A 57671-nucleotide genomic window follows, 5' to 3' on the forward strand; every position below is an offset into this window, starting at 1 on the left:
CTTAATAAATAATGCGCCCGTAGCTCAATTGGATAGAGCGTCTGACTACGGATCAGAAGGTTATGGGTTCGACTCCTGTCGGGCGCGCCATCAAATTTAATAGTACGGGAAATAGCTCAGCTTGGTAGAGCACTTGGTTTGGGACCAAGGGGTCGCAGGTTCGAATCCTGTTTTCCCGACCATTTTAATGGGGCCTTAGCTCAGCTGGGAGAGCGCCTGCTTTGCACGCAGGAGGTCAGCGGTTCGATCCCGCTAGGCTCCACCATAAGATTTAAATATGTAATTTGGCGGTGTAGCTCAGCTGGCTAGAGCGTACGGTTCATACCCGTAAGGTCGGGGGTTCGATCCCCTCCGCCGCTACCAATTTATGATCTCGGAGGAATACCCAAGTCCGGCTGAAGGGATCGGTCTTGAAAACCGACAGGCGGGTTAAACCGCGCGGGGGTTCGAATCCCTCTTCCTCCGCCATATTAATTTAATGGTATTTATATTATCGCGGGGTGGAGCAACGAGCGTTGCTTCAATGAATAATCTGCGAGTTGTATCAATCCAGCTGCTGCTTGAATAAGCTTTCTGAGATTGATACAGTCCTACGTTAGCTTTTAGCATGACGTAAACTTAATACTTTCTTATTATCGCGGGGTGGAGCAGTCCGGTAGCTCGTCGGGCTCATAACCCGAAGGTCGCAGGTTCAAATCCTGCCCCCGCAATATATGGGCCTATAGCTCAGCTGGTTAGAGCGCACGCCTGATAAGCGTGAGGTCGATGGTTCAAGTCCATTTAGGCCCACCATCATACATAATTCTAATTGTTCCGCAGTAGCTCAGTGGTAGAGCATTCGGCTGTTAACCGAACGGTCGTAGGTTCGAATCCTACCTGCGGAGCCATTTTTTTTATGGGGAAGTACTCAAGAGGCTGAAGAGGCGCCCCTGCTAAGGGTGTAGGTCGGGCAACCGGCGCGAGGGTTCAAATCCCTCCTTCTCCGCCATAAATATCATGCGCCTTTAGCTCAGCAGGATAGAGCATACGCCTTCTAAGCGTACGGTCAGAGGTTCGAATCCTCTAAGGCGCGTATTTCACAGGGTTCTAAAGCCCGTCAAATCAACCTTCTATATCGTTTAGTGAAACGGTCAGTATAACGGTCATTTAAGAAATTACACCGATTATTGGCTTATTACTTTACGATATAGGAGGTTTTTTGTTATGACCAAAAGGAAAGGATTGTTAGATGTTGAAGTTGATGTAAAAGGATTATTAGATGGATTAACCATTACCAATACATCCGCTTCAAAGACTAAAATAAATCAGCCTGAGGTATTTAACGACTCGATGTTGATTTCTAATGCTCTTGAAACCATTACAAGGCAAATGAAGGTAAGCGGTAATAGAAGCCGAACTATAAGTGATTATGTCCTTCATGTAGAGCATTTTCAAAGCGTAGCAAATGTAAATCATGTTGCGGAAATTACAGCCGACACCATTTATAGATGGTTAGATAGTATGAATGTGAGCAACCAAACTAAATTAACACGCTTGAAATGTCTGAAGGCTTTCCTCTCCCGCTGTTTTGATAATGGTTGGATTGAATTTAAGTTTTGGAAGACCATTAACATTAAGGTTGACCAAAAGGTTAAAGAAGGTGCTACTGAACATGAGGTTAATGTATTGCTCTCCCTACTAGACCTAAGCAATTTCATTCAGCTTAGGGATGCTGTAGCCGTCCTAGTGATGTATAAAACAGGTATTCGAATAAATACATTGACCCAACTTGAGGAACGTCATATAGACTTTAATAACAATGTATTGAATTTGGATGGCAGCATTATGAAAAATCATCGGCAAATTAAATTACCTTTTAATGACCTACTGAAAAAGCTGTTAGATGTACTTATAAAACAAAATGCGGTAATTAGAAGGGAATATGGCAAGAAAAATAGCCTGATATTTATTACAAAATACGGTGATTGTGTATCAACCTCTCCAACACATAACAACATCCAGAAGCGGCTAAATAAGTATTCCAAAATGTACGGTTTGAAAAACATCAATCCTCATGCCTTAAGAAGAGGGTTTGCAAAATCATTACTTGATAAAGGTGCAAATGTGGTTATGATTTCGAAAGCATTGGGTCATAGTGATTTGGCAGTAACTACCAAATACTTATATATAGATGCCGATGAGGTTGCAAATAACCTTCGCTCTTATTTAGGGGGGAGTGACAATGAATAAGCAAATGAAACACATCGCCTATTATACGAAGGCAAGAACAACTTATAGAGGGTCTAGAAATTCATTTCGTCACAATCGTTTACTTATGTACAAAAGAATGTTGAATAAGATGATTAAAGCCTCCTTGTATTTAATATGACTACTTGCGACAGGGGCATGTACTCCTTCTCACCAGTGATGAAGATGGTAACTATGAAAAGATGAAGTCTTTTTAGCGAAGAGAGCAGTAACATAGCTGTTCTCTTCTATGAGTTGTAATTATTGGGGTATCCCATAATAGGATAAGTATATTAGTATAACTGTTTGGTGCAGGGAATAATAATTTTGATAATAGTACTTTTAATAATTTAATATCAAATCACTGATTTAGTAATAAACTGTATCGTTGAAACAGTATTTTCCATTAATGTAATATTATAGTTTGCACTATCTATTAATTATTGTAGTATATGAATATAGTAACTGGAAATGAGGGGGATTAAATGAAAAATCAAAAGGGAGAAGTTTATCTTATCTTAAACAAGATAAATTTCATGATTTTGTTTGGAGGGACTGGTAGAGAGGCTAAAACAAGATTAACGGAGCATGATAGTGACTTAAAAAAGGAAATTGAGAGAAATAAGCCCCTTCTACAAGATTATAATAGGTATGGCAAAGATGCATTTGTTTTTGAAAAGATAATAAGAAGTTATGACCATGAACTTTGTGAAAAGTTATTAATCGAGTTGTTTTCAAGGGTAGATAGGGTTTACAACAAGAGAGATAGGAATGGTGAAGAGATTAGAAAGATAGAAAGGGGGGAAGTAATAGTTCCTACAATTCTATATCAAGAAATTGAGACCTTTTTACAACTTTGGAAAGAACGATTACCTTACTATAATGAACTGCTGATTGAACTAGATGATATGAAAGCTGGATTTGTGTCAAAGGCAGAGAAGTTGTATCAAAGGGAATTTAAGATTAACTTCTTAACTTCAAAGTATAGTATCAATTCACAGAGGGTAGCTAAAGCATTGTTTAAAAAGACCGAAAAATTCGAAAGAGATTTTGATAAAGATTTATACGATTTTAATATTGCTGAATTAAGGCTTGTTCTTAAATCGCTGAATGCTAAGACTGTAAGAAGCCTACAAGATAAAATCTCAACGATAAAACAGTATATAGATTTTGCGATAGAGCGTAGGAAATCAAAATACCGGGTTAACTATGCTACAGTCTTTAATAGCACAGATAAAATTGAAGATTTACTTGATAAAGAAGCAGAAGAGAATATGATTTTCAACAGAGATGAAATCATGGATATGGCAATGTATGCAGATAATGCCCAAGATGGAGTTATCATTGGACTACTATTCGATGGTCTATCTCTTAAGAATGAATTTGAAGAACTTACAGAACTAACAATCGACCAATGTGATTTGGATGAAAAAGTAATTAGAATCAGTGAAGAAAGGGAAGTGCTTATTAGCATAGAAACAGCAATTCTAGTTAGAAAAGCATACGGTGAACCTATATATGTCAGCATCAATGGGGATAGCGCTCGTAAGTACAAGATTGCAGAGGGGAAGAATATCTTAAGAGGATTACGAGGTAAGGATAAGGTGAAGGGGCAAATAATCAACCAAAGACTATTACGCATCAGAGATAAGTTTGACTATCAATACTTAAACGCAACAACAGTGTCATACAGTGGTCAGCTTCACCTAGCCAAGAAACTAATGGATGAAGAGAAATTAGCATTAGACGATGCAATTGTAAAGGTTCTAGAAAGATTCGCTATTCCAGTGAATGATTCATCTAAATTCTACCTTCGAACAAGAATGGAAAAGTACTTAGACCAGTTAAATAAGAAAGAGTGAACAGTGTGTTCACCGCTTCTTGAAAGACTTTTAAAAATAATTAATTGGATTCTAAATAGTGGAAGATTGATTTACAGAAGAACATGAGCAGATATTACAAATAATTGAGAAGGTCGAACACATCATGAGGAAAATAAAGATAGATATAATGAAATGAGGAAGAGAAGCACTTCAGTTACATCGGATATTAGAAATTGAGGCAGCCATTCTGGTTGCTTTTTGTTTTATTAAATAACCATCACAGAATTTATACACAGTGTCATAATGAAAAAAATCATGGGTCAGCACTTCTATTCACACATTACACGGTGTAAAAGATTCCGATACGAGAAGGATATTTGATACCCTTCAAGCAATAAAAATACCACAATATTGTATACTTCTAAGCTAAATCCCGAAACGTGTTTCACATCATTTTTTTTTACCTTTATCTCTATTCTTGGCATGAATTTGGTATCGAGAGTATTAGTGAGAGTCAAGTGGTCAAATGGGTATTCAGCGATAGGAGGAAGTATCTGTTCTGAAAACGGTGAGGAAAAGTATCGTATGGGCGGATTAATAAGTCTCTTTCAGATAAGCCTTATCATCTATCAAACTATTGCAGAACGTGTCAAGGAAATAAAACCCCTCAATCATTAGATGAAGACAGCCTTCGTAAATTGTAATGAAAATGTAACAATTGGCCAAATTATGACCAAATCATTGATAATAGTGATTTGGAAGCGTTTTACTGAGTTCCTTCAACAGTAAGGTTTGGGTGTGATAGAATAATAGTGTTCGCATCGCTCACTGCTACGCCTCCCTACGGTCGTTGTTTGGGACGCTCCCAGCGGTCACTTCGCCACCTAAAGGTGACGACCCTATCAATCTCAACCTGTAAAAAATATTACCTAAAACGCTTGTAATTTCAGGGCGATTAAGGGTTTAAAAAAATCGTGCAACTTTTAATATAATATTATTATATATACCCTTAAATTTATATTACGACAAAAGATGCACGATTTAACCAATCTAAATCATTAGTCTTAAAAATTATTAAACTATGAAAGGGGAGAATTAAATGTGGTGTATCATCTGATGCACCGCCTCTATTGAAAAGGAAGATGAAAAGTGGAAAAAATATTTACATTAGCGGAATTGGTTGAGGAATACGGGACAGAGGTTCAAAAGGAATCATTCGAGAATAATGGGAATTTAAACAGACGTTCATTTGATTCAATAATCAAACGTGTTGAGCAAGATTGGGAATTCGTCAAAAAAGAAGGCAGAGGCTCGAAACGGAAAATCAAATGCAGTGGAAAACTTGAAGATAAAGCTATGAAGAAAGACGGTCGTGTAAGAAGCGGTCGTCAACAAGTTGAACATAGAATTCCAATGGATGTAATTGTAGCCACTCACTTAGAATATGATATGACGCAACAAGCAAGTATGAGTCTAGGAAAATGGGCAGTTGAATTTGGATTAATTACTGAACTTGAATATGACCTATTACGTTCTAGACACAGTAGTAAGCTTCGTCAGAAACACATCGATAAGGCTATACAAAGTGGAATCCTTGAAGAAGACCAAACGAAGCTATTAGATGAGTTTACACAGCACTGCCTTGAAATATATGGGCAATTGGTTAAGACCTTAGAACATATGAAAAAATGCGGTATCATCTTATTCTATGAGAACTGGATGGCATATGGCAAAGATGGGAAGGTCAGTATCAGTCCCGAAATTATGAAGAAGATTCTAAAGGCTAGACGAAAATTGATGAAGAAACATGATGTTGTTGAATTCAACCTAACTGCACATCGAAATGCTAAAAAGGTTAAAAACTTCAATCGTGAATGGAAAGAGGCATTAGCAGAAGTTAAGGACGAAAATGGTAATAAATTAGGAATCAAGTATTACTGGAAAGAATACGCAGTGATATTAAAGGCTTCAAGTAAAGCTGTACAGCGATATCTTGAAACATACTGTGTCGATTCCCTTGAAGCCTATGTCAATGATAAGGACCTATTCATAAACGAAAATGTAGCGGACTATGAACTAAAGCGTAAGGTTAATATCATGAAGAAGGCTGAGAAACGTCACAAGCAGAAGCTTCAGGAATACAAGGAGCAGAAAATTAGCTTTGCCACTACAGAAGACGAAAAATGGATTAGATTCTTCTACACACAACAGGAACTTGAGGATATTGTAGCAGGATATGACTTAGGCGTTAAGAGGTTGCACCTTCAGAATCTGTATATGGAGCGGATGGGACAGCTATTCGAATTGTATAACCTAAAATTCTGTCTAGAGCAAAAGTAACACTAGGTGGAAAGTCTTAAACAGCAGCCTCTCCTTTTTTGTATTTTGGAGGTAATGATTGAGTATAGTATTGGAATTAAGACTTTGTGAATTTTATTGAAAATAATGGAATTTAACCTATTGAAATTATTAAAAGGTAAAAGCGCTTGTGTTTACAATATTAATGTACGATAAAGGTGATTTGATGGATACTCTATTTAAAATCCATTTGTTGCTTGTTGCAGGTACAGTAGGATGTACTATAGCAGTTATATTATCAATTTTATTTGGTAACAGACCTACCCCCATTACCTTCGTTTTTCTTCCTCTTTGTTGGGTTTTAATGATTAAGACGAATGTTGCTTGGAAAATGCTTTGGGAAAAATGGACAAAAAAATAGTGTAGAGTCAATTAAGTATGTGTGTAAGTTTATCAAGCCAAAAGGAGTGTCTCTCAACGGGACGCTCCTTTTTTGTGTGGGAGCGGATGTTTGTAATAGCATACTCCGGATTAATAAAACTGTGATTTTTTTAAGAATAAAAAATCCGTTTCACTTCGTTCAACCGCTGAATTAATACTATGGTAAACTGAAAAATGATATTAGGTCTAATAAGATGGAAAGCTACGACACCAGATCGATGCTTTCCTTTTGTTTTTACTGCAGTTATTGATGATTTAGGTTAGTATGATTATTTAATGTTTGAAATTCAATAGGTGAAATGCTGTCAAAAGACTTAAAGTAAGATGCAATTTTAAAATCTACTAGGATACTTATTAATCAAATGATTCAGCTATTTCAATTATTTTCTGTTTTTCTAAATCTTTATCTTGGTAAAGTAAAATAAAATGATAATGAAGATTATCTTTTTTAAAAGACAAACTCGTAGGAAAGTGAAAGTTTGGATTAGGTTCCTCACGAATAAATACTTTAGCACCGTTTTTCAATTTGTATTCATATTCACCTTTAAGCTTACCTAGTTTATTTAAACTTACGATTATTGTGAGATTATTACCTTTAAAATTTTCTCCTAGATATTCCAGAGTTACTCTTGAATCATCTTCAACCTTACCGTACTTATGTGTAACTTTAAAAGGAATTTTTTGAGGGAGATTTACTTTTGCATTATATTTTTTTTCAAATTCTTTGGTTGCCACTTTTAAGCTGGTATATCCATTAGCTTCGTAAGCTTCTTCAGTAGTCATAGGTTTCTTTGTATAAAGTTTATCACTACCAACTGCATTGCCTGTGTCATTTAAAGTAAAAAAAATTACTAACCCATTTAATAAAATCATTAGTTTTTTCTTCATACCAACACCTCCATTGATGTTATGTTTATCTCTTTTTTAAGCAATATTCAAATTCTAATAAGTGTAAATCACAGTTTTGATTACAATCATTCTCAAAAGTTAATGATTAGAAATAATTTCAAGTTATTAGACACTGTTTCTTACTCAACTAACAGCTGCGTTTCTGTACCAACAAGAACGCTTTTTTGTGTTGCTAAAGGGATGTATCTCCTCAGAAGCTGAAAGGCTTTACTGCGTTTTCACATACTAATTGTAAAAATTGCAAATAATAGCATAACTAAACAATTAGAAATAAGGATGTGGTTATTATCAAGCTATTAAAAGTATTGGTTTTGTGTTCTGTTTTAACCTTTTCATTTTCATTCGAAGCAAAAGCAAAATATACTAGCGAACAGTTCCGAAAGTCATTTTTTCAAAATGGCTATACAGGTATTCATCAGGCATTAAAAGATAGCAGTATACATTTTAATCGCAATATTGAACTGCCAGTGCAATTACCTCCCATTGCTTTTACTCACAGCTTTGCAAGGTTAGGTGATATTGACGATAAACTTAACGATAAACTTGATATTGAATACATAAATAAAGATATCCCACAGAATCACTATAAGATTTTTGTCCAACCAGCAGAATACGGATTAAAGATTAAAGAGAGCCTTATTGACCAAAGGCTAAAAACAAAGGATGGCAGTGAAGCAATCTATAGTACCAAAGTTGTAGAGGGATTTAACCTCTTGTTATTCGAAAAAAATGAATTCCAGTATGTTTTGAGTAATGATAAAAGAATATCTAAACTAGTTACCCCAGAAATACTAATTGAAATAGCTAATTCCATTCCCTAATAAACGAAGACGATTGAGCATTGGTTTATTACATCCAATGCTTTTTTGTACCCCTTTTACTTTTCTGTAATGCCATAGGTTAGGGGGTAAAGAAAATACGCCTATAATGGCTTGGTGAGTCTATAAAGTAAAACTCCAGACAACGCCCAGACTGACTCCAAGAGACTTCTAAATTGAACCCTCCTCCCTCTAGCCCCCTTAAGATTAAGTTCATTTTCACAGATTGAATCTGAGGCATTTCCGTATGTTTATTGGTAAATGTATTGAAACAGAACTACCCATATACACAAACAGTCTTCGGTAAATTTCCGACACGACTCAAATAATGGATAAGTTTTAATGCGGTATAGTGATAAATTCAATAGAAATAAGCTAATGTTGTTCGAGACGAATCATCGTCAATGATTGTTTATCCAAATCGTACTACCTTTCATCATTCTTGTAATAAGAGTCATCCATACGTATATAACTGATTTTACCTTTATGTTTACAATTACTCAGAAGGTGCAAAAACTTGAAAGTTATTGCACTATTTTAGCAACCTTGCTACAATAAGCCTCACAAGGTGCATTAACTTAGTGCAATAAATAAATGGTGAATAGTGAGGATAATACAATGAAATATGGATATGCAAGGGTCTCAACAACAGGACAAGATTTAGAGGTTCAAATCCAAGCGTTACAAGCGGAAGGATGCGAGGAAATATATAAAGAGAAGTTCACAGGCACTAAAACTGATAGACCTGAGTTCAACAAGGTGCTAGAGGCACTACAAGTAGGTGACACATTAGTCGTAACTAAGCTAGATAGATTTGCTCGGTCAGCAGTGGAAGGTATCCAGACAGTTAAGTCTCTATTTGCAAGAGGAGTGAAGGTTCATATCCTTAATATGGGACTGGTGGAAAATACACCAACTGGCAGGTTGATTTTCAATATATTAAGTTCATTTGCAGAGTTTGAACGGGATATGATTGTAGAGCGTACTCAGGAAGGGAAAGCACTTGCAAAGCAGCGGGATGATTTTAGAGAAGGCAGACCTAGAAAACACACTAAGGCTCAAATACAGCATGCTCTAGAACTTCTCAAGAACCATACATATAAAGAAGTTGAAGCAATGACGGGAATAAAGAAGCGAACACTTATTAACAGAAAAAACGAACTGGAAGCGAAGCAATTGCAAGGGACTCTCTAAAGGGTCTCTTTCTTTATGTTGAGGTACGGGGGTGTATTTCCACATTTCACTGGAGTTATGGGCGGGAGATGGGGTAAGTTGGTTCATCCACGTACCATGAACATATTTGTACTTGCGATAAGCTTTTTGCAGGTAAGGGTTGTGTATGTAATATTTTGTAAATACCTGTTATAATTGTATTTTGATAAAGTAGGTAAACTATGTATTTTTGTGATAGAAATCACTTAGTTATTATATTTGTTGTTTATTGAAATCTATTATTAAAAGGAAGTAATAGTATGATTGATGAATATATAGCCAATTTGAAAAGATTAACTATTAATAAAGAAAAAGATAAGGTAAAAACATTTCTTCAACAGTTACCAGTTAATGAAAAGGGAATAGTTTTTGAGGATTATCTTAAAGAGTTATATATTGGAAATGGGTGGATAGCTGTTAGAAACGGTTCTAAAGATGATGCAGGAGCAGATGTTTTATTATTTCATCCAAAAACCCCAGACACCATTTCAATAATAATTCAGGCAAAAAATCATTCAAGAAGATTAACGTTTGATGATACGAAAATTGAATTAATAAAATTTGAGGAAAAATCTAAAACGAAATATAAGTGTAATAGTTACATATTGGTAACCATTGAAGGGTTTGTAAAAGAAGCTAAAGAATTAGCAGAGTTTAATATGCGATTAGAAAATTGGGACTATGTTGAAGAATTAATTGATAGTTATAGTATAAAAAAGAGGGATAATGAACCGAAGATAGAGTTATTAGCACATAATAAAAGAGCCTACGAGAAATCTAATGAACTCTCTAAACAATCCAAAAGGATAGCTGTTGTTCATGCAACAGGTACAGGTAAAAGTTATATTGTAATAAAATTCTTGTCGGAACATATTGGAAAAAGGTGTTTAGTTTTAGCTCCATCAAAATTTATCCTTAGACAAATAAAGTCAAAATTTCCATGGTCATTTCAAAATACTAAATTTATGACTTATGCAAAACTTGCAAGACTTTCAGAATTAGAAATAAAAAATGTTAAATATGACTTTATAGTCTTAGATGAATTTCATAGGTGCGGTGCTGAAGAATGGGGCAAAGGCGTTCAAAAATTACTAGACAATAATCTTGTTGCCTTTATATTAGGAACGTCAGCTACTCCAATAAGATATTTAGATGATAACAAAGATATGTCTGATGAATTATTTGATGGTAATGTTTCGTCAAATTTAAGCTTAGCAGATGCAATAGCAAAAAAAATATTACCTATGCCTACATATGTTACTGCACTTTATACAATCGATAATGAATTAAATAAACTAAAAGATAAGATTACAAGAAGTGAAGATATAGAAAAAGAAATTCATTTATTGCAGGTGTTGGAATATAAAAAAAAATGGGAGAAAAGCAGAGGTATCCCACCAATTATTAAAAAACATATCAAAAAGGATGAAAATAAATTTATTGTCTTTTGTGAAGATAAAAAACATCTAATTAATATGGAATGGTTAGTAAGAAAGTGGTTTACAGAGGCAATTCCAGATATGAGGGTGAGAGAATATCGAGTTGTAAGTGGAGATAAACAAAGTGATAAGGAATTAACTAGCTTTAAGTTAGCCAGTAATAGAAATGAAATACACTTGCTGTTTGCTATAGATATGTTAAACGAGGGTCTACATATTGACGATATTTCAGGTGTAATACTACTTCGAAATACCACCTCTCCAAGGGTATTCTATCAGCAAATAGGAAGAGCTATTCAAACAGGGAATATAGATAAAAAACCACTCATATTTGATTTTGTTAATAACTTTAACAACATTTGTGTAGAAAACTTTATCTCAGAATTAAGTAAGTCAAGAGAAATGGAGAGAAAAAAGAGAGCTAATTATGGATTAGAAGAGGACTGCCCAGAATTTACTATATATGATGAGACAAAAGAGGAAGTAGAATTTTTCAAACAAATTCAGTTACAGCTAAAAACTGGGTGGGAATACAAATATGAACAACTTAAGGAATATTACAAAACAAATGGTAACTGTATGGTAGCTCGTAGTCATGAAAATAAGCAGCTTTCATTATGGGTTGATGCGCAAAGAAAACTTTATAAAAAAGGATTATTAGGAAAAGAGCGGATAGATAAGTTAAATGAGCTAACTTTTGAATGGGGACCATATGAACAATGGTTGTTAAGGTATAGAGAGTTAGAGAGATATTATGAAGAGTTTGGTACTGCTAATGTTCCTAAAGATTATACAATAAATAATTTTAGTTTAGGTAGTTGGGCAAGTTGGATGAGGAGGTTATATAAAAAAGGGGAATTATCAAAAGAACAAATTGATTTATTAGAGGGCATTGGATTTAAATGGGAAACTATGCGTTCACAAAGATGGGATACAATGTATGAACAGTTGATTGAATTTAAAAAAGAGCATGGTCATTGTAATGTACCAAGACACCTAAGTAAAAAATTCACACATAATAATGAACTTGCACTTTGGGTTTCGAATCAGAGAAGGGTTTATAGGGAAGGTAAATTATCAGATGAAAGAATAAATAAACTATTTGAAATAGGATTCGATTTTGAAATTGAATATAGAAACCGAATTGCAAAAAAAACCGAGGAACGTATATCCGAATTTATTGAAGGAGGTAAAGAAGAACATCGAATGAAAGCGATAATTGAAGCATACCAACAAGGTAAATCTCTAGATGAAATTAGAACTACTCTTAAAGTAGGAACATCAACTATATATAAAGTATTGGAGCATAAAGGAATTCAGAAAAGAAGGTAATTTTGAAGCATTCTTTGTACCATTCTAATATGCAATGGTTAAGACAAAAACTAAAAAGAGAGAAATCCTTAGCACATGGGCTTTTAATTCTTAAAAATTATGGTTGATTAATATCCATGTTTCTATTGCCCCCTATGATTATTGATTTCAAATTGAGTTTAATTTGAGTAATGAAATTGTTTGCGTGAGATATAGCCCTTGCGTGAGATTGGTAGGAAGATTAATTTGAATAAGCACACTCTAGATTGTTGAATTTCAAGGTATTCCTATCTATAATAGAAAATAAGTCAAACGGTCTAAGTTCGATAAGTGACCGTTATACTGAACGGAAGAAAAAAAGCGATATAAAAAGGTTTACAGCAGGATAGAGCATACGCCTTCTAAGCGTACGGTCAGAGGTTCGAATCCTCTAAGGCGCGTATTTCAAACTTTGAGCAACTCAGTAGTATCATTGGTCTAACGAAGTTAGGAGAAATAACCTGAATGAATTTCTCCGAAAAAGTCGTTAAGCTAAAAACTTCCAAACAAGATGTTTGGAGGTTTTTTTTATGCAAATCTCAAGTATATTTTGAAGATTTCCTTCACTATTTATTCTGGAGGAGGATTGGTGCCAATTACTATAGTAGAGTCTAGTTCACCATAGTGTACCATCTGTGGTATTAGTCCATTTTGAGAGAAAATTTCAACGGTTTGAGGTGCCTGCATTTTGCTCGTCTCAATCAATAAGTGTCCTCCGGTTGTCAGCCAAAGGGGTGCTTCTTTTGCCACTCTTCGCTGAAGGTCAAGTCCGTCAACTCCCCCGTCGAGCGCCACATTCGGTTCATGGAGACGTGCTTCTTGAGGAAGCAGCATGATTTGGCCGGTAGGAACGTAGGGTGCATTTGCTACTAGGATGTCCACTTTCCCACGAAGTTCAGAGGGGAGAGGCTTATAAAGGTCACCCTCATATACTTGACCACCAAGACTGGTAACATTTCGGAGTGCGCAGCGAACTGCAGTAGGATCAATGTCGGTCGAATGCAACTCAATCCATCCCAGATCTTTGGCAATCGCGACACCAATTGCGCCAGTACCGCAGCAAAGGTCAACAACTGTGACTCCAGGTATAGAAAAAGCTACTGCCTGGTGGACGAGAAACTCAGTACGACGGCGAGGGACAAAGACTCCAGGTTCTACTGCGATCCTGTGCCCACAGAACTCCGCCCAACCGAGGACATACTCAAGTGGCGAACCGTTTATTCTATTATTGACCATATCGGAGAGAGCATCCCATGTCTGCGCCCCAGCAAGAAGAAGCTCTGCCTCTTCTTCAGCGAAAACACACCCAGCAGTCCGGAGTCGTTTGATGATACTCTTTTTTATTTGGTCATTAATAAGAAGCTTTTTTGCTATAAAAACCACCCAACCTTCATAAATGCTTTTTTAAATAGTTTAGTGGATTTTTCAAAAGCACTCACTATTTCGTTTGTGAGTGCTTCAATCTGTTAAAAATATGAAAACTTTGCCTGAATGGACGCGGAAATTTTAAGTTTACCAGGCTGTATCGGCGTTGCAGCTTCACTTTTGGCAAACATAGCCGTTTGCAAAGGAATGATTGGTGAAGTTTGGCTCAATTCCTGTATTGAAAAAGGCACCTTATTTAGCGTTACTCCCATTTCCTTTGTTAGTTCTGCAGCCTTAAATTGAGCATCATTGAGGGCAAGAGCCAATGCTTGACTGTAGTAGATTTGCGGATTTTTTACTTTAAATTCAATATTTGTGACAGTATTTGCCCCGTTTTTAACAGCAGTATCGACAATAAACCCTGTTTGTTCAATCTTATCATTTATGACTTGAAGTAAATGGACCACTCTATATCCTCGTAATGTTTGTTTACCATTTTCGTAATCATATACCATTTCGATTCGGTAATCTGCCGTTTTAATATTCTCCTTTGAAATCCCTAAGCTTCTGAGTGACTGTATCACTTTAGTCGTTTTTTCATTATTATCTTGTTGGGCATCTGTAAGATTCATATTCTCCGAATTCACACCTAATGTAACGATGGACATGTCTGGTGCCACATACACCGAACCTTCACCTGTTACTTCCAAGAAATTTTGGCCATTTCTAGAAAAGGCTCTCCATTCAGGCTGTGCCCGCACCCATGGGTTCTGATAATACATTTGAGCACTCCTTTCCTTTAAAACTCCCTCCATTCATTGTATTAAGAAGAGACGATTAAAATGGATAAAATATTCTCGCTGCCAACTATTATGAGGGTGAAGGTTATGTTTAATGTGGTTTTTACCTTTATTTTTTCGCTCTCAGTGCTTTAATTGCTTTTATGAGAAGAATAACATAGCCAGCCATTAATCCATATCCGATGACTAAAATGAGGATGGGCACATAGTCCGGGGTGGTGCCTGAATCGGTAGACATGCCGGCTAAAAAGAGTGGCGCTATCGGCAGCATGATGATGCCTGGACCTGCACCTACTACAAGCAGAGCCCCAAGACCAATCACAACCCAAGGCCAAATCAGTTTTTTCGTCTCATAAGAATGACTGTTTAATAGTTTTGGATCTTGCAAAGATTCAAGCTCATAGGCCTTTTTGGCCCGATTATAATCCCTCAGTGCATTGTACGCTCGCTTCATTCCCCAAATGATGACGCTGATAATGGCTAATGAAATGACTATAAAAATCAGCGAGAAGAAACTCAGTTCATTTGCTTTCCAAAAGGTCATGAAAATGATAAAGGGTAGACCAGGAAGAGACGTAAATAAAAATAATCCACCGCCAATGAGGACAACCCATGCCCATATTGGCTGCTGCTGGTTAGAAGGACGCATGACTAAACTCCTTTATTTCCTAGAATGCTTCTATCATAATATAATTGTGGTAAAAAATGAAATATTTTACTATAGTTGGGAGTGGATTTCATTTAGCTGGTGCGTACTGAAGAAAAACATAAAATAGGGAAGTGAAACATGAGCTATTTTGTCAAAGCAATAGTTGGTTTTATCATTTTAGATGCGTATTTGAACGTTGGAATTGCAGGAGCAGGTTCATTTTTGGTTCAGGTTGTATTGGTCCTCCTGCTTTTTCCGTTATTGAAAGGAATTCTGTTTTTAACAAAAAAGGATTTTCGAAGAATCGGAATCAGCTTTCATCCAAAATGGTGGAAGAATATGATGTTGGGGTTTGCGATTGGCTTTTCCTTTTGGCTAATCAAGTACGGTATCGAATATTCCTTAAATGGATATGAGATTATGGGAGCAATGCCGTTTTCTCAAATGATTCTTTCCCTGCTCATGATCATGCTGACGTTTTTCGTAGGTTCATTTTTAAACGATATCATCGTTCGGGGATATGTATTTGGTCATTTAAAAGGAAAAATACCGATGAAATGGGTGTTCATACTCTCTCTTGTGCTCTACGCGCTTGATGATTCGTGGAATGAAGGTCTCAGCCTCTCTAACACGCTCTTTTCCCTTCTTCTTGGCCTATCTCTCACCTATGCCATTTATAAAACCGGCAGCATCTGGGCTGACACCGGAATCCACTGGGGACTGAACGTCTGCTACGGAATTTTTAACGGAACACTTGGAAGTACTGGCGGGGGAATTATCATAACAAAAGACGGCCCACCATCATTGCTACTAGAATCTATCAGCTACATCATCCCGCTACTCATGTTCCTGTTTTTATATTTGGTGAGAAACAAGTTGAGGCATGGGGACGGTTCTCCTGCATCATTTTAGTAGAAATAAATAAATTGAGGCATGAGAACCGTCCCCATGTTTCATTTTTGAAATCCGGTTGGCAATCCTGTAATATTAGATAAATCAAATGGTGCTTGGATATGCGAAACGCACTAATTTTTTATTTGGAGGCCAATTGTGGATAATAACGATATTTTAATACGGCTTAGATATGCGCTGGAACTAAAAAATAAAGAAATGGCTGAGATCTTTCAGCTTGGCGGTGTGGATGTAACAGTGCCAGACGTAATAAAGATCCTCACGAAGGAAGATGATGAAAGCGACGACCAGCTCAAATGTAATAACAGTATGTTCGATTCGTTTTTAAATGGATTTATTGTCTATAAAAGAGGAAAGCAAGAGCCTAAACCAGGACAGCCTGAATCATCCGAACCGTCAATTAAGAAAAGTGCAAACGTTAATAATCTCCTGTTGAAAAAAGTAAAAATAGCATTAGCATTAACGACTGAAGATATGTTGGATATTTTTGAGGAAGCAGGAATCACGGTTTCAAAAGGGGAACTCGGCGCTTTATTAAGAAAAGAAGGCCACAAGAATTATAAAGAGTGCGGCGATAAATTCGCCAGGAACTTCTTAAAAGGGCTGGCGGTTAAGTACAGAGGATAAGCTATGCAGGTGATGAGATGATACATACCTACTTAGGGGAGACAATACGTTTTGAGATCAAGTATAAAAATCGCACGTCTATTGGAATAAAGATCGACAGTTATGGAAATGTGGAAGTCCAGGCTCCGAAAGGGACATCTGATGAAAAAGTGCTTCAGTTATTAGAGGAAAAATGGGGCATCATTCAGCAAAAATTAATGGAAATGAAGGGCAGACTGGACGGGCCACAGGAAAAGGTTTATGAGCATGGTGAGAGTTTTCTTTATTTAGGAAACACCTATCCCATCGAGATTATCGAAGATGTAACTATTATGCAAGAACATGTGCAGTTTAAAGAAGATAGGCTTTATATATATGTAAAACAGCATGACCTTGAAAAAATACAACAAGCTCTAAAACGATTCTACTATCAGCAATGTAAGGCATTAGTGGAGAAAAGCATATCCTATTATCAAAGCTACTTCAAGTCAAAACCACGTGGTATTCGGATCACGGATAGCAAAACCACATGGGGAACCTGTGATTCAAAACTGCAGTTAACCTTTAACTGGAGACTGGCAATGGCACCCCGGGAGGTCATTGACTATGTAGTCGTTCACGAAATGTGCCATATGGTCCATCTAAATCACGACCGCTCCTTCTGGCGCCTGGTAGGGAAACTAATGCCTGACTACAAAGAAAAAGAAGACTGGCTGACATTATCAAGTTGGAAAATGACGGTTTAAAGTGAGGCATGGGGACGGTTCTCGTGCCTCATTTTTAATTTCTACTTATTTTGTTAGGAGCCAAAAGCCGGCAATTTTTTTGCCGCTAAAAGCAGCTAATTTCCCGTTGCACGTTGGTTTTGAACAGATTTAAACAAATGATTGTGTAACTGACAATTATTTTAGGAGATTGTAAAGGTTTGTACTTTCATAACAGGCATCCCAGAGTTTTTAACTAAACGTTTGTGTAGATGGCTAGAAGGGAAATTTGGTGAAGATTGGCGAAGGTAAGAGCATTTGAAGTTTTTAAATAGGTAGCTTCGAACTTTTTTCTTGTTTGTTCAACAATTTTTTTGCCCCCTAAAGCGCCATTTGCCCGCTGCACTAAGATTTTTACCAGATTTAATCAGACGTTTGTGTAAACGACAATGTTTTTAACCATAAAAGAATGGAAAGCTTATTATGGTTGAATTTTTATTACTTTTAAACAAACGTTTGTTTGAAAAAATAAATGGGGAATTATGTAGGCCGGTGACCCGAAAAATAGGGGTCAGTCCCCTGTCGCTTTAAAGCTTCAGCTTAGCGAGGGACTGACCCTTTTTCTAAAATAACTGGATGTCCGTAATACAAGTGGCGTCCTTTTCAAATGTGGAAATCTTTGATTCTGCCTTTTTTCCATCGTGTGAAATCTTAATCTGATAGGTTTTATCGCGTGGGAGCCAGAAATCGATAAAGCCATTTGATAGTGATGTAACGGTTTTGTCTACGACCACGTTCCCATCACTGTCTTCCATATATACATCAAACTTTTCATTTGCTAGTTCACCTTGACAACCTGTCAAGCTATGATTCGTTCAGGGATGAGTTTGATTGGTATAAGGTGCGATCGACACGAAAAATTCGTCCTTCGGCAAATCATAACTGGTCTCTTTTCCAGACTTGTCCGTAACAATAAGTTGTTGAGAGGTAATGGATGCATTTTCGGCTTTTAATTTCCGTGCGCTGTAATCGCCAACCATTTCCTTAACGTCACTCGGCTTTGCTTTTTCAGCGGCCCCTTGATCCTGGCTATTTCCGGAACAAGCAGCCAGCAAACTGGAAGCCAATAATAGCGCTGTGATGAGTTTCAACTTCATGGTATGGATTCACCTCCGTCTATTTACTATACCCTAGTATACTATATAAAATTTTTGTTCTCCGCTTTTTCCAGACCTTTTCACAATTTATTCGGTTTTATGATCAAAAGCACCTCACACTTGTCGGATGAACAGTTTTCTTCCTAAATCGACGATTTATAAGTTTGGGGAGCATATAGTTAGAATCATTTTCCCAAAATAATATAATGAGAAGTGGAAGGAGTTGTTGAAATTGGCACAATCATTAAAAGGAAAAGTAGCTTTCATCACTGGTGCTGGAAGAGGCATTGGCAAGGCCGCATCCTTGGCATTAGCGAATGAAGGTGTAAACATTGGTTTGCTTGCCAGAACAGAGACTGAATTAAAGAAGGTCGCAAGTGAAGTAGAAGGTTTAGGGGTGAAAGCTGCTTACGCGGCAGTGGATATTGCCTCTCAAGAAGACGTAGAACAAGCTGTGAAAAAGTTGACCGAAGAGCTGGGAACAGCCGACATACTGATCAACAATGCCGGCATTGGGGGATTTGCTACTCTATTAGATATGGACCCGAAGGAATGGAAGCAAATTATTGATGTCAACCTGATGGGGACTTATTATGTAACGCGTGCAGTCCTTCCTCAATTGATTGAAAAAAATGGCGGCGACATTATTAATATTTCGTCTACAAATGGATTAAACGGGGCTGCCACCTCCAGTGCGTACAGTGCATCTAAATTTGGAGTTATTGGTTTAACGGAATCATTGGCACAGGAAGTCAGAAGAAACAATATCCGCGTTACCGCCTTAACCCCGAGCACAGTGGCTACTGAACTAGCGGTAAAAACAAACCTAATCGCAGAAAACAATGATGAAAAATATATGCAGCCGGAGGACATTGCTGAATTTATTGTTGCTCAATTAAAATTGCATCCACGCATTTATGTAAAAACAGCAGGCATGCTTGCGACGAATCCATTTTAATCTTTGGGTGTGATCTAAAGGGGCTAGTACCTAATGGAGTAATTCTATAAAACGCTTTCTTTTAAACATATAAGAAAAAAACAGCGGGGGGCTGACTCCCGCTGCTCTGTGACTTATAACCGACCTTTTAACTCTTCAATCTCAGCATAATCTAAATTTGTAGTTCTTGAGATTAACTCAATTGGTAATCCTTCTTTTAATAAATTAAGAGCAATTTTCCTCTGGGCTTCGTGTTCTCCCTTTTCCCTCCATGAATTAGGCAATTTCAAGATTTGTTCCGCTTCATCTTTACCCAATTGCTTAATTTCTTCCATTAGTTCCGTCTCCTCACTTTCATTCAATTTTAAATACGTATCAAAGAATCCATTTATCAATTCTAATTTCGCTGGATTTAACTCCATTTTAACTAACATTCGTAAAAATTCTTTTTTTACTTGGACTTTCTCCTTTTCAGTATATCCCATTTTACTGAGTAACGCTGCGGCTGCAGGATTATTCGTTTTGATGTACTGTTTCCAGCTTAATTTTCGTAATTGCAGCATCAAAAACTGAAATGATAAAACATGAAAGAATGGGAAAGTGATGTTAAACTCATTCCGTTCCTTTCGCTCCTCATCATAGGAAAAGACTGCGATTGGCAAAATTGGTTTTCGATACTTATGATAGAGCAAGCTGAAATATTGATACATTATTTCATGGAAATCAGACTGTACATAACTTTGCGGCTCTACATGTATGACAATAAGAGTATCGTCTCCTTTTAATTTTGTTTCAATAACAATGTCTGCTCTTCGGGTCTCTCCTTCTATAAGGTCGGTAAACATTTCCTCTGACAAGGGTGTTATTGCTGAGATATCAACATGATGATGAGCTTCTGGAAAAAACACTTCCAAAAACTCGGAAAAAAATGTGTGAATTAATTGCTTGAATAACTGGTCGTGGCGGATATACTGGTTGGAGTTTTCACGTACAAGCATAGCTTTTGACATTTTCCCACATCCTTAAAAGGAATTGAGGAAGAGACGAGGATGTATATCTACTATCATTTTATCATGTTACGGCAGGCAAGAACAAATGTTCTGTTGGCAATATTAGATAACAGGTGCATTTGGCATTGATGCATGGGGACGGTCTTTGCCTCTTTATTTTTCCGTCGTATAAAATATGCAATTTTTCTATGTTAATCACGGGAAACAATTTTAGTAGCAATGTTTTTAAAATATTTAATCAAACGATTGTGTAATTGACAAATATTTTAGGAGATTGTATAGGGTTGTGCTTTTATAACAGGCATGTCAGAGTATTAACCAAATGTTTGTGTAGATTGCTAGATAGGAAATTTGATGAAGATTGGCGAAGGTAAGAGCATTTGAAGTTTCAAAAAGGTAACTTCGAACTTTTTTCCCTTTAATTCAACAATTTTCGCCCAAAAAAAGCAGCCAATTTTGAGGAGATTTTCGATAAGCTTATCCTTCATACTTGAATTGGCAAAACGTGCATTTTTTTACATATAAAACTTTTGGCCTATATAATAAAATAGAATTAATAGAACATTACAAGGATGATGTCTTTTGGATTCAACCATGAAAAAAATCGTTGAAGCAAGTTACCTGACAGCTGACTCTGCTGCCCATTACCGGACTATTCTTCGCTATTTCTACCATCAGCATGAAAGAATGAGAGATTACATCGCTCCGGAAGAAATATTGGAATTCATGCGCTCGATTCCATCTTTCTCTGACTACCAAGAGGAGCAGCTTCATCAGCAGTTAGCTCAGCTCGTAAAATGGAATAATTTGATTGCACGGCAAGATATGACCAGTGCCAAAACCATAGAGGAATACAAAAAGAAACGGTTCCGTTATCAATGCACACCATATACGGTAGAGATAGAGAGAATGCTAGTTCAACTCGAAAAGATAGGTGATTCCTTCCAAGGGTCATTGGAGCGTTCCCAATTTGAACGGTTGCTCCAGGTGCTCAACGGCCTCCAGGAAGAACTAGATGCCAACTTGCCAAAATCCAATGAAAAATACATGCGGCTTTGGGAAGATATTCTCCGTTTTTTTCAGTCGATTCGGACCAGTACAGCCGATTATATTGCTTATATAAACAGTGAACAGACCGACCAGCGTATGCAAACCGAGGCATTCCTAGTCTATAAAAACCAATTTACTACTTATTTACGAGATTTTATCGTTTCTCTGCAAAAAACAGCGCTGCAAATTCAACAGCTTTTGACAGAGCTTTCGCCAGCGAAACTGGAGGTTTTTTTTCAAAAATTAATTCAGCACCGTCAAGCGGTTCCAAGACTCGAGGATGTCTCATCCTCAACGGATGATTGGTTGATTGAATTTCAGGAATATTGGTCCTCACTGCGACAGTGGTTCTTAGGGTCGGCAATCCAACAAAGTGAACTTGAAACCCTGCAGTGGCAAACCAATGAAATGATTCGCAGGATGACCAGATATGTTCAGCGAATCGGCGAGAGGCAGCAGCATTTCCGTAGCCGTAAGAAGGATTATTTGCACTTGGCCAAATGGTTTTCGGAATCCATAGACATTGAGGAAGCACATAAATTGTCATCTGTTGTGTTTGGATCCATGACGATCCATCATTTGCAGCTGGAGGATGCAACGACGGAGAATCTCCATGTGGATACATGGGATGAGGCGCCAGCCGAACTGACCATTAAGCCCAGAACGGTCCGTTACCGTGAAAAAACGAAACCGGGGGCATTCGATTCCCATGAAAAGAGAAAACGAGCACAGCGGCAGCAATATTTACAGGAACGGGAACAAGAGAAACAACTCATTGAAAAATATATGAGCCAAGGAAAAATTCAGCTTTCCACGCTGCCTGATGTCGAACCATTTATCCGCAAGGTACTCCTGAGTTGGATTGGAAGATCGATGGCCAATAAAAATCGTGAAGTAAAGACAGATTACGGCTTATTGGTGAAAGTGGAGCTGGACAGGGAAACAACCATTACGTTAAAGGCGGAAGATGGAAATTTAGTCATGCCGGATGCCACTTTTTTATTTGGGGAAATGAGGTAAACCAATGGAACAAAATCAGCTGTTTGATGAAAAAGCGTTGCAGGGATTGGATTTGTTGTTTCATTATTACTGGATTCTAAGGTCCCATCAGCCGGAATGGTATCAGCTCATTCGCGAACGGGAAAAGGTTTTGCGCCGGTATATTGATGAGAAATTCGGGCTGCGCCTGATTGTTCATCAACATTTTATTAAACTTGAAAAAATTCCGGTCGAACCGGAGGCTTGGATGGGGATCCAAGATTTTCAGGAACCAATGGACTATTCGATTTTTTGCTGTGCTCACTCTTTCCTGGAGGGAAAAGCGGTAGATGAGCAATTTCTGCTTTCGGAGCTTTGCCAGGAGGTCCAGGCTCATTATCCAGGCGATATTCCCCTGGACTGGACTCTTTATATCCATCGGAAATCGCTGATAAGGGCAGTAAAAGTCCTGATGGATTTTCAATTGATTCGGACAATAGATGGGGATATTGGCCGATTTGACCATAATGAAGAACAGGAAGTATTATATGAAGCTACCATTTACAGCCGGTACTTTATGAGGACGTATCCCGATGATTTGGAAAGCTTCCGGGATTGGAATGATTTAGTCAAAGAAGATTGGAAATTCAATCAAGAGGATGAGAGAAGAAAGCGGGTGTACCGTAAGCTTTTCTTTTCTCCTGGGCTGCATCGAAAGGATGTGCAGGACCCGGACTTCCTTTATATCCGGAATTTCCGTAACCGCCTCGCGGAGGATATTGAGAAGCACAGTGATTATAAGCTGCATGTCTATAAAAATACTGCCTTTCTCTCCATTGCCGAACCAAAGCAGTACCATGAGATTTTTCCAAATACAAAGGCCTCCAGTGATATAATCCTGCAACTGTCAAAGTACATTCATGGACAACCCGATCGCTTCAAAGCCAACGAAAATGGGGAGATGCTGCTGACAGAAGGGGAATTGGAACAGGTGATAGATGATTTGCGTCAGGAGAATGGGACTGGCTGGTCCAAGCATTTTCGGGAGTTGGGTACAAGCGGAATTCGTGCTGAGCTCATCGCGGCGATGAAAGAATGGATGATGGCAGAAGTGGATGAGGAAACGGCTCTAATTCGGATTAAATCATTGGCAGGAGTCATGACGGGTCAATACCCTAGTGATTTTGATACAGGAGGAACAAAAATATGACTGAGGCAAAATGGGTGATGAACCGAGCCGGTTTATTAAATTTTTGGTATTACGATGATGAAATATTTAAATTTTCGGATGGGAAGCTTCTCCTAAGGGGGACAAACGGATCCGGTAAATCTGTTACGATGCAAAGCTTTCTCCCTGTATTGTTAGACGGAAAAAAATCCCCTGACCGCTTGGATCCCTTCGGCTCCAAAGCAAGGCGAATGGAGGATTATCTTCTGGGGGAAAAAGAAGTCGTCAATCGCGATGAGCGGACAGGCTATCTTTTTATTGAATATAAACAGCCCGGGCTGAATCGTTATATCACAACTGGTATTGGCATGCAGGCGAAAAGAAATAAGGGAATCAAATCCTGGTACTTTGTCATAACGGACAATCGCAGAATCAAACACGACTTCGAACTGGCACAAACTCACCTTGGAGATAGAGTGCCTCTATCTGCAAAGGAACTTGAGAATCGGATTGGCAATGGAGGATATGTGGTTCATACCCAGAGTGAATACATGGAACTGGTCAATAAATATATTTTTGGTTTTCAATCCACTGAAGCCTATGAAGAATTAATCAAGCTGTTAATCCAGCTGCGAAGTCCAAAGCTCTCCAAAGATTTTAAACCGACGGTCATTTATGAAATTTTGGAGTCAGCACTTCCGCCGCTCTCGGATGATGAACTGAGGCACTTGTCGGACACCATAGAAAATATGGACCAAACCCAACAGCAACTGGAGCAGCTTCAGCGAGAATATGAATCCTCAAGCAGGCTGGTGAACCAATACCATACGTACAACCAATATATTCTGGCCGAGCGTGCGGAAAAATGGCAGATCTCTTTAAAAAGAAGCCGTGACGCCGAGCAGTTCGTAAATGAATTATCCGAACGTTCGAAACTGCTTATTCAGGAGATTGAGGAGCTCAAGGTAAAAAAGCAGCACTATACGCAGAAGCGGGATATTGCTTTGGCAGATAAACAACGCCTCGAACTGCATGAAGTATGGAATCTCGAAGAGGATAAGAGCAAAAAGCATGAACATGTCTTAGCCTTGATGAAGGAAGCACATTCGTTACAAGAAAAATGGGATGTGAAAAATGACCAATATAAACGAGTTTGGCAGGATAGAGAACAGACCCGTTCACAGTTAACCGAACAGGAAAAGAAGATGGTAGAAGTCATCGAGGAGCTTGACTGGAATGCTGAGGAATCTGCCTTTTCCGAACACACGGTGAATGTCCACGACATGGACCGCCACCGGGATGAAGAATTTGATTTCTCGATATGGATTCAGGAGATTGGAAAGCATGAACAAATGCTGACCACCCTAAAACAATTGGCTGATGAACAAGAACGGCTGTTGGATGAGCACAATCGCCTCCAGCGTCAATCCTCTGACAAAAAGAAAGAAGTCGATGAGCTCCGAAAGAACCTGGATCATTTAGCCGAATGGTTTACCGAGGAAAAGCACAAGCTCGAACAACGAGTGTTTACCTGGATTAGGGAGCATTCAAAGCTTCTTTTTTCCAACAAAAGTTTTCAAAAGGTAGCCCGTGCCATCGAAGGCTTGTATGAAGTGAACCGCTTTGATGAGGTGCGTGAGGAACTTTTTAAGGCTATTAATGAGTATACAACTGAAATAAATACAAACAAAAGGCTTCTTGAAAAAGCAATGGAGGACAAAAAACAGGATATCGGACAAGCCCGGGCAGATCTGCAATATTGGAAAGCACTAAAGATTCCGAATCCAGACAGAGCGGATGGCACCGTTTCATTCCGGGAGCAGTTGACAGAACAGGGACAAGCCTTTGTGACCTTTTATGCGGCGGTCGAATTTCAGGACCATGTGACGGAGGAGCAGCGGGAGCGGATTGAGGCAGCGCTTAAACAAACAGGGATTTTGGACAGCTTAATCACAGAGAAGGCTATCACTCCAACTCATGACCGGGTCATCCAACCAGAGCCGAAATTGCTTGGCTATACGCTGGCGGACTATTTGCGACCAGATTTGGAAGAGGACAGTCCCATTTCCGATCACCTAGTCGATGAGGTACTGAGAAGTATTCCGTTGGAACAGGACGGATCCGGATTCCATATTGATATCGATGGGACCTATTCGATTGGCTGTTTAGTCGGGCATGCACCGAATGAAGGACCCGCCAAATACATTGGCCGTTCTTCCCGCAAGCGATATCAGCAGGAGAAAATCAGAGAATATGAACAGGTGCTGGAACAATTGCAAAGGGAATTAAGCGAGATGGACCGCCAAAAGCAGCTGATGGAGGAAGAGCTCCGTCTTGCAGAAGAATGGAAGCAATCGCTGCCGGCTGATCAAGAGCTTATTCAGTTGAATATCCAAATGGAAAGTACAAGTCTTCAACTTGAGGAACAGAAAAAAATCTTGCTTCAATTAGATGAGCAATGGAAAGCAACGCATGAGCAGCTTCAGCAAGTAAAGCTAAAGCTCCATCAGCAAGGGAGTACCATCAATCTTTCACTGACGAAAGAATCGATTAGCAAAGCCTTAGACACCGCCAAACAGTATCGAGAGTTCCTGTATAGTTTAAAAGATTTGTTCCAAAAAAGTCTGTTTGCACGAGAGAAAATCCTCAGTTTAACTGAGAGGATTGCCGACTTGGAAGCGGAAATGGATGAGATCAAGGGAGAGCAAAACAGCAAAGATTCAATGGTCATAAAAGAAAAAGCGGAAATCGAGTCCATCGAGCAGCAATTGAAATTAAAGGGGATTGATGAGGTCAGACAGCGGATCCAAGAGGTCCAGCAGATTTTGAGTGAATCTAATAAAGAAATTCATAGATTGCTTGAAACAACCCCTAAAAAAGAAACAGCCTATGAATCTTGCTTAAAAGAGTTAACATCCGCAAAAACAAACGCCGAGTTTTGGTCCCTAATGGCAGGCGAGTGGGGGCAAATGGTCAAAACGGAGTCGGACCGTGGGTTTGTGGAAGGCAAGGAAAACGACACTGCCCAGCTGGTGAAGGAACTGGAGCCTGTTTTGACGAAATATGATCGCGCTAAGCTAAATGAACAGCTCACCAAGGCATTCATGAACGAACAGGTGAATTTAACAGAGTACCGGATGTTTGAATACACCGATGAGTGGGAGCGCCCGGAATGGTTCTCCCGTGAATGGGGAGATTATTATGAGCCAATCATAAATGAGTGGAATCAGCTAAAAGGAAGACGTATTCTCCAGATGGAATATAAAGGGCAGCGGGTCAGCCCTTATTATGTCCACTCCTCATTAGTTAAGGAATTGGAAGACCAGAAAATGTACCTTGATGAACAGGACCGGCAGCTCTATGAAGATATCATTGTCAATACGGTAGGGGCCATCTTGAGGAACCGGATTCAACGTGCAGAAAAATGGGTTCATGAGATGGACCGAATTATGAAAAATCGGGATAATTCTTCCGGATTGACGTTCTCGATTGCCTGGAAGCCGCTCACGGCTGAATCGGAGCAGGAACTGGATACAGAAGATCTTGTCAAGCTGCTGCAGCGGAACAGCAAATTTTTAAATGAGGAAGATTTAAATAGGATTACAAAGCATTTCCAATCAAGAATAGCCAAGGCGAAGGAGTTAATCCAGCTGCGTAATGAGGGATCGACACTTCACCAAGTGTTGAAGGAAGTGCTGGATTACCGTAAATGGTTCTCCTTTGTTTTATCTTATAAACGTGTCAATGAGCCCAAAAGAGAACTGACCAACAATGCGTTCTTTAAATTCAGCGGCGGCGAAAAAGCAATGGCTATGTACATCCCGTTGTTTACGGCGGCTTATTCCCGCTATAAGGAAGCAGGAGCGATGGCACCATATATTATTTCACTTGATGAGGCATTTGCGGGTGTCGATGAAAATAATATTCGCGATATGTTTGAAGTCGTCGAGCAGCTTGGCTTTAACTATATTATGAACTCGCAAGCCTTATGGGGAGATTATGATACGATTTCCTCGCTATCAATCTGTGAGCTGGTTCGCCCGAAAAATGCTGACTTTGTTACGGTAATACGTTACCAATGGGATGGGAAGCAGCGTTCCCTTGTATGGGATGACACCCCTGATGAGGAGTTGGTAACAATTGACTGACAAACTTCAGGTGTTCAGGGAGGAACCAGGTTTTCTAAAGCTTTTTACCATGTTTAAGGAAAAGTACCGGTCGCTTGGACGAATCGGCGGAACGGTCAGCATTGAAAAGTTTTCAAGTGAAGAAGTGGAGTCGATTGCCGGATTTTTAGGGCAGTCTGCCAATACGGTCAAGAAGAAAGGCAAACTATCGTTAGCTGACTTCGAGCTGGAATTGGCTCAGACAACTTTCTCGGATTATTCGCTTGTTCAACTGCTTGAAGAGGTACTTCAGGAGTCGATGATCACAAAGCGGGAAGAGCAGGTTATATCGAAACATAAGGAACAGAACTTCTTTAATATGCTAAAGGAGGCTTATCCGGAAGGAATCTGGCTGTGGGATTGGATTGAGTCAAAACCGACGGACTCCCGCTGGATTTGGGGGCTTTATCATCAAGATTCCGTTTTATTGTTTGAGCAGCTAACCACAGTCTTCCGAGCATTTGAGGAATTGCCATTTAGAAAAAATAAGTACGAACGGATGCCCTTGTTTGCACAAAGAACAACGGGCAATCCTCACTATTTTGATAATCAACAAGTAGCAGGTAAATTACTAACCTATTGTTTACAGATTCATCAACAACAATTGGGGACCCGTGAACCGGGAATGCCGAAAACGACCGAGGAACTTAACGATTTACTCGGTATTTATGGGTTGTTGCGGGATGACTTATGGAGTTTTGTATCGTGCCGCGGGTTGTTGGCAGCAGGGGTGATGGGGATAAACCCTGTATGGAAGGCTGCAACGGATACGGACACCGTCTTAAATGTGCCAATTAAGGAATTGCTGAAGTTGGAGAAAGTTTGGCCTGCCCGAGGGAAAAAGGTCTGGATTGTTGAAAATTCCAGTGTCTGTTCAACGATCTTAGATGAGGTCCCTTTTGCTCCAATCATTTGTACGCATGGGCAATTTCGTATGGCCAGCTGGGTGTTATTGGATTTCCTTGTGAAGGAAGGTTGCCAGCTGTATTATTCCGGTGACTTGGACCCGGAAGGACTATTGATGGCTGAGCGGTTGAAGATACGATATCCACAGCATGTCACGTTTTGGCGAATGAATTTGGAAGCTTATCAGAAAGTGGTTTCTGAAGAGGATGTTTCCAGCAGACTTGCTAAAATGGAGGCTATTTCGTCACCGGAGCTGGCTGAAGTGGCAGAAGTTCTGAAAGATAGGAAAAAGGCAGGGTATCAAGAGGGGCTGATAGAGCACCTTGTTAGGGATATAAAGAATGAATTCAATTTAAGTATTGAGAACAAGGAGGATATTTAATATCTTTTCCGTGTAAAATGGTAAAAGCAGCGGGGGGACTGACCCCGCTGCTAATTAATGGTAATAACCCACCTTTTAACTCTTCAATCTCATTAGTGGACTACTGTTACAAATTTCCTAAACTATGTTATTTCTTACCCCAGTCCCTTTCAATTCCAGTTATTTCACTCCATAAAGGTTTATATAAGTGCCTGTGTCACTGTCTGTAATTTGTCGATTTCTTCTCGACATATACGAGTGCGTAACAGGTACTTTTTTAATACACTGAAATACTCAAATAAAAGGGCTTGTTTCGCAAATAAAAGAGGCATTTTTGCAAATAAATGCTCATTTCCCGCAAATAAAAATCAGTATTGATACTCTCCATTATAGATTCGCAAATAAAATACTAGGTTGCAAATAAAATAGGGATTTTCACAAATAAATTTACATTTTCCGCAAATAAAAATCAGTAGTGGTACTCTCCGTTATAGATTCGCAAATAAAATGCTAGGTTTCGCAAATAAAATAGGGATTTTCGCAAATAAACGGATTATCACAGGAGCAGTTAACAGATAAACTTGGTGTATCAAGGAAGGACCGTCGAAGATGATAAATGAAAAGAAAGGTGAAAGAGGAACATTTAAAAAGGTTGTGTTAACGAACAGTTCGATGTGATTATATAATATATATCGGGTGCTAACCTTTTATAAGGATCAGCGCCCAAGAATCACTGCATAATAGGGTGTTGCAGAAATTTCAATCTATAAAAGATTGAAAGTAAACTTCATCTCTAATAAACCCCGAGATAACTAGAATTTAAGATTCTTTTCCATAAGTCTTCAATTTTCTGTTTTGTTGCAACAGCAAATCTAATCTACGAACAAGTATTTCCTTCTTTTTTTTCTTGTCTACCACTTTCCTTTTAAGATTTAATGACATATTTGCACCTCGAAAAATTTAAAAATTAGAATTTTGATTATAAAGACATATGTAAGTAAATGCAGGCGATATTTTAACTTCTTTTAGAGGGGACTAGCTCCTTGTTTTGCTTATTGTAATCGGACTTTTTGCTTACCGCTTATATTATTCGACAAAATTCTTGTTTTTTTGTACTTCGCTATTTAAAAATATACTCTAAAGGGAATAGTCGTTCCCTAAATATCCCAAAAACAACACCCCATTTTTCTTATAAATTATTTAAACTGTAGGTAGAAGGTCGTTTCAGAGAGAGTGTGGGTCCTTACATACCGATTGTTCCCTCGGAAGTAAATGATGTGGTAGGCATTAGGATTACACTCACGTCCTCTTCTTCTCATGGCGTTTCCCTTTTCAAAATCAAATTGGATTTTTCCTTCCAGAAGCGTAGTCCTATTAGCATTTTCCCCAGACTCGAAAGTGTAGGTACCAGAAACTATTAACAAATGAAGCATAGAACAGTCCCCTGCTTCTTTCGAATCATTCTTTTAGGAGAAAGGAATCGTTTCTTGCAAATGGGCGAAAAAATGGTCAAAAAGTGTTTAAATTCCTCGAATACTGTCTAAGAAAATGTCGTTAAGAGGAAAGGGGGTGAGACAATGCACTTCCGCCATTTTCTAATACCAGCTCTTATGATGGGGGCAGCTCTATTTTTGCCAGGAAATGCTTTCGCTGAGAAGGGTGAACAAAATGGACCGTTACAGTCCAATAAAGAAATGGTACAAACTTCTGAAACATCGAATAACTCAGATGCACAAGCTAACCTTCCTTCAATTGCTGAAAGTACTAAACCAATAGATAAAACGGTGCAAGTACCTGAGCAAGCGAAAAAAAATAGCGAGGCAGTTAAACCACGATCTTCCAATGCCGCTCCTAAACAGGTCGTTTCCCCTCAACCTGCTAATGAAACGGCAAAAGCTTTGCCGGCGCAGGCCAATGGGAACGGGTATGGATTATCAGAAATAAAAAAGACTGAGAAAACCGTAAATACTCCAGGCCAGGAGAAAAAGGCAGCTGCTCAGGAAAAAGATAGCGGGTTTAAAACGAAACAACTACTTACATATGATATGACTGAAAATCCCTCTGATCATGAGACGAAAAATCGACTTCAGTCTCAAGAGGAAGAACCAAACATATCAAAAAGTAATCCTGCGGTGAGTATTGAATCACCGTCGCCCGCTCCTGTAGAAAAGGACAAGGCTCCTTCAAGTAGGGAAGAGCTGCCTCCAGTCGATCAGGCAATGGACCCGGCACAACGTTCAACCAATACCGGCGGCTCATCAAATGATCGAGTTAGCACGGGAATAGGAACGGCCAGTTTGGCAGACAAGTGGTTTGAGTGGAATAAGTACTTTGAAATAAGACTTGTCCAACCATTCCTTTCTCGCCATGCATTACTGAATACTCAATGGGTGAATGCCCCGCCTTCACCACCGCCGCAAGCAGCTCCTTTTTTAAAAACCGTTAACCGAAGCTAAATGCCACGGAATACGAAAATTAAAGGAGCGAATTCAATAATGAAACATTATTTAAACACTAATAAGGTTATGAAATCTTTTGTATTAGCAGGAGCAGTATCATTTGGAGTATTTGCGGGTGCACATTTTACTGAGGCGGCTGGACCTGATAAGGCAAAACCAGACCACACCGTTCAAGTAAAGGCCGAAAATCAAGTGCAGGCTAACGTGACAAAACCTGCAGTTCCAGCAGCACCAGCTGTGAAGGAGCAGCCTAAAGCACAGCAAGCAGCCAAATCTCAAGCAAGTGTGCATGCCAGTGAAACGGCAAAAATGAATGCTAATCCGAACTCTGCAGTTCTCGGCAAGGTTGGAAAAGTAGAAGAAACTCCAGTACAAGAACCTGCTGCAGAAGAGCCGGTAATTGAGGAAGCTCCGGTACAAGAGCCCGTTGCAGTAGAGCCAGTAATCGAGGAAGCTCCGGTACAAGAGCCTGCAGTAGAGCAAGGTACGGAAACCGAAGTGGAAGCAGAAGAGCCTGTAACAGCTGAAGATGAAGCGGCTGTTAAGGAAGATGTACAAGCAACAGATCTTGATTCTGAAGACGCTGCAGAGGATACCGAAAATGCCGACCAAAATTCTGATTCAAAGAAGGTCGAATATAATCACGAAGGAATCGTAACTTCGAAGAATGAAGAAGATGCAGATTCAGATGACGAAGACACAGACACAGACACAGACACAGATAAAGAACCTAAGGTTAATCCTTCAGCTGCTAATAAAGTAAACTCACAAGCATACGAGCATGCAAGTGATACGGCTAAAGCTCACGCGAATGTAAACGCAGCTGTCCATGCTTCTGGGGAAGTTTCTGAAGAAGCAGCATCTGAAGAAAAAGCTGAAGAAACAACTGAAGTGACAGTGGAAGACAATACTCAGGTTGTAGCAGATGAAACCACTGAAGGTGAAGTTGAAGAAGATGCAGCGGTTGTAACTGATGAAGCTACTGAAGCTGTTGAAGAAGATGCAGCGGTTGTAACTGATGAAGCTACTGAAGCTGTTGAAGAAGATGCAGCGGTTGTAACTGATGAAGCCACTGAAGCTGTTGAAGAAGATGCAGCGGTTGTAACTGATGAAGCTACTGAAGCTGTTGAAGAAGAAGATGCAGCAGTTGTTACTGATGAAACTGCAGAAGTAACTGAAGAAAAAACAGTTGATACAGAAAAAGTAAACCCATCCCTATCCAACAAAGCAAACGCACAGGCTAGCGTAAATGTAAGCGCGCAAGCAAAAGCTGTCGCTGCTGCCAATTCAGCTGTACAAGCTGTAACTGTGGAAGACGCGGAAACAGTTGTAACAGGTGAAGAAAACACAGACGAAGTAGTTGCTGAAGATACAACTATTGAAGCTGCAACAAAAGAATAATTTGTATATTTCGGGGACTGTCCCACTGGCCAATCCCTGTAATACAAAAAAGGCCCGACTACTTCTATCCGGTAGTCGGGCCTTTTTTACGTGAAACTTCCAAATGGAGATAAATTAATTGTCGGTTTTCTGGAACAGCTCATTACTTGCTATTGGATCAAATATTGTTGCCCCTATCGCGTAGTCCAACCCTCCCTTCCCATTGAAAAGCTTAGAAGTGCTATATACATTACTGCATGAAATAAAATTTTCCACGTATAAGTAGTAAGAAGAAATTTCGCGAAGTGAAGGGAGGTTTTATTTTGTGGAATCATTCTGGTAGTCAAAATGGCCCTTTCAATATGTATAGTTATTATATAGGATATAATCCGCCAACTTCAGTGAATCCTTATCCAAAATTTCCAAGGATCCACAACAGTGCTTTCTTAAGTCCGTTTACTTATATTGTGGGTGATGTAACAATTCAGAGTAATACATATATCGGCCCATTCGTAAGTATCCGGGCGGATGAAGGAACGCCATTTTATATCGGCAGCAATAGCAATTTGCAGGATGGTGTTATTCTACATGGTCTTAAAAATAGATATATTGAAAAGGATAATAACAAATATTCCATTTATATCGGAAATAAGGTTTCATGTACTCATGGATCATTAATTCATGGTCCTTGCCGGGTTGATGATGATGTTTTTATTGGCTTTAAAGCCATAGTTTATAATGCTTTGATAGGGGAAGGGAGTTTTATTTCTTCAGGAGCTGTTGTAACGAATGGGGTGGTAGTGGAACCCAATCGGTTTGTTCCCCCGGGAGCTCATATTGATACCCAAGAGAAAGCAGACCGATTATCACCCGTGCCTCAAACGGAAGAGGAGTTTGCAAAAGAGGTACAAAGGGTCAATCAAGAATTCCCAGCGGCTTACTCCTTATTTTTTGGGAAAAATAAATGTTCTTGCGGGCTGGCTTGTTAGTGTAGTTTAAGTTTATTTGATAAGAGATTTATTTTCTGAGGCATGGGGACGGTTCTGCTGCATCATTTTTGCCGAATGACATAAATTGGTGAACCCTCCCTGTTAGAAGTCTTAATTGAAATTATCGTAAGAGGGTCTATTCTCTTAAAAGTTTCATTAAAATATCTACATCCAGGGCTTGATGACCCTCCTCATCCTTATTCGGGAGTAACATCAAACCGGAAATGACTGAGAAGTAGAGCATCATAAGCTTAGCAGGGTCGCCCTTGCAAAATTCTCCCATCGCCTGCCCCTTTATAAAAACGGGAATCAGCTGCTCAATAAAAGAAGGGATTGGATATTGTCGGACAATTTCCTTTGCCTTGTCTGGGACTTCATCAGAGGTTTGTACTTGCTGTATGAGCATAAACGAATGTTTATTGCTTGTATCGAGCATTTTCTTGGTTAATTCTTTGATTTTTTCTAATGGTGAGCCCGACATATTCTCCAATGACGCAAATGCCTCTGCAGTCTCTTCCATTGCCTCCTTAACAAGTTCAATAAAAAGTTCATCCTTTGAATGGTAATATCGATAGGTAAGCCCCTGACTGATGCCTGCCTCCTTAGCGATCATGCTTATTTTCGTGCCAATAATTCCACGTTTGGCAAATACTTTTAGAGCTGCTTTCTTTATTTGTTCTCTTCGTTCTTCACGGTTCTGGTCTAGTTGCTGCTCATTTAAGGGAGGCATCCTCATCACTCTTTTCTTTTTTTGTTTATTTCACATATATTCAGCCATTCATCGATAACATCACTTGCTCTTCACTAATGTTCCAAAGTTGCCTTGCTAATTCTTTGTCAGCTGCCACTTCTGCCGGTTCCTTCTGTTGTCGATCAACACAATATTTGCCGTTAAGATTTGAGACATCTTTTGTTTCTGCAAGCCATACCAATGTATCTGCCCCCTTTTCTGGGGTACGGGAAAAAAGATTCATGACAGCCATAGTTGCTTTGGCCATCATTCCATTATTTTGATTAAAATTTGTTGCCACAAGTCCTGGATCGAAACAATGAACGCTGACATTTGTTCCTTCTAGACTACGCGCCAATTCAGATGTAAATAAGATATTGGCCAGCTTTGTCTGTGCATATCGTATAGTCGGTCCCCCCATTATTTTTTTAAAACCTCTATAAAGCCCCTCTCCATTTACATCGGTAAAGTCAAAGCCGTCTTTTGCCATCTGATGGCCATGAGATGCGGTATTAATCACCCGAGCGGATTCACTTTCCTTAAGTCGATCTAAAAGCAGTGAGGTGAGGAGAAAAGGGGCTAAGTGGTTCACAGCCCAGGTCATTTCCACTCCTTCTTCTGTTTTCTGAAAGGTATCGAATAAAGCGCCTGCATTATTCACTAAAATATCAATCCTTGGACACCGTTCTAGAATTTCCGTTCCAACTAGGCGGATGGACTTTTGGGAGGATAGATCAGCAATAAATACATCTACATTAATCGGTTTGCTTGTTTGCGACTTTAATAGGGTTGAAATTTCTTTAGCTTTGCTGTGATTTCGAGCAATGATCCCTAAATTGGCTCCACGTGATGCCATTGCCTGTGCCGCTGCAAAGCCAATTCCGCTTGTGGCACCTGTAATCAATACATATTTGTCCTGCAAATCCCAGTCCATTTTTGTAGTATTATTCGCCATTTTTTCAGCTCTCCCTTTTTGAATGAATGATTCATTCATTTTTAAAATCAGTATATTTTAAGACTTTAAAAAAAGTACCAATAATTTTTGAAATGGGAAAAGAGACTGAATAATAATAGCTCCATACAGGATAATGTGAAACACAGCCATGTATCGCGCAAATATGAGGACCAAACGCAGTAATGTAAATTTAGCTTAAATTGACACGCCATTTCCTCCCAATTTCTTGCTATAATGACTACAGAGAAAAGTTGGAAGGGGTGGGAAAGATTATGAAGATTTCCGTGATCATTGTGGACGATAACTCCTTTATTCGCGAAGGCTTGAAAATTATCCTTAATACATATGCAGAGTTTGAGGTGCTTGAAACAGTGTCTGATGGAAAAGAGGCCGTAGACTACTGCTTAAAGAATAAGGTCGATATTGCCCTTCTGGATGTGCGCATGCCCAATATGAATGGGGTGGAGGCGTCCAAGCTGATTACGGAGCAAACCAGCACAAAGCCGATTATCTTGACCACCTTCGATGATGATGAATACATTCTTGATGCCATCAAAAATGGCGCCAAAGGCTATTTATTGAAAAACAATGACCCTGAACAAATTCGTGATGCGATCAAGAGTGTGTATAACGGAAACAGTATTATTCAGGAGGTTATTTTGGAAAAAATTAAGTCCAATCTCGCGGAAAAAAAAGCTCCAGAGACGCCAATGGACCTCAGCACGTTCACCGAAAGAGAACGAGAGATTATGTCCCTGATTGCCAAGGGGTATTCCAATAAAGCGATATCCAAGCAATTGTTTATTTCCGAAGGGACGGTGGCCAATTATATAACTTCAATATTAAATAAGACCGGGCTTGAGCACCGGACCCAGATTGCGATTTACTATCTGAAGGGGAAAGTGGAATAGGATGGAGCTGTGGATGATTGGGACGAAGCTCGTCCTCTTGCTTTATATAGCCTTCTGCTTTGTACGGGCAGAGGGTAGTTCGATCGACTTGGCGGTTCTTACCTTTCTGCTTTATTTTTGCATCAATATCACCCTATATATTTTTAAACATACTGCCGTCAAGACGCTGCTTCTCATCGGATCCATCGGTATGACGGTGGGTGCTTATAACATGGTGCATCCGATCTTTAGTATTCTTTTACCACTATCCATTGTGGAACTGGCCGCAGGATTTATGGAACAAAAATTCATACTTCTGCTACTCGCCATCATCCCAATCTTTTATATACAGGAACCGTTCCAACCGATTTACGGGTTAGTAGCCATCTTTTGCTTTATGCTTTATTCCGTCACCCAAAGCTTCCATAACATGCAGGTGAAGGATGAGGCGCAGATGGATTCGATGCGAAAAGCGATGGGGAACTTAACGAAACGTGTAAATGAAAATACCGAGTATATTCGGCAGTCGGAATATACCTTCAAATTAGAGGAACGAAATCGAATTTCACAAGAGATTCATGATAAAATTGGTCATTCGATGACAGGGGCCCTTTTTCAAATGGAAGCGGCGAAACACTTGCTGGAAACCGATCCACAAAAGGCAGCCGAGCTGCTACAAAACGCCATCCAGATTTCAAAGGGGGGCATCGAAGACATCCGCTTGACCTTGAAAAATATGAAGCCCCCGACAGAGCAAGTTGGCATTCATCGCCTGAAGCTGATGATTGATGATGTCAATGCCAAACAGCCGATCAAAACCGTGCTGACGTATGAAGGGAATTTAGACATCATTTCGCCGATCCAGTGGAAAATTATCCATGAAAATGTCACGGAGGCGCTCACAAATGCAATGAAATATTCCCAGGGAACGCTTGTTTCGGTCGATTTAAAGGTGTTAAATAAACTAGTCAGAGTCGAAGTGAAGGATAATGGCAAGGGAACAGACACGATTAAAAAAGGGCTTGGCATCATTGGGATGGAGGAGCGCACCGCCGCGGTGCATGGAACGATGATTGTCGACAGCACCCATGGCTTTTCCGTCACCACCCTCCTGCCGATATGAAAATCTAACACTCACAATATGAAAATTCTCATGTGAAAAGAATGAACGATTGCACTTATGCAGGTTCATTCTTTTTTTTATACTTGAACTATAGAAACGATCTAGGGGTGAAGAGATGAACGTGTTGGAGATAAAGAATGTAACGAAGAAATTCGCAGATTTCATTGCGGTTGATAATATGAGTCTAGCTGTTGCCGAGGGAGAAATCTTTGGCTTTCTCGGGGCCAATGGTGCGGGGAAAAGCACCACGATTAATATGATTGCCGGGCTGCTGCGCTGTAATGACGGCATCATTAGTATTCTTGGAAAAAATTCAGCCAAACACAGCCGTTTTGCAAAAATGAACCTTGGCATGGTCCCCCAGGATTTGGCCATCTATGAGGACATGACGGCCTATGAAAACGTGAAATTCTTTGCTGGCCTATACGGTCTGCGCGGCGCCGAACTGCATGACCTTGTTGTGGAAGCTCTGGAATTTGTCGGACTACAAGATAAGCACAAGAGCTATCCCAATAGTTTTTCAGGGGGGATGAAGCGGCGCTTAAACATCGCCTGTGCCATTGCCCACCGGCCGAAGCTGATCATTATGGATGAACCGACAGTGGGCATCGATCCGCAGTCCCGCAACTATATTCTGAACTCGGTTAAGAAGCTAAACAAAATGGGCTGCACCATCATTTACACAAGTCACTATATGGAGGAAGTCGAGGAGATTTGTTCGCGGATTGCCATCATTGATCACGGAAAAATCATTGCCGAGGGAACGAAGGAACAGCTGAAATCACTCATTACCAATACGAAGGATTTATGGATTGAGGTTAAATCCTCAGAAAACTTGAACATCCAGGCTATCAAAGAAATTCATGGCGTCGAAGCTGTTTCAATAGAGGAATATTTTATTAAAATCAACTCGGATACGGGCGTTAATAATTTAAACAAAATCATTGAGCACTTGATCAACAATGGGATTGAAATCCGTGGCCTCCAAGAAAAGGCCCCAAATTTAGAGACTGTGTTTTTAACCTTAACCGGAAGAAACCTAAGGGACCAATAGGGGGGATTCACATTGAACATACTCAATATTGCCTGGAAAGGCATTAAAACAGAGTTCAGGGACATCAAAACCTTGATTTTCTTGTTAGCTTTCCCGATTCTTTTAATGCTCGTCCTTGGAACAGCCCTGTCGAACACGTTTACGACCAGTCTTCCTGTGGATGATCTCCATGTTTTATATAAAGATACAACACAAGACGGAAGCTTTCAGCAATTTATCACAGCGGCGGAAAAGTCGGGGATGCATTTTAAGAAAGTCACCAATCAAGTAGATGGAAAAAAAGCAGTGAAGCAAAGTACCTATGATGGGTATGTAGAAGTGACTCAAAATGGCGTCCAGCTGTATGTCAATGATGATAATAGTATTAAAGGCAGTATCCTGCAAGGCATGGTCTCCGGCTATGTCGACAAGTATAATATTGCTTCTGAAATCATGAAGACAGCACCTGAAAAGCTGGAAGCAGCGTTTACAGCGGGGGAGCAGAGAGATTTTATTAAAGAAACCTCGCTAAATCCGAATAAGCAGCCGGGATCGATGGATTATTATGCGATTGTGATTACGACGATGATAGTGCTGTACGGGGCGCTGCCGGCCAGCTCGCTCATTGTCAGTGAACGCGTGAGAAGGACGGCAGATCGCCTGATCGCTGCACCGGTAAGGAAGAGTGAAATTTTTATCGGAAAAGTGTTGGGAAGTCTCGTTAGCAACGGCTTGTGTGTCATCCTCGTCATCCTGTTTAGCAAACTATTATTCAAGGCAAACTGGGGTGACCATCCGGGGCTGGTATTTCTCGTGCTGCTGACAGAAGTGGTGTTTGCAATTAGTTTGGGAATTGGCGTCAGCTTCCTGACGAAAACTAGTGCTGCTCCTCAAGTCATCATTATGATCGTGGTGCAGCTATCGTCCTTTTTTGGCGGGGCCTATTTTAAAATTGAGAATCCTGAAGGAATCTTTAAACTGATAACGGAGCTATCACCGCTCACCTGGATGAATGCAGCGATAACGAAAATCATCTATGCAAATGATTTTTCTGCCGTCATTCCGGCGGTCAGCATCAATCTGATCGGCTCGTTTTTATTGTTACTAGTGGCAATTATCTCACTGCAAAGAAGGGAGGGGCTGTAATGAGGGATATCCTCTGGATCGTGCAAAACACGTTACGTGTGACATTTCGAAAAAAGAAAAACATCTTGCTGTATCTGTGTATGCCGTTAATAGGAATTTTTATTGCCCTGATGGCCTATGGCGGTGATCAAAAAATGATCCTGCATGTCGGCGTAGTCAATCAGGACAATGCTGAGATTACTGCGGATACGATTCAGTTTTTAGCAGGATTAGAGAATGTGAAGATTACCGAACTGGAAGCAGGGCAGGTCCAAGAAGAAATAGTTTCCGGTAAGTTCGACAGTGTGATTACCTTTGAAAAGGGGTATTCAGACAGTGTATTGACGGGGCGGCCTGACCATATTCAGCTCACTTCCATCAAAGGCGCACAAGTGACAGGCTTCGTGAAGTCCTATTTATATCAATATATCGATAATATCTCGACGATCAGCCGAGCAGCTGATGGAAATCAACAGACTTTTCAGCAGATGTACCAGGATTACCAGCAATCGTCCTTTCAACTCTCAACTCATTCTTTAGCGGATACATCGAGGAATAAAAATATGACGACCCAAACAATTGGTTTCCTGATTATGATCATGCTGATTTCTGCAAGTAATCTGTCCGAGATCATTCTGCTGGAAAAAGAAAAACGCACCTATTTTCGACTGTTATCGACTCCGATTAACGCAAGAAAATATTTATTGGCGAATGTGTTGGTCAACATGATAGTGATGACGATTCAGGTTGCCGTAACGCTAACCATCATGAAAAGTGTCTTTCATATTGGCCTGAACATGTCTTATTGGGAAGCGGCGGTCGTTATGCTGCTGTTTTCACTGATTGCAGTTGGGTTATCGCTTGTGTTGATTTCCTTTTCAAAAAGCCGCAGTGCAGCAAATGCCCTGCAGAATTTAATTATCACTCCAACCGTGATGCTTTCCGGGTGCTTCTGGCCTGTGGAAGTCATGCCAACCACCTTGCAGAAAATAGCGAACTTCCTGCCGCAGCGCTGGACGCTTGATACGTTAACGAAGCTGCAGGAAGGGCATGCGTTCAGTGAGTTATCCTTGAACCTGCTGATTCTCTTTGCCTTTGCGGCGGCGTTTTTCTTAATTGCGGTCTATAAATTCAGCCGCAATAAGTCAACAGAGAACTTTGTATAGGTTTTAGTTATAAAACGGAACAACAGTATAAAAAAATAATGAAATAAATGATTATAGCCTTATTAATAATCAGGGTCAGTTCATAGGACTGACCCTGACTACGTTTTCCGGTTAAAATTGTGGTGTAGAATGTTAACTTTGTATTAATTTATCACGGTCGACTGCTTGTGGAGGTTCCTCCATCCAGCCTTGTTTAATCATAATATTGGCTCCATCTTCCACATACAGTGCGACTTCTGGGATCACTGATAAATATTTAAGACCTAAATCTCTCCTTGGACTTGCTGCCAATGCAGTTCCGTAATAGCCGATTCCTGCTGCAACCATGGCTGTAACATGAAACATCATTAGTTTATCTGAAAAAATACTTGCGGTTGTATTTAAAACAGCCGAACCTGAACTTATAGGGGCTGGTAAATCCTCCTTGGTTAAAAAATTGCTAAATGTATCTATATATTTCTGGGCAAGCTCTTTTCCTCTTAAGAAATACTGTTTTACCTCTTCGTTTTGAGCGGTCTGGGCAAAGCCCGTTACTAAATCTTTACCGATCACATTGATTAGAGTGTTTAAGTATAAGTGTGTGATTTCTTGTGAATTAATCGATCTCTTTTTCCCAAAAAAACCAGTTAAATAATGTTGTTTTTCTATAAAATCGATCCTTTTAGGAATAGGTATAGAAGGAGGTTTTATATAAATCCCTTGTTTTAGCATTAAATCACGTGTTCGATCCTGCAATTCAACCCCTTTATTTAATATACGCTTATGAAAAGCAATAACATCTGGACGTGTCGCAACTGTTAGTGCTGCAGAGCTGGCTGTCATGGCAAATACCGCCAGTTGACTTAAATGCTTTAAGAAAAAAGTATCTGCAAAAAGTCTTGGAGCTTTGGTATTGACATCTTTTTCTGTAAATCCAATGGGTATCGGAAAATTCTCCTTTTGAAACAGTTCCTGCATGATGGAAACATTCCCTTTTGCTGTATCAAGTGTCCATTCAATAATAGGACGTATTTCTTCATCTTCTACTTTTTCTAAGAAATAGCTGTTCATACAAACAACGATTGTATCACCCATGTATTGAGTCCATAAACCAGACATTTCCGCGGCGGTTAAAGGAATATTTGTTTTATCATCCATTAGGACAACCTCCTATTTTACATTCATATATTATGAATAATATTTCCTAAAAAGCGGAAAACATAAATTGATAACTTCCCCAATACATCTATTGAAAGTATAAAAATGGTGGGCTACCATAGTCATTAGGACTATGGTATTTTCTTTTTATGGAGAGGAAAATTCTTAGTGAAATCTTTTTTGATAGGAGGATTCATAATGCCAACAAGTTTAAAAGATACGGTTCCTTTATCTAATGGCGTGGAAATGCCGTGGTTAGGCTTAGGAGTTTTTAAAGTAAGTGAAGGGGACGAGGTTATTCAGTCTGTAAAGGCGGCTATTCGGAACGGATACATCAGCATCGACACCGCTGCAATCTATTTAAATGAAGAAGGGGTGGGGCAGGCGATTCGTGAATCAGGCGTTCCCCGTGAGGATTTGTTTATTACAACAAAGCTTTGGAACACCGAGCAGGGATATGAATCCACATTAGAAGCGTTTGAAACAAGTCTTAACAAGCTTGGACTCGACTATTTGGATCTTTATTTAATTCACTGGCCGGGTGTTGATAAATATAAAGAAACGTGGAAGGCCTTCGAAAAGCTTTACAAAGACGGTCGTGTCCGTGCCATTGGCGTCAGTAACTTCCATGTTCATCATTTAGAAGATTTGATTCGAGATGCTGAAGTGAAACCAATGGTCAACCAGGTTGAATTCCATCCCCATTTAACTCAAAAAGAGCTTCTCGCTTATTGTAAAAAAGAAGGAATTCAACTAGAAGCATGGTCGCCATTAAAGAAAGGCGAACTGTTAAATGAACCAGTTCTCGAAGATATTGCAGCTAAATATAATAAATCCGTTGCACAAGTAATCCTGCGCTGGGATCTGCAACATGGCGTCGTAACAATTCCAAAATCTATCAAAGAGCATCGCATCATTGAAAACGCTGACGTATTTGACTTTGAACTGACTGCAGAAGACATGGAAAAAATTGATGGACTCAACCAAAACAGCCGCTCTGGGTCGGATCCAGATACCATGAGAGTAGGATTCTAATTGAGGATGTCGCCAGCAGTTTATTCTGGATTCGATTTGGTAGGAAATGACTAAGAATGGCATAATGTCTGCAAGAAAATTCTAATATAGAAGTACATGGTATGCTTCCTCAGACTAAGAGTTGAGGGAGTTTTTTTGCGCTTCCACCACATCGGTTGAAATGCACCCAGACGATGAGAATAGGAATGCATGGAAGGGAAATCAGCTAAGCAATAAAAACTTTTCCATAATAGTCAAAGGGCTCATGAACCGTACATATCTACCCTCTTAACGAAATATAGTTAGTAGGGAGTGAGTCATTTGTAATATTCAGAAGGGGAGGGAGACTTATTGTATCTTAGTAAAAAGACCATTACCATTTTGATAAGTGTAATCGTGGTCATTTTCTCAGGCTTTGGCGTTTATGCGGCTGCGCAGCAGGATGAAGACAACAAAACTCTTTATGCTTGCACGAAAGACAATGGACAAATCCGTTTGGTTGACAATGGTACATCATGTGGTCCAAATGAAAAAATGATTTCCTGGAACGTAAAGGGTCCGCAGGGAGAACAGGGGGCACAAGGACCCCCAGGAAAAGACGGGGTTGACGGTAAAGACGGTGCTGTAGGGCCACAGGGACCGCCAGGAGTTTCATTGCCTGCTGGTGACGGAAGTCCTGTTCTTAATTATGACGTTTATATGAAATTGGGTAATATCAAAGGGGAGTCGGCAGCTGAACAATATAAAGATTGGATCGTACTAACTGGAGTCGAATTTGATGCTTCTCAAGTGTTAGGTACAGGAGGAGGCGGGGGAGGGAGTACAGGGAAACCCTCGCTTAATGAGTTCGTTGTCAAGAAAAGCTACGATTCTTCTTCTATTCCAATATTTCAGGATTTGCTTACAGGAAGACACAGCGCTGATTGCAAGATTGTGTTCGTATCACGCGGTGAATCCCCAACACCTATTCTCACAATTGAGTTACTCGATGTCCTGATATCAGATTATAACTTTGACAATTTGTTTGAAACGATTGGGTTGAATTTTGCTAGGATTAAGTCGACATACTCCGGTGTAAATCCTCCGATTACCGGTGACTTTGATTTCAAGACAAATAAATAGTATTAAAAGAATTCACTTAGTATAAGTGCTTGTTATCTCCCAAATTTTGCTGAATTCTACGATGCTATTCGGGGAGTGAGAGGCGCTGCTCTTGAGGAGTGGAGAATCGTAAAAAACAAGAAAAATGGGGAAAATCATCCCCATTTTTCATCCCTTGTTTAGCAAAGGGCGGTCCTGCAAGTAAAGAGTCAAATCAGGACAGTTTCCTTCAACAATCTCCTTAACAATAATCTTCGACAGCAATTGGCTGTAGACCGTCCCATTATCACCAAAGGCAAATAGAAAATAACTATTAGGATATTCTTCATATTGGCCAATGATCGGAATGCCATCCGATATGCCTCCATAAAATGCAGTTAAATAAAATTCTGGCTGGACCTTAATGGTGGGAAACATGTTATTAAACTCTTCAATCAGTTTATTCTTTTTATGAATCAGTTTACTATCGCGGTCTTCAGGGTATGGAGTATTATCATCAAGTCCTCCGATAATAATCCGGTTATCTCTAGTTGTCCGCATGTATAAATAGGGACGAGCAGTTTCCCAAATGAGTGTCCTGTTATACCATTCGGAGAGATTGTCGACTGGATTGGTTGTGACCGTATATGTACTGACAAAGGAGGCTTTTTTCTCTTTTTTGATTTCCAATCCTTCATAACCCGCTGCAAAAATAATATAGCGTGCTTGGATTGAACGCCCATTCTTTGTCGAAACAATCATCTTTCCACGTTCTTTATCATAATGGTGACCGTTCATTTCTGTATTTTCATATATACGGATCCCTTTTCTTGCGGCGTACTCCAGTAGTGCATGGGTGAATCGGAAAGGATTGATTTCTGCATCATTGTATGAGTAAATAGCTGCATCCCTGCTAAATGGATAGTTTGCTTCAATCTCTTCCTTTGTTAAAAAAGTAAGGTCACAGTTATGCTGCTTTAAATATTCGTATTCCTTTCTTAGTTTTTCAACGTCCTCTGGACAGCTAGCAGAGTATAGGGTATCTCTTCTGTTGAATTCACAATCAATTGTGACTTTCTTTGAGGCTGCTTCAATTTCATTAATAGCTTCCTTTAGTAATTGTAAATGCCTTCTTATGTAATCTGCGCCAAAGGTGTTGATCAGATTTGTAAACATTTTTTCGCCGGAGTATTGAAGGAGGGCGGTATTCGAACTAGTACTGCCGCTGCCGATGGTTGACTTTTCAATGACAGCCACCTCTAAATTTGCATTTGCATCAGCAAGATAATAGGCACACTGTGCCCCCGAGCTTCCGCCCCCAATGATTAATACATCACAAGATAGGTATTCTTCCAACGCCGGGTACGAGGGAGCATCAGGAAAAGTAGTGGGCCAATAATAAGTTCCAGTTTGTAAATTCATATATATCCCCCAGTTATTAAAAATATATAATGTTAATATAACCAGCCTCATATTATACATACGTGAAGCATGGGTGAGGCATGGGGACGGTTCTTGTGCCTCATTTTAATAGCAAAAACGCCTGAATCTTTATTTGATTCAGGCGTTTTACCGTGCAACACATATTCTATTAATCTACTGGGCGGTTTTCGAAATTGTAGTCCACTGTTGTTGGGGCGACACGTGCCCGCTCGAGAGCCGGCGTATCCGGGCGAACGATTTGATAGGCTGCTGCTCCAACGATTGATGCAGCTTGTTGGAGCTTTTCCTTGCTGATATGTTCAATCGTATCTGTTGGCTTGTGATACTGAGGCTCAACAGGTGAATGAATAAATAGAGCGGAAGGGATGCCCACGTCATGGAATGGCTGATGGTCACTTCTTCCTAACTGCCCGTACGGCAGCGCCACATCGTACATTCTAGATCCGGCTGACGCTCCTAAGTCCGTCACAAGATTCTTCTGACCGTCAATGGTATACATGATTAATCCACCTAGAGGGTGATCTTCTCCAGCTTCAGCTCCGCCAATCATATCCATTTGGAAGTGGGCAACCATACGGTCTATATCACTTTGTGGAAGCTGCGATACGTAGAAGGATGAGCCCACCATTCCTCTTTCCTCAGAGCCGAAGGTAAGGAAGCGGACTTCGGTATCAATTGGAGTCTTGACAAGAATTCTTGCTAGCTCGAGTACGGCTGATACACCAGAAGCATCGTCATTTGCTCCCGGTCCATTAGGAACCGAGTCATGGTGTGCTCCAATTGTGACAATCTGGCCTGTGTCCTTGTTCTTGTTTGGCTTTAATTTAGCCTCAACCACATAGGAGGTTTTCTCAATTTTTTCGATATCGACGTCTAAGGTGGCTGTAACAGGGCCGTTCTTTAATTTTTCGACCAATTTTAGCCCCTGTGCATTAGTGATTGCTACAGCGGGAACTTCCCCATTGGCTTGGCCAAAGTTATTACCAGTAGCACTGCTGCTGTTATACATGAGCACCCCAACTGCTCCTTTAGCAACTACATTCTTCACTTTTTCAACGAACGTGATATCTCCACGCTCAATCAGGGCAATTTTCCCTTTTACTGCGTCCGTAACTTCCCCGGTTGTTGCTTTTCCGACATAAACGAGTTCTTCTCTCACCTTTCCGCTTGCACTGCCGCTAAAAGCTCGACCGTTTAAATCTACCCCGTCAACTACAGCAGATTGACGGTTTGTCTTATAATCATAAATAGGAAACGGTATTCTTCTAGTCTCAAGACCTAAGCTCTTAAACTGGCTTTCTATGTACTCGACTCCACGAACTTCGCCTTCTGTGCCAGCTTCCCTAGGCACGGCTGACAGATACTTAATGGTGTTATACATATTATCCGCGCTGATTTTTTTAATAACATTGTTGTCAAATGCTGTGGCGGATTGTGCATTTGGTGCACTATTAGTTTGAGCATAGACAACCCCTGATGATAAAAGCATGCCTGTTGCAAGAACTGTGATCATGGATTTACGACGAAACATGAAACTCCCCCTTTGAAAAAGTGATACCCTTTCATTATTCCTAACTTGGAAAATATAGTAAACAAGAATCGTTTTACAAAATACTAGAAATTCTCATAAAATCCGCTAATGGCTATACACCAAATCTATTGATTATTCTGCTAGCACAACCATATTTATTTATATTAGTATGATAATTAATAGTATTTGATTTTTTAAAACACAAATATTTTCATATAAAAAAGCTAAATTGCTAAATTAATTTTCCACACCGACTATGCATTCGAGTAAAAAGGACATTCCTTGCGAAATCGCTATAAAATTTCATTTTTCTCGAAAAAAAGACAAAAAATTTCCCTGAAAATATTACAATTAATTTCTGGATTTTATAGGATTTTTTCGAAGGTTTAAACTTTTAATCAACTTTTACCAAATTGTTCTATTTCTTTAACTGAAATGTAAAACAACTATGATAAAGTAGTTTCTACACCACGTACCCTCCATGCAGACAAAAGAGCCGGCTTCCTTTTATTAAGGTGCTGGCTCTATTTGTATCCTAAATATTAATAAATTAATTTCATGAAAGGAGTATTAATATTTAAATGAATATACTTGTCGTTGATGATGAAAAGCCAATTGCGGATATTTTGCAGTTTAATTTAAAAAAAGAAGGCTACAATGTCTATTCCGCCTATGATGGAAATGAAGCCCTTCAATTGGTGAACGAGATTCAGCCGGATTTAATCCTTCTCGATATTATGCTGCCGCTCCGGGATGGAATGGAAGTTTGCCAGGAGGTCAGAAAAAAATATGAAATGCCAATCATTATGCTGACCGCAAAAGACTCTGAAATTGATAAAGTGCTGGGGCTTGAACTGGGGGCTGACGACTATGTAACAAAACCATTTAGTACACGGGAATTAATCGCCCGTGTCAAAGCGAAACTGCACCGTCGTAATACAAGTATTGCCCAAACGGTATTTGAAAATGATTCAAATGATATTGTGATTGGCTCCCTTGTTATTCATCCAGATGCATATGTTGTTTCAAAGCGCGGAAATACGATTGAATTGACGTACCGTGAGTTTGAATTGCTTTACTATTTGGCGCAGCATATCGGTCAGTCATGACAAGGGGACATCTGCTGCGAACCGTATGGGGGTACGATTATTACGGGGATGTTAGGACTGTGGATGTAACGGTCCGAAGATTAAGAGAAAAAATTGAGGATACACCGAGCCATCCAGCTTTGATTGCTACACGTCGCGGAGTTGGATATTATTTGCGGAATCCTGAACAGAGTAATGTCTGATGACCTATCAATCTTCTAATGAAATCTCTTAAAAATGCCCATTTAATGTTGACTGTGTTTCATTAGTATTAAATTCTCGTATTATATTAAACAATCCTAACACTTCTGTTAAAAAATGCCGAAGTTAGTTGATGCTTAGATATTACAGTTATATGATCAAAAGACAACGAAGGGTTAACTGGGAGGTGAGGTTCGTGGCAACTGTTTTATTTGGCACAATCGAATATTATGAGGGAGAAATAGTTAATTATCTATCTAATATATACAGCTATAATCATGAAGATGCTGCCAAAAGAGTTTTTGCCTTGCTGGAAAAGGAAATCTTAAATACTTTTTTGTTTGAAGAAATACTACGAATTCAATGTTTACATAATCTCCTCAAGGCATTTGGGAGGGTCTCTAAAAAAAGTATTGTAATGATATCATAGATACCGTTCTCATCTCTCTGCCCATGCTATACTCTATTTGTAGGGAGTGATTGCATTGGAACTAAACGATGTTATCTTCGGGCACAGATCGATACGAGAATATGAAGATAGGGAAGTCAGTCAAGAACTGTTGGATCAAATCCTAGATGCGGGGATTCGGGCCTCTTCTAGCGGAAATATGCAAACGTATTCAATTATCGTTACCAAAGACAAAGAGCTTAGGGGAAAATTATACTCTGCCCATATGGAGCAATCGATGGTAGTAGATGCACCTATTCTATTAACATTTTGTGCCGATTTTAATAGAATGCGAAAAGGGCTTGCCCTCAATGATGCACCTGTGCATTTCGATAACTTTATGAGCTTTATGATTGGCGCCATAGATGCCACGTTGGCTGCACAAAACTGTGCGTTAGCAGCAGAGAATGCCGGGCTGGGCATTTGCTATATGGGCTCAACGCTGGCAAATTGCGACCAAATTGGCGAGCTGCTCAACCTGCCGCCAAATGTCGTACCAATAGTGGGTTATTCATTAGGATATCCCGCAGAAAACCCTGCCCCGCGCGATCGATTGCCTAGGCATGGACTTGTTCACTACGAACAGTATAACGATTATTCAGATGAAGACATTCTCGAAATCTACAAAGATAGAAATGAAAAGGGCTGGAACCGGTACATGGACAATCCGAGGCTTAAGGAAATGACCGAACGATTAGGATTGAAAAACCTCGCCCAAATTTACACCATTGCCAAGTATACAAAGGAATCTCACCTCGAGTTCTCGCAAACAGTGTTGAAATACTTGGAAAGGCAGAATTTTATGGAAAATGAGTAGGGAGTAGGGTTTTATTTATGATGTTTTCGAAAACATTGTTGTTTTAGCTCCTATGCGACCGAACCGCTGATTTTTTTAAGTATTGGGGTTCATAGAAAGTCTATATGCGACCGGACATGTTATTTTTCCATGAAAAAAGTGCCAGTCACTGCCCGTATATTGCCGATATCTTCTAACCAATATACGGGTGGTGACTGGCGCTCTCCCTTGTTTCATCGTATTACCTAACCGACACAATTGATTTCCGTTTATACAACAAGGAACCAATGATAAAGGCAATGCCGCCCCAAAGGAGCATGATCCCAAATCCATACCAGAGTGGAGATGAAAGAATAGAAGTATGATAGACCATACTGTCTCTTAGACCGTCTGCAAAATAGGTGAGCGGGAGAATATTTGATACAGGCTGCAGCCATTCAGGCATGGTTTCTACCGGAAAGAAAATGCCGCTGACAAACATCATCAGGAAGCTGACAATGTTTGCTACACCCATATAGGCCTCATTCGTATTACTAAAAGAAGAAATCAAATAGCCAATTCCGTTGAAGGAGAGGGCTCCCATTAAGAAGACCATGAGTAAACTAGGAAAATTAATAAATAGATTAGCACCGAATACGAAAACGCCAATTAAAGATAAGAGGATGATTTGAATGGTGCTGAATAACAGGCGCATCACCATATCGCTAAGCCCAAAGATCCCCATTTTAGCCGGGGTCATCCGGAGCCTTTTGATTAACCCTTTTCTGCGCATATCCACTAAGTCAACCATGCCGAATAAGCCGCCTTGGGCAATCGATAAGGCAATCATCCCAGTCAAGAGAAAATCAGTATATTTTAATTCCGCACTGCCTGAAGAAATGGTTTCAAATTGCTGCTTGAAGGTTGGAGTTGCACCTACTGCTTGCAAGTTTGCCTGCTGAATGAGTTGATCCAGGACACCCGAAACGACTTGGGTTGAGACACTTTTTTCATTTTCTTTGTTGACAATCAGTTTAATCGAGGTCGCTTGTGCTGATTCTGGCAAAATGATGGCAGCATCGACTTTCTTCTCTTTTACCAACGTTTTTGCTTTTTTTTCACTAGCAGGTTCATTTTTACTAACTTCAATAATCGGAATTTGCTGCAATTGCTTAGCCATCATAGTAGACGTTTCATTTGGAGATTCGTTAACAATGGCAACTTTCGTGCTAAAATCATCATTTGAACCGCCGCCAAATATCGTCATAAAGATGACCATTAAGATTACCGGAAAAAAAATCCCCCAAAACCACGCTTGTTTTTCGCGGAGCGTTAATTTTAATTGAGCAAGGAACATTTGCTTGAATTGCTTGAGGTTACTCACCTTAATCCCTCCACTCTTTGCCGGTATAAGCGATGAAGACATCTTCAAGACTCATTTCACGAATCGAAACCTGCTCGACTTGATATTCCTTGTCTTTTGTGAATTTAAAAAGATCAAATAGTAAATCCTCGGGTTTAATGGTCCATAGCTTAAGTGCGGTACCATCCCGTTCTGTCCGGGTCACGGAATCAAGCGCTTTGGCAAAAAGCTCCGCATCATGGGCAGCGCTCTCTCCATCAAGAAAGGATAGTCGAACCTCTCTTTCATTTGTTAATTTTTCTATTAATGCGGAGGGTGAATCCAAGGTTACAACCAAGCCCTGGTCCACAATGCACACCCGATCGCTTAGTTTTTCGGCTTCTTCCATATAATGAGTGGTGAGAATAGTGGTTTTTCCTAATTTTTTAAGCTCAAGAATAATCTCCCAAACATTGCGTCGTGCCTGAGGATCGAGTCCGGTTGTTGGTTCATCCAGAAATACGATGTCAGGGTCACTAATCATGGCAAGCCCGATCGCTAGCCGCTGCCGCTGACCGCCAGATAATTTCTTGACTTGATTCTTTCGATGCTCGGTCAGATTGACCAATTTGAGTATTTCTTCGGTTGACCGTGCCTTATCGTAAAATGTAGCAAATAGATTCAAATTTTCTTCAGGCGTCAATAAATCAAACATGGCACTAGATTGCGGCTGTACGCCAATTTTCTTTTTAATCGTTACTGCATGTTTGTTCCAGTTCAATTCGCCAAACTGTATTTCGCCATGGTCCGGTGTAACCAAGCCTTCTATCATCTCTAGTGTGGTCGTTTTTCCTGCCCCGTTTGGTCCAATGATGGTAAAAATCTCTCCCGCTTTTACAGAAAAGCTAATATCTTTTACGGCTTGAATGGAACCGAACGACTTCTTTAAATTCTGGACCTCTAAAATATTCAACACCACATCACCTTTCCTTAGAAACCAGCCAAAAGTTGCATACCACCTTATACCTATGTCGTGAAATAGGAAAGGATTCATAAAATTTAAATGAGGCATGGGGACGGTTCTCGTGCCTCAATTTTTAATATAGCTGTTTATTTTCCCTGTGTACGAAAGCCTACAATTTTAAGAATCAAAATGGTGTATATAACTCCTTTTAAAAATAGAAAAATATGTTATTATATATTTAGATAATTAACTAAATAACAAAGAAGGGAATATCATGAATGAGGTTTTTAAGGCTTTGGCAGACCCAACTCGAAGAAAGATACTGGATTTGTTAAAGGATCAGGATTTAACGGCAGGGGACATAGCTGAGCAATTTGAAATGAGCAAGCCATCGATCAGCAATCATTTAAAGATCTTGAAATCTGCAGGATTGGTGATGGATGAGAAAAAAGGGCAGTTTATTATTTACTCCTTAAACTCAACCGTTTTGCAGGATGTAATCAAATGGTTATTAGACAAAAAGGGGGATGGGCTTCATGAAAAAAAATAAACTTTTTTATATTACGCTAATCATTTCCATCATTCCACTGATTGTAAATCTTATTGCCTTTCCACATATGCCTAATAAGTTTCCGGTTCACTGGGGACCTAGCGGCGAACCAGATCGGTATGGGTCAAGAATCGAACAGCTCACCATGAGTGTCTTACCACTTGTTCTGTTTCTGTTTTTAAATTTTTTGCCGTCCATTGATCCGAAGAGAGAAGCTTATAAAAAGCATAGCGGCGCATTTTCTATCATCAACTCTGTCATTATCTTATTTCTTGTTATCACGAATTTATTGGGGCTGTTCAGTGGACTGGGATACGATATACCTTTTCAAAAAGTTGTACCGGTACTACTAGGTATTTTGTTTATCGTTCTTGGAAATTTCTTGACGCAAATTCGGCATAACTATTTCTTTGGCATTCGGACCCCTTGGACGCTGGCATCAGAATATGTCTGGAAAAAAACGCACCGATTTGGAGGATATGTTTTTGTCGTTATTGGCCTTGTACCATTAATCACAACCTTCATAGGTTCCATGGGAATGTACTTTTTCCTGGCGGCATTAGTGGTTGGAATTGCCCTGATCATGATTTATTCCTATTCGGTTTTTAAAAGGGAAAAAGGTAATGAGTAATTCGCCGGACATATAAGAGGAGTAAAGCAAGTGCCGGTCACTATCGGAAATTAGTTGATTTTCATCAGCATTACTTGGGTGGTGGCAGGCACTCTAATATTAAAAAACTCCCCAAAAAAGTTATTGAAGAGTTTTTAACAAAAATATTTATTGATAGGTTAGAAGATTGATCCTGCATGTTTGCCAATTACGTTGTTCCACTTTAAAACACAAACCGTAATACCATGATAGAGATGATTCCAGCTACAACAGTTCCTAATAAGCTGCGAGTCACAATGGCAATGATAAAAGCTGGCAGTGCAGCGATTAGTTCAAGGTTATCTGTCAAAGGTGCCAATTTTCCGTTTGGCATGAGCAACTCTTGCCCGACTAAGGCTGCCATAACGGCAATGGGAACGTAGCTCAACCAGCGCATCGCCCATTCTGGCAGTTCAACTCGACTTAGGATCGCAATGGGAAGTACTCTTGGAATGAAAGTGACAAGGGCTGAGCCTAAAATAATTAAAAAGATCGACCATCTTACTTCCATTTTTCCACCGCCATTCCAATCGTCGAGGCAATGACGGTCGCGACAATAACCCCTACGCTTCCGGATGCCACTAAACTTACCCCTACAACAATGGCAACAGCACTTAGGGCAACAAGAATATCTTTCCTTAATTTTCCCCGGCTGACCATTTGCAGGACAAGAAGGCCGATAAACATTCCAGGCAAAGCAAAATCGAGGCCGAATTTTTCCGGATCGGAAATCCATTCTCCGAAAAATGCCCCTGCAATATTAGCAAGGAACCAATTTAAATAAGCCGTTATATTGAGACCATACATCCATTTTTCGCTAAGCCATTTCTTCCTTGCTGCTTCATTCATGGCTACACCAAATGTTTCATCTGTAAGTAAAGAACCAATCAATACATTCTTGAAGGGTGTAAGATGACGGAAATAAGGCGATATAGCCGCACTCATCAAAAGATGGCGCAAATTAATAAAGAAAATAGTAAAGATAATCGCTAGCGCAGGACTATTAGCCCCAATCATCGCGGCAGCAATAAATTGACCAGAACCTGCGTATAAAAGCAAGGAAATCAGTCCAATTTCAACAATCGAAAGTCCTGCGGTTTTTTCCACCACACCGGCTGCAAATCCAATGCTTAAGTAACCAAGTACAGTGGGCAGACAATCCCGTACACCAGCAAGGAAGCTGCTTTCTTCCCGCAGATACGTGTTTTCACTAATGTTCATCATCCTTCACCCCCTGATATAAATTATTTGTATAAAAATTACTTTATCATCATCATTGTATGGGTTCAATGATATAATTGTATGCAATACAATTATTCAAGGAGAAGGTGTGGTATGCCGGTTAATTCATTTGAAAATTATCCGATGTCGTGGAAGCCGGATAAAAAACAGCTTGTCCCTCCATTGTATCGATCGGTTGCTAGTTTGCTTGAATATGATATTATTAATGGTTTTCTCGCACCCAATACGAAGCTTCCTCCGCAGAGGGAATTAGCAGATTATCTTGATATTAACCTCAGCACTGTCACAAGGGCATTCAAAATCTGCGAAGTGAAAGGGTTAATCTATGCCGTTACCGGAAGGGGAACCTTTGTGACGCCCAATGTAAAAAATGCTATTTTCATGGCAGATAGTGATGAGCATAAGAATTACATAGAGATGGGGATCATCAAGCCCCTTGACCACACAAACTCTTTCGTCGCACAAGCGATTAAAAGCATCGCCGCTAAAGATTATCTGGAAAATTTACTAGATTACAGGCACCCGTTGGGAATGCCTTATCATCGAATGGCAGCTAAAAAGTGGATGCAGCGTTTTAACATGGATGCCCCCATTGAAAATATTGCGATCACTTCAGGCGGGCAAAATTCATTTTCCCTGATTCTGATGTCCTTGTTTCATCCGGGAGATAAAATTGCTGTGGATATATACACGTATCCTAATTTTATTGAACTGGCCAAAACAATGAATATCCAATTAATCCCTATTGAGGGCGATGAGCAAGGCATGAAGCCGGAGAAATTAGAGGCCGTCTGCCGAACAAATCCATTGCAGGGAATCTATTTAAGTCCCTCCTGTAACAATCCAACTGCTGTGACTATGAGTATGAAGCGCAGAAAGGATATAGCTGAGGTCATCAATAAACACGGGCTTATTTTAATAGAGGATGACGTATACTCGTTCCTGGCACCGGATGGCTATTACCCGATTTCCTATTTTGTGCCGGAACGGTTTGTTTATATCCTGAGCGTTGCTAAATCACTTAGCTCTGGTGTTCGCGTTGCCTTTATCGCTTATGCCGATCAGTTTGTTGAAAAAGTCACGTATGGAATTTTCAATCTCAACGTAAAAACATCTGCCTTAAATGCAGAAATTATTACAGAATTAATTAATACAGGGGCTGCTGAACAAATCATTAAGAAGAAGCGGGAAATCTCACAAGAACGGAATCGGGTTTACCAGAAATATTTTCAAATCAATCATCAGTACGAAAACCCGATTAGTTTTTTTCGCTGGATACCACTGCATAAAGAATGGCAGCTAAAACAGTTTGAGCATATAGCTTTAAGCCAGGGGATCCATGTTTATCATTCTCATCGTTTCTTGGTCAAGAAAGATGAATCTCCCCAATTTATTCGTATTTCCCTTACTTCTCCTAAGGACTCGGATGAATTGGAGAAAGGGCTTCGAATCCTAAAAAGGTTTTTGCTAGAGTCGGAAGAGGTACTGCGCAAATAAAACGTTGAAGTATTAAATGAAGCTTTTAAACGGAAAAGTTCGCCCCTTACATTAAGTACATTCCCATAAAATAGTGCATACGATAATTTGTATTAATCTATGAAGGGATTGAATTTGATGTACTATGCCCCTTGGATGTATTCATATCCAAATCCATATCAACCTAACGTCCAAATGTATAATAATTATACAAGACAGCCTAATTACTGGAATATGTATGACAATGCAAGAATCCAGGCAAAAGATTATGGGCGGAAACCATTTGTAGTCAATATTAATGAGGCTGCGAGGCAGAACAATACCTATCGTACCGCTTTATGGACAGGAAAACATTTGCAAGTAACACTGATGAATATCAATGTTGGTGAAGACATTGGTTTAGAAATTCATCCTCACATTGACCAATTCTTACGGATTGAACAAGGTCAAGGGGTTGTGCAAATGGGCAAGACAAGAGAGCGTTTAGACTTTGTTCAAAACGTTTATGATGATTTTGCTATTATGATCCCTGCAGGCACCTGGCATAATGTAACCAATACAGGTAATATCCCTTTAAAACTTTATTCTATATACGCTCCTCCACAACACCCCGCAGGAACAGTTCATGTAACTAAAGCACAGGCTTTAGCTGCGGAGTAATACAAATCTAATGAATGCCTCTTTAAGGGAGGGGGCTTTACTTCGGAGAGGAGTAAAAAGGGGAGGCCTTACCTATTTCCCGTACCCCTTTCCTTCCGTTATCGATTTCTTCTCGACAATAATCGAGCGCGGCTATCACGGTTCTTAATTTATGTTTACGAAAATGTTTCTTGCTGGGATGTTTATGCTGGTTTCTATTTTTTCTCTGATGTTATTTAGCAGTTTGTCCTTGGTCAAGGAATTTACGTTAAATGTGGAGTATAACAAAGAAAATAGGTTTAGTTATCTAAAAATTAAAACTATTATTGACAATAGAAATCTATGATGCTAACATTTCTATAAACCTAAGACGAGGGAGTAAAACTGTTAAACGGTCTCTCAGCGAATCCGGGATGGTGTAAGCCGGACAGATGCAGTCACAGCAAGTGGGCCTCCGAGGGCGAAGTGAACGATTTTTTTTAGTAGCTAAGACGCGAGAGCCAGCGTTACAGGGCTAAGGGTGTGAGAAGCACTCTACAGAGCGGATATGTAGGATACATATCAAACAAGGTGGTACCGCAGGTTATAACACTTGTCCTTGAATTATTATTTGAGGACAGGTGTTTTTTTATTTTTTTGGCACTATTAAAGGTGGATGGCATTCTAAAATAGGCGGAAAGATTCCTGCTAAATCAGGAAATATATATATTTCCCTATAAATAAGCGGATTTTTTCCTGTTAAACTATACATTTCCATGATTTTAAGGCCTTTTAGGGTATTTAAGCGGAAAATCTCCTCCTATTTCGGCTCCTAATTGCTAAATTTTCAAAATAAACGGAATTCCTTCGATTAAGCGAGTACACCTGCCGAAAATCAACAATGAACAATAACGGAGCCATTTTAAAAAAACATAAACAGCTGTAAAGTGTTGAAAGGAGCAGGTGCCATGGATGATA

47 protein-coding genes, 10 tRNA genes and 1 pseudogene (1 of these 58 running past the window's edge) are annotated in these 57671 nt (G+C 39.7%); 43 read left to right on the top strand and 15 right to left on the bottom strand.

Annotated elements, in window-relative coordinates; translation table 11 throughout:
* The first annotated feature begins 13 nt into the window (after positions 1-13).
* The 14 genes from ACNQGS_RS13520 (at position 14) to ACNQGS_RS13585 (ending at position 6768) form a co-directional block, all read left to right on the top strand.
* A tRNA-Arg gene (locus ACNQGS_RS13520) sits at positions 14-90 on the top strand.
* 15 nt (positions 91-105) lie between these two features.
* A tRNA-Pro gene (locus tag ACNQGS_RS13525) sits at positions 106-182 on the top strand.
* A 7-nt stretch (positions 183-189) separates the two neighbouring features.
* A tRNA-Ala gene (locus tag ACNQGS_RS13530) sits at positions 190-265 on the top strand.
* Positions 266-286: 21 nt separating this feature from the next.
* Positions 287-363 (top strand) — tRNA-Met (locus tag ACNQGS_RS13535).
* Positions 364-375: 12 nt separating this feature from the next.
* Positions 376-468: transfer RNA gene (locus tag ACNQGS_RS13540), tRNA-Ser, on the top strand.
* Between the two features lie 168 nt (positions 469-636).
* Positions 637-710: transfer RNA gene (locus ACNQGS_RS13545), tRNA-Met, on the top strand.
* Positions 711-715: 5 nt separating this feature from the next.
* Positions 716-792 (top strand) — tRNA-Ile (locus ACNQGS_RS13550).
* Positions 793-812: 20 nt separating this feature from the next.
* A tRNA-Asn gene (locus ACNQGS_RS13555) sits at positions 813-887 on the top strand.
* Between the two features lie 10 nt (positions 888-897).
* Positions 898-988: transfer RNA gene (locus tag ACNQGS_RS13560), tRNA-Ser, on the top strand.
* Between the two features lie 10 nt (positions 989-998).
* Positions 999-1072, top strand: a tRNA-Arg gene (locus tag ACNQGS_RS13565).
* 131 nt (positions 1073-1203) lie between these two features.
* On the top strand, positions 1204-2229 hold the full coding sequence (locus ACNQGS_RS13570; RefSeq protein ID WP_491487768.1) for a tyrosine-type recombinase/integrase: 1026 nt from the start codon (positions 1204-1206) through the stop codon (positions 2227-2229).
* 482 nt (positions 2230-2711) lie between these two features.
* Entirely contained in the window at positions 2712-4088 is a 1377-nt protein-coding gene (locus tag ACNQGS_RS13575) for a phage lytic cycle repressor MrpR family protein (protein ID WP_491487769.1), read from the top strand.
* Positions 4089-5198: 1110 nt separating this feature from the next.
* Complete coding sequence (locus ACNQGS_RS13580; RefSeq protein ID WP_491487770.1) at positions 5199-6389, top strand: hypothetical protein; 1191 nt, start codon at positions 5199-5201, stop codon at positions 6387-6389.
* Positions 6390-6552: 163 nt separating this feature from the next.
* On the top strand, positions 6553-6768 hold the full coding sequence (locus ACNQGS_RS13585) for a hypothetical protein (RefSeq protein WP_491487771.1): 216 nt from the start codon (positions 6553-6555) through the stop codon (positions 6766-6768).
* Positions 6769-7142: 374 nt separating this feature from the next.
* Here the strand turns inward: ACNQGS_RS13585 and ACNQGS_RS13590 are convergent, their stop codons facing one another.
* Positions 7143-7676 (bottom strand): hypothetical protein, encoded by a 534-nt coding sequence (locus tag ACNQGS_RS13590; protein WP_491487772.1) that lies wholly within the window; start codon positions 7674-7676, stop codon positions 7143-7145.
* A 299-nt stretch (positions 7677-7975) separates the two neighbouring features.
* Here ACNQGS_RS13590 and ACNQGS_RS13595 point away from each other — a divergent pair, with 299 nt between their 5' ends.
* The 3 genes from ACNQGS_RS13595 to ACNQGS_RS13605 all read left to right on the top strand — a co-directional run bounded on the left by ACNQGS_RS13595 (position 7976) and on the right by ACNQGS_RS13605 (position 12498).
* On the top strand, positions 7976-8518 hold the full coding sequence (locus ACNQGS_RS13595; RefSeq protein ID WP_491487773.1) for a hypothetical protein: 543 nt from the start codon (positions 7976-7978) through the stop codon (positions 8516-8518).
* 615 nt (positions 8519-9133) lie between these two features.
* Positions 9134-9709 carry a recombinase family protein gene (locus ACNQGS_RS13600; protein WP_491487774.1) on the top strand — a complete coding sequence of 192 codons (576 nt, stop codon included), beginning with the start codon at positions 9134-9136 and terminating at the stop codon, positions 9707-9709.
* 278 nt (positions 9710-9987) lie between these two features.
* Positions 9988-12498 (top strand): Helicase associated domain protein, encoded by a 2511-nt coding sequence (locus ACNQGS_RS13605; RefSeq protein WP_491487775.1) that lies wholly within the window; start codon positions 9988-9990, stop codon positions 12496-12498.
* Positions 12499-13086: 588 nt separating this feature from the next.
* Here ACNQGS_RS13605 and ACNQGS_RS13610 read toward each other — a convergent pair.
* The 3 genes from ACNQGS_RS13610 to ACNQGS_RS13620 all read right to left on the bottom strand — a co-directional run bounded on the left by ACNQGS_RS13610 (position 13087) and on the right by ACNQGS_RS13620 (position 15330).
* Complete coding sequence (locus ACNQGS_RS13610) at positions 13087-13872, bottom strand: putative protein N(5)-glutamine methyltransferase (RefSeq protein ID WP_491487860.1); 786 nt, start codon at positions 13870-13872, stop codon at positions 13087-13089.
* Between the two features lie 110 nt (positions 13873-13982).
* Positions 13983-14663 (bottom strand): SIMPL domain-containing protein, encoded by a 681-nt coding sequence (locus ACNQGS_RS13615; protein ID WP_491487776.1) that lies wholly within the window; start codon positions 14661-14663, stop codon positions 13983-13985.
* A gap of 127 nt (positions 14664-14790) precedes the next feature.
* Entirely contained in the window at positions 14791-15330 is a 540-nt protein-coding gene (locus tag ACNQGS_RS13620) for a hypothetical protein (protein ID WP_378580666.1), read from the bottom strand.
* Positions 15331-15468: 138 nt separating this feature from the next.
* On the opposite strand from ACNQGS_RS13620, the gene ACNQGS_RS13625 reads away from it, so the two are divergent.
* The 3 genes from ACNQGS_RS13625 to ACNQGS_RS13635 all read left to right on the top strand — a co-directional run bounded on the left by ACNQGS_RS13625 (position 15469) and on the right by ACNQGS_RS13635 (position 17594).
* Entirely contained in the window at positions 15469-16242 is a 774-nt protein-coding gene (locus ACNQGS_RS13625) for a CPBP family intramembrane glutamic endopeptidase (RefSeq protein ID WP_378580669.1), read from the top strand.
* A 138-nt stretch (positions 16243-16380) separates the two neighbouring features.
* The gene (locus ACNQGS_RS13630; protein WP_378580672.1) at positions 16381-16869 is read left to right on the top strand and encodes a YehS family protein; all 489 of its coding nucleotides are present in this window, start codon (positions 16381-16383) and stop codon (positions 16867-16869) included.
* A 17-nt stretch (positions 16870-16886) separates the two neighbouring features.
* Complete coding sequence (locus ACNQGS_RS13635; RefSeq protein WP_491487777.1) at positions 16887-17594, top strand: M48 family metallopeptidase; 708 nt, start codon at positions 16887-16889, stop codon at positions 17592-17594.
* Positions 17595-18175: 581 nt separating this feature from the next.
* Here the strand turns inward: ACNQGS_RS13635 and ACNQGS_RS13640 are convergent.
* The gene (locus tag ACNQGS_RS13640; protein WP_491487778.1) at positions 18176-18709 is read right to left on the bottom strand and encodes a CueP family metal-binding protein; all 534 of its coding nucleotides are present in this window, start codon (positions 18707-18709) and stop codon (positions 18176-18178) included.
* A 232-nt stretch (positions 18710-18941) separates the two neighbouring features.
* Here ACNQGS_RS13640 and ACNQGS_RS13645 point away from each other — a divergent pair, with 232 nt between their 5' ends.
* A complete protein-coding gene (locus ACNQGS_RS13645) occupies positions 18942-19667 on the top strand; it encodes a 3-ketoacyl-ACP reductase (RefSeq protein ID WP_491487779.1) in 726 nt (241 codons plus the stop codon).
* A 113-nt stretch (positions 19668-19780) separates the two neighbouring features.
* Here ACNQGS_RS13645 and ACNQGS_RS13650 read toward each other — a convergent pair whose 3' ends face one another.
* Positions 19781-20656: an Rpn family recombination-promoting nuclease/putative transposase gene (locus ACNQGS_RS13650; RefSeq protein WP_491487780.1), complete on the bottom strand. Its 876-nt coding sequence runs from the start codon at positions 20654-20656 to the stop codon at positions 19781-19783.
* Between the two features lie 582 nt (positions 20657-21238).
* Here ACNQGS_RS13650 and ACNQGS_RS13655 point away from each other — a divergent pair.
* The 7 genes from ACNQGS_RS13655 to ACNQGS_RS13685 all read left to right on the top strand — a co-directional run bounded on the left by ACNQGS_RS13655 (position 21239) and on the right by ACNQGS_RS13685 (position 34113).
* On the top strand, positions 21239-22726 hold the full coding sequence (locus tag ACNQGS_RS13655) for a TIGR02677 family protein (protein WP_491487781.1): 1488 nt from the start codon (positions 21239-21241) through the stop codon (positions 22724-22726).
* Positions 22727-22730: 4 nt separating this feature from the next.
* Positions 22731-23894 (top strand): TIGR02678 family protein, encoded by a 1164-nt coding sequence (locus ACNQGS_RS13660; protein ID WP_491487782.1) that lies wholly within the window; start codon positions 22731-22733, stop codon positions 23892-23894.
* Positions 23891-28000 carry a TIGR02680 family protein gene (locus ACNQGS_RS13665; protein WP_491487783.1) on the top strand — a complete coding sequence of 1370 codons (4110 nt, stop codon included), beginning with the start codon at positions 23891-23893 and terminating at the stop codon, positions 27998-28000. Before ACNQGS_RS13660 ends, ACNQGS_RS13665 begins: the two co-directional genes overlap by 4 nt.
* A complete protein-coding gene (locus ACNQGS_RS13670) occupies positions 27993-29306 on the top strand; it encodes a TIGR02679 family protein (protein ID WP_491487784.1) in 1314 nt (437 codons plus the stop codon). The genes ACNQGS_RS13665 and ACNQGS_RS13670 overlap by 8 nt, the downstream gene beginning before the upstream one ends.
* Before the next feature lie 1556 nt (positions 29307-30862).
* A complete protein-coding gene (locus tag ACNQGS_RS13675; RefSeq protein ID WP_491487785.1) occupies positions 30863-31741 on the top strand; it encodes a hypothetical protein in 879 nt (292 codons plus the stop codon).
* Positions 31742-31780: 39 nt separating this feature from the next.
* Positions 31781-33145 carry a hypothetical protein gene (locus tag ACNQGS_RS13680; RefSeq protein ID WP_491487786.1) on the top strand — a complete coding sequence of 455 codons (1365 nt, stop codon included), beginning with the start codon at positions 31781-31783 and terminating at the stop codon, positions 33143-33145.
* Positions 33146-33486: 341 nt separating this feature from the next.
* A complete protein-coding gene (locus ACNQGS_RS13685) occupies positions 33487-34113 on the top strand; it encodes an LbetaH domain-containing protein (RefSeq protein WP_491487861.1) in 627 nt (208 codons plus the stop codon).
* A 136-nt stretch (positions 34114-34249) separates the two neighbouring features.
* Here the strand turns inward: ACNQGS_RS13685 and ACNQGS_RS13690 are convergent, their stop codons facing one another.
* Complete coding sequence (locus ACNQGS_RS13690) at positions 34250-34843, bottom strand: TetR/AcrR family transcriptional regulator (protein ID WP_491487787.1); 594 nt, start codon at positions 34841-34843, stop codon at positions 34250-34252.
* A 40-nt stretch (positions 34844-34883) separates the two neighbouring features.
* Entirely contained in the window at positions 34884-35798 is a 915-nt protein-coding gene (locus ACNQGS_RS13695; RefSeq protein WP_491487788.1) for an SDR family NAD(P)-dependent oxidoreductase, read from the bottom strand.
* A gap of 272 nt (positions 35799-36070) precedes the next feature.
* On the opposite strand from ACNQGS_RS13695, the gene ACNQGS_RS13700 reads away from it, so the two are divergent.
* From ACNQGS_RS13700 to ACNQGS_RS13720, 5 genes are all read left to right on the top strand, one after another.
* Positions 36071-36709 (top strand): response regulator, encoded by a 639-nt coding sequence (locus ACNQGS_RS13700; protein WP_491487789.1) that lies wholly within the window; start codon positions 36071-36073, stop codon positions 36707-36709.
* A 1-nt stretch (position 36710) separates the two neighbouring features.
* Positions 36711-37811, top strand: coding sequence for a sensor histidine kinase (locus ACNQGS_RS13705; protein ID WP_491487790.1), 1101 nt, complete (start codon positions 36711-36713; stop codon positions 37809-37811).
* Between the two features lie 115 nt (positions 37812-37926).
* The gene (locus tag ACNQGS_RS13710) at positions 37927-38865 is read left to right on the top strand and encodes an ABC transporter ATP-binding protein (protein ID WP_491487791.1); all 939 of its coding nucleotides are present in this window, start codon (positions 37927-37929) and stop codon (positions 38863-38865) included.
* Between the two features lie 12 nt (positions 38866-38877).
* Complete coding sequence (locus ACNQGS_RS13715; protein WP_491487792.1) at positions 38878-39990, top strand: ABC transporter permease; 1113 nt, start codon at positions 38878-38880, stop codon at positions 39988-39990.
* Positions 39990-41135 carry an ABC transporter permease gene (locus ACNQGS_RS13720; RefSeq protein WP_491487793.1) on the top strand — a complete coding sequence of 382 codons (1146 nt, stop codon included), beginning with the start codon at positions 39990-39992 and terminating at the stop codon, positions 41133-41135. The genes ACNQGS_RS13715 and ACNQGS_RS13720 overlap by 1 nt, the downstream gene beginning before the upstream one ends.
* Before the next feature lie 132 nt (positions 41136-41267).
* Here ACNQGS_RS13720 and ACNQGS_RS13725 read toward each other — a convergent pair whose 3' ends face one another.
* Positions 41268-42272, bottom strand: coding sequence for a DUF3231 family protein (locus ACNQGS_RS13725; RefSeq protein WP_491487794.1), 1005 nt, complete (start codon positions 42270-42272; stop codon positions 41268-41270).
* A 198-nt stretch (positions 42273-42470) separates the two neighbouring features.
* Here ACNQGS_RS13725 and ACNQGS_RS13730 point away from each other — a divergent pair, with 198 nt between their 5' ends.
* Both ACNQGS_RS13730 and ACNQGS_RS13735 read left to right on the top strand, forming a co-directional pair.
* Positions 42471-43307: an aldo/keto reductase gene (locus ACNQGS_RS13730; RefSeq protein ID WP_491487795.1), complete on the top strand. Its 837-nt coding sequence runs from the start codon at positions 42471-42473 to the stop codon at positions 43305-43307.
* 330 nt (positions 43308-43637) lie between these two features.
* Positions 43638-44408, top strand: coding sequence for a type VI secretion system tube protein Hcp (locus ACNQGS_RS13735; protein WP_491487796.1), 771 nt, complete (start codon positions 43638-43640; stop codon positions 44406-44408).
* A gap of 147 nt (positions 44409-44555) precedes the next feature.
* Here the strand turns inward: ACNQGS_RS13735 and ACNQGS_RS13740 are convergent, their stop codons facing one another.
* Together ACNQGS_RS13740 and ACNQGS_RS13745 are read right to left on the bottom strand one after the other, a co-directional pair.
* Positions 44556-45788 carry an NAD(P)/FAD-dependent oxidoreductase gene (locus ACNQGS_RS13740; protein ID WP_491487797.1) on the bottom strand — a complete coding sequence of 411 codons (1233 nt, stop codon included), beginning with the start codon at positions 45786-45788 and terminating at the stop codon, positions 44556-44558.
* A 169-nt stretch (positions 45789-45957) separates the two neighbouring features.
* Positions 45958-47340: a M28 family peptidase gene (locus tag ACNQGS_RS13745; RefSeq protein WP_491487798.1), complete on the bottom strand. Its 1383-nt coding sequence runs from the start codon at positions 47338-47340 to the stop codon at positions 45958-45960.
* A gap of 581 nt (positions 47341-47921) precedes the next feature.
* On the opposite strand from ACNQGS_RS13745, the pseudogene yycF reads away from it, so the two are divergent.
* From yycF to ACNQGS_RS13760, 3 genes and pseudogenes are all read left to right on the top strand, one after another.
* Positions 47922-48631, top strand: a pseudogene (gene yycF / locus ACNQGS_RS13750) (response regulator YycF).
* 194 nt (positions 48632-48825) lie between these two features.
* Positions 48826-49059: a hypothetical protein gene (locus tag ACNQGS_RS13755; protein ID WP_491487799.1), complete on the top strand. Its 234-nt coding sequence runs from the start codon at positions 48826-48828 to the stop codon at positions 49057-49059.
* Positions 49060-49105: 46 nt separating this feature from the next.
* Entirely contained in the window at positions 49106-49894 is a 789-nt protein-coding gene (locus ACNQGS_RS13760) for a nitroreductase family protein (protein ID WP_491487800.1), read from the top strand.
* A gap of 220 nt (positions 49895-50114) precedes the next feature.
* Here the strand turns inward: ACNQGS_RS13760 and ACNQGS_RS13765 are convergent, their stop codons facing one another.
* Positions 50115-51236: an ABC transporter permease gene (locus tag ACNQGS_RS13765; protein WP_491487801.1), complete on the bottom strand. Its 1122-nt coding sequence runs from the start codon at positions 51234-51236 to the stop codon at positions 50115-50117.
* Position 51237: 1 nt separating this feature from the next.
* On the bottom strand, positions 51238-52167 hold the full coding sequence (locus ACNQGS_RS13770; protein WP_491487802.1) for an ABC transporter ATP-binding protein: 930 nt from the start codon (positions 52165-52167) through the stop codon (positions 51238-51240).
* A gap of 265 nt (positions 52168-52432) precedes the next feature.
* On the opposite strand from ACNQGS_RS13770, the gene ACNQGS_RS13775 reads away from it, so the two are divergent.
* Both ACNQGS_RS13775 and ACNQGS_RS13780 read left to right on the top strand, forming a co-directional pair.
* Positions 52433-52708, top strand: a complete 276-nt coding sequence (locus ACNQGS_RS13775) for an autorepressor SdpR family transcription factor (protein ID WP_213146116.1) — start codon at positions 52433-52435, stop codon at positions 52706-52708.
* Positions 52695-53339, top strand: coding sequence for an SdpI family protein (locus ACNQGS_RS13780; protein WP_491487803.1), 645 nt, complete (start codon positions 52695-52697; stop codon positions 53337-53339). The genes ACNQGS_RS13775 and ACNQGS_RS13780 overlap by 14 nt, the downstream gene beginning before the upstream one ends.
* 202 nt (positions 53340-53541) lie before the next feature.
* Here the strand turns inward: ACNQGS_RS13780 and ACNQGS_RS13785 are convergent, their stop codons facing one another.
* On the bottom strand, positions 53542-53868 hold the full coding sequence (locus tag ACNQGS_RS13785; protein WP_491487804.1) for an AzlD domain-containing protein: 327 nt from the start codon (positions 53866-53868) through the stop codon (positions 53542-53544).
* Positions 53859-54578 carry an AzlC family ABC transporter permease gene (locus ACNQGS_RS13790; RefSeq protein WP_491487805.1) on the bottom strand — a complete coding sequence of 240 codons (720 nt, stop codon included), beginning with the start codon at positions 54576-54578 and terminating at the stop codon, positions 53859-53861. The genes ACNQGS_RS13785 and ACNQGS_RS13790 overlap by 10 nt, the downstream gene beginning before the upstream one ends.
* Positions 54579-54692: 114 nt before the next feature.
* On the opposite strand from ACNQGS_RS13790, the gene ACNQGS_RS13795 reads away from it, so the two are divergent.
* The 3 genes from ACNQGS_RS13795 to ACNQGS_RS13805 all read left to right on the top strand — a co-directional run.
* On the top strand, positions 54693-56096 hold the full coding sequence (locus tag ACNQGS_RS13795; protein ID WP_491487806.1) for an aminotransferase-like domain-containing protein: 1404 nt from the start codon (positions 54693-54695) through the stop codon (positions 56094-56096).
* A gap of 117 nt (positions 56097-56213) precedes the next feature.
* Positions 56214-56735 (top strand): cupin domain-containing protein, encoded by a 522-nt coding sequence (locus tag ACNQGS_RS13800; RefSeq protein ID WP_491487862.1) that lies wholly within the window; start codon positions 56214-56216, stop codon positions 56733-56735.
* 926 nt (positions 56736-57661) lie between these two features.
* Positions 57662-57671 carry the start of a TIGR04076 family protein gene (locus ACNQGS_RS13805; RefSeq protein WP_491487807.1) on the top strand. The gene runs 329 nt beyond the window's last position, so 10 of the gene's 339 nt are visible here — the first part of the coding sequence; the start codon lies at positions 57662-57664; its stop codon lies beyond the right edge, outside the window.

It is taken from the genome of Neobacillus sp. PVCKKU3 (genome assembly GCF_058323225.1).

Bases quoted from the DNA above. Each gene is read 5' to 3' on its own strand.
- ACNQGS_RS13570 (WP_491487768.1), top strand. From the start codon at position 1,204: ATGACCAAAAGGAAAGGATTGTTAGATGTTGAAGTTGATGTAAAAGGA.
- ACNQGS_RS13575 (WP_491487769.1), top strand. From the start codon at position 2,712: ATGAAAAATCAAAAGGGAGAAGTTTATCTTATCTTAAACAAGATAAAT.
- ACNQGS_RS13585 (WP_491487771.1), top strand. From the start codon at position 6,553: ATGTACGATAAAGGTGATTTGATGGATACTCTATTTAAAATCCATTTG.
- ACNQGS_RS13590 (WP_491487772.1), bottom strand. From the start codon at position 7,676: ATGAAGAAAAAACTAATGATTTTATTAAATGGGTTAGTAATTTTTTTT.
- ACNQGS_RS13600 (WP_491487774.1), top strand. From the start codon at position 9,134: ATGAAATATGGATATGCAAGGGTCTCAACAACAGGACAAGATTTAGAG.
- ACNQGS_RS13605 (WP_491487775.1), top strand. From the start codon at position 9,988: ATGATTGATGAATATATAGCCAATTTGAAAAGATTAACTATTAATAAA.
- ACNQGS_RS13615 (WP_491487776.1), bottom strand. From the start codon at position 14,663: ATGTATTATCAGAACCCATGGGTGCGGGCACAGCCTGAATGGAGAGCC.
- ACNQGS_RS13620 (WP_378580666.1), bottom strand. From the start codon at position 15,330: ATGCGTCCTTCTAACCAGCAGCAGCCAATATGGGCATGGGTTGTCCTC.
- ACNQGS_RS13625 (WP_378580669.1), top strand. From the start codon at position 15,469: ATGAGCTATTTTGTCAAAGCAATAGTTGGTTTTATCATTTTAGATGCG.
- ACNQGS_RS13635 (WP_491487777.1), top strand. From the start codon at position 16,887: ATGATACATACCTACTTAGGGGAGACAATACGTTTTGAGATCAAGTAT.
- ACNQGS_RS13650 (WP_491487780.1), bottom strand. From the start codon at position 20,656: ATGTCAAAAGCTATGCTTGTACGTGAAAACTCCAACCAGTATATCCGC.
- ACNQGS_RS13660 (WP_491487782.1), top strand. From the start codon at position 22,731: ATGGAACAAAATCAGCTGTTTGATGAAAAAGCGTTGCAGGGATTGGAT.
- ACNQGS_RS13665 (WP_491487783.1), top strand. From the start codon at position 23,891: ATGACTGAGGCAAAATGGGTGATGAACCGAGCCGGTTTATTAAATTTT.
- ACNQGS_RS13675 (WP_491487785.1), top strand. From the start codon at position 30,863: ATGCACTTCCGCCATTTTCTAATACCAGCTCTTATGATGGGGGCAGCT.
- ACNQGS_RS13680 (WP_491487786.1), top strand. From the start codon at position 31,781: ATGAAACATTATTTAAACACTAATAAGGTTATGAAATCTTTTGTATTA.
- ACNQGS_RS13685 (WP_491487861.1), top strand. From the start codon at position 33,487: ATGTATAGTTATTATATAGGATATAATCCGCCAACTTCAGTGAATCCT.
- ACNQGS_RS13690 (WP_491487787.1), bottom strand. From the start codon at position 34,843: ATGCCTCCCTTAAATGAGCAGCAACTAGACCAGAACCGTGAAGAACGA.
- ACNQGS_RS13695 (WP_491487788.1), bottom strand. From the start codon at position 35,798: ATGGCGAATAATACTACAAAAATGGACTGGGATTTGCAGGACAAATAT.
- ACNQGS_RS13700 (WP_491487789.1), top strand. From the start codon at position 36,071: ATGAAGATTTCCGTGATCATTGTGGACGATAACTCCTTTATTCGCGAA.
- ACNQGS_RS13705 (WP_491487790.1), top strand. From the start codon at position 36,711: ATGGAGCTGTGGATGATTGGGACGAAGCTCGTCCTCTTGCTTTATATA.
- ACNQGS_RS13710 (WP_491487791.1), top strand. From the start codon at position 37,927: ATGAACGTGTTGGAGATAAAGAATGTAACGAAGAAATTCGCAGATTTC.
- ACNQGS_RS13720 (WP_491487793.1), top strand. From the start codon at position 39,990: ATGAGGGATATCCTCTGGATCGTGCAAAACACGTTACGTGTGACATTT.
- ACNQGS_RS13725 (WP_491487794.1), bottom strand. From the start codon at position 42,272: ATGGATGATAAAACAAATATTCCTTTAACCGCCGCGGAAATGTCTGGT.
- ACNQGS_RS13730 (WP_491487795.1), top strand. From the start codon at position 42,471: ATGCCAACAAGTTTAAAAGATACGGTTCCTTTATCTAATGGCGTGGAA.
- ACNQGS_RS13740 (WP_491487797.1), bottom strand. From the start codon at position 45,788: ATGAATTTACAAACTGGAACTTATTATTGGCCCACTACTTTTCCTGAT.
- ACNQGS_RS13745 (WP_491487798.1), bottom strand. From the start codon at position 47,340: ATGTTTCGTCGTAAATCCATGATCACAGTTCTTGCAACAGGCATGCTT.
- ACNQGS_RS13775 (WP_213146116.1), top strand. From the start codon at position 52,433: ATGAATGAGGTTTTTAAGGCTTTGGCAGACCCAACTCGAAGAAAGATA.
- ACNQGS_RS13780 (WP_491487803.1), top strand. From the start codon at position 52,695: ATGAAAAAAAATAAACTTTTTTATATTACGCTAATCATTTCCATCATT.
- ACNQGS_RS13785 (WP_491487804.1), bottom strand. From the start codon at position 53,868: ATGGAAGTAAGATGGTCGATCTTTTTAATTATTTTAGGCTCAGCCCTT.
- ACNQGS_RS13790 (WP_491487805.1), bottom strand. From the start codon at position 54,578: ATGAACATTAGTGAAAACACGTATCTGCGGGAAGAAAGCAGCTTCCTT.
- ACNQGS_RS13795 (WP_491487806.1), top strand. From the start codon at position 54,693: ATGCCGGTTAATTCATTTGAAAATTATCCGATGTCGTGGAAGCCGGAT.
- ACNQGS_RS13800 (WP_491487862.1), top strand. From the start codon at position 56,214: ATGTACTATGCCCCTTGGATGTATTCATATCCAAATCCATATCAACCT.